The 46,258-nt window shown below is 64.8% G+C and carries 42 protein-coding genes and 1 pseudogene (1 of these 43 running past the window's edge); 12 read left to right on the top strand and 31 right to left on the bottom strand.

The genetic code is table 11. The features are described 5' to 3' along the window. Window positions 1-47: 47 nt before the first annotated feature. The 14 genes from Q1A36_RS16030 to Q1A36_RS15965 form a co-directional block, all read right to left on the bottom strand. Window positions 48-1,034, bottom strand: coding sequence for a hypothetical protein (locus Q1A36_RS16030; protein WP_299846285.1), 987 nt, complete (start codon window positions 1,032-1,034; stop codon window positions 48-50). Between the two features lies 1 nt (window position 1,035). Beyond that, complete coding sequence (gene flgK / locus Q1A36_RS16025) at window positions 1,036-2,493, bottom strand: flagellar hook-associated protein FlgK (protein ID WP_299846283.1); 1,458 nt, start codon at window positions 2,491-2,493, stop codon at window positions 1,036-1,038. Window positions 2,494-2,541: 48 nt separating this feature from the next. After that, window positions 2,542-3,858, bottom strand: coding sequence for a flagellar hook-basal body complex protein (locus Q1A36_RS16020; protein WP_299846281.1), 1,317 nt, complete (start codon window positions 3,856-3,858; stop codon window positions 2,542-2,544). A gap of 84 nt (window positions 3,859-3,942) precedes the next feature. Continuing rightward, a complete protein-coding gene (locus Q1A36_RS16015; protein WP_299846295.1) occupies window positions 3,943-4,707 on the bottom strand; it encodes a flagellar motor protein MotB in 765 nt (254 codons plus the stop codon). Window positions 4,708-4,799: 92 nt separating this feature from the next. Continuing rightward, a complete protein-coding gene (locus Q1A36_RS16010; protein WP_299846279.1) occupies window positions 4,800-6,020 on the bottom strand; it encodes a phenylacetate--CoA ligase family protein in 1,221 nt (406 codons plus the stop codon). 38 nt (window positions 6,021-6,058) lie between these two features. Beyond that, on the bottom strand, window positions 6,059-6,880 hold the full coding sequence (locus Q1A36_RS16005) for an ABC transporter ATP-binding protein (RefSeq protein WP_299846277.1): 822 nt from the start codon (window positions 6,878-6,880) through the stop codon (window positions 6,059-6,061). A 56-nt stretch (window positions 6,881-6,936) separates the two neighbouring features. Continuing rightward, window positions 6,937-8,223, bottom strand: a complete 1,287-nt coding sequence (locus Q1A36_RS16000; RefSeq protein ID WP_299846275.1) for an ABC transporter substrate-binding protein — start codon at window positions 8,221-8,223, stop codon at window positions 6,937-6,939. A gap of 53 nt (window positions 8,224-8,276) precedes the next feature. Further along, on the bottom strand, window positions 8,277-9,353 hold the full coding sequence (locus tag Q1A36_RS15995) for a branched-chain amino acid ABC transporter permease (protein WP_299846273.1): 1,077 nt from the start codon (window positions 9,351-9,353) through the stop codon (window positions 8,277-8,279). Window positions 9,354-9,491: 138 nt separating this feature from the next. After that, window positions 9,492-10,478: a branched-chain amino acid ABC transporter permease gene (locus Q1A36_RS15990; RefSeq protein ID WP_299846293.1), complete on the bottom strand. Its 987-nt coding sequence runs from the start codon at window positions 10,476-10,478 to the stop codon at window positions 9,492-9,494. 21 nt (window positions 10,479-10,499) lie between these two features. Beyond that, window positions 10,500-11,324: an ABC transporter ATP-binding protein gene (locus Q1A36_RS15985; RefSeq protein ID WP_299846291.1), complete on the bottom strand. Its 825-nt coding sequence runs from the start codon at window positions 11,322-11,324 to the stop codon at window positions 10,500-10,502. A gap of 5 nt (window positions 11,325-11,329) precedes the next feature. After that, window positions 11,330-13,315 carry an AMP-binding protein gene (locus tag Q1A36_RS15980; protein ID WP_299846272.1) on the bottom strand — a complete coding sequence of 662 codons (1,986 nt, stop codon included), beginning with the start codon at window positions 13,313-13,315 and terminating at the stop codon, window positions 11,330-11,332. Window positions 13,316-13,430: 115 nt separating this feature from the next. After that, the gene (locus Q1A36_RS15975) at window positions 13,431-14,378 is read right to left on the bottom strand and encodes a DMT family transporter (protein ID WP_299846270.1); all 948 of its coding nucleotides are present in this window, start codon (window positions 14,376-14,378) and stop codon (window positions 13,431-13,433) included. Further along, window positions 14,375-14,743 (bottom strand): DUF488 domain-containing protein, encoded by a 369-nt coding sequence (locus Q1A36_RS15970; protein WP_299846268.1) that lies wholly within the window; start codon window positions 14,741-14,743, stop codon window positions 14,375-14,377. The genes Q1A36_RS15975 and Q1A36_RS15970 overlap by 4 nt, the downstream gene beginning before the upstream one ends. Before the next feature lie 70 nt (window positions 14,744-14,813). Next, a complete protein-coding gene (locus Q1A36_RS15965) occupies window positions 14,814-16,265 on the bottom strand; it encodes an aldehyde dehydrogenase family protein (protein ID WP_299846266.1) in 1,452 nt (483 codons plus the stop codon). Between the two features lie 201 nt (window positions 16,266-16,466). Here Q1A36_RS15965 and Q1A36_RS15960 point away from each other — a divergent pair, with 201 nt between their 5' ends. Genes Q1A36_RS15960 through Q1A36_RS15950 form a run of 3 tightly spaced genes read left to right on the top strand, consistent with a single transcriptional unit; the run spans window position 16,467 to window position 18,941 of the window. Further along, window positions 16,467-17,123, top strand: coding sequence for a redoxin domain-containing protein (locus Q1A36_RS15960; RefSeq protein ID WP_299846264.1), 657 nt, complete (start codon window positions 16,467-16,469; stop codon window positions 17,121-17,123). A gap of 9 nt (window positions 17,124-17,132) precedes the next feature. Beyond that, entirely contained in the window at window positions 17,133-18,008 is an 876-nt protein-coding gene (locus tag Q1A36_RS15955) for a glycosyl transferase (protein ID WP_299846262.1), read from the top strand. Between the two features lie 24 nt (window positions 18,009-18,032). Next, window positions 18,033-18,941 carry a glycosyltransferase gene (locus tag Q1A36_RS15950; RefSeq protein ID WP_299846260.1) on the top strand — a complete coding sequence of 303 codons (909 nt, stop codon included), beginning with the start codon at window positions 18,033-18,035 and terminating at the stop codon, window positions 18,939-18,941. 72 nt (window positions 18,942-19,013) lie between these two features. Here the strand turns inward: Q1A36_RS15950 and pnp are convergent, their stop codons facing one another. Together pnp and Q1A36_RS15940 are read right to left on the bottom strand one after the other, a co-directional pair. Beyond that, window positions 19,014-21,155, bottom strand: coding sequence for a polyribonucleotide nucleotidyltransferase (gene pnp / locus Q1A36_RS15945; protein ID WP_299846258.1), 2,142 nt, complete (start codon window positions 21,153-21,155; stop codon window positions 19,014-19,016). Window positions 21,156-21,621: 466 nt separating this feature from the next. Further along, window positions 21,622-23,595, bottom strand: a complete 1,974-nt coding sequence (locus Q1A36_RS15940; protein WP_299846257.1) for a protein meaA — start codon at window positions 23,593-23,595, stop codon at window positions 21,622-21,624. A 268-nt stretch (window positions 23,596-23,863) separates the two neighbouring features. Here Q1A36_RS15940 and Q1A36_RS15935 point away from each other — a divergent pair, with 268 nt between their 5' ends. Both Q1A36_RS15935 and ccrA read left to right on the top strand, forming a co-directional pair. Next, window positions 23,864-24,907, top strand: a complete 1,044-nt coding sequence (locus Q1A36_RS15935) for an acyltransferase (protein ID WP_299846254.1) — start codon at window positions 23,864-23,866, stop codon at window positions 24,905-24,907. 105 nt (window positions 24,908-25,012) lie between these two features. Then, complete coding sequence (gene ccrA, locus Q1A36_RS15930; RefSeq protein WP_299846252.1) at window positions 25,013-26,305, top strand: crotonyl-CoA carboxylase/reductase; 1,293 nt, start codon at window positions 25,013-25,015, stop codon at window positions 26,303-26,305. A gap of 77 nt (window positions 26,306-26,382) precedes the next feature. On the opposite strand, the gene Q1A36_RS15925 is transcribed toward ccrA, so the two are convergent. The 3 genes from Q1A36_RS15925 to Q1A36_RS15915 all read right to left on the bottom strand — a co-directional run bounded on the left by Q1A36_RS15925 (window position 26,383) and on the right by Q1A36_RS15915 (window position 28,920). Next, on the bottom strand, window positions 26,383-27,651 hold the full coding sequence (locus tag Q1A36_RS15925; protein ID WP_299846250.1) for an aromatic amino acid transport family protein: 1,269 nt from the start codon (window positions 27,649-27,651) through the stop codon (window positions 26,383-26,385). 136 nt (window positions 27,652-27,787) lie between these two features. Next, entirely contained in the window at window positions 27,788-28,591 is an 804-nt protein-coding gene (locus tag Q1A36_RS15920) for a M48 family metallopeptidase (protein ID WP_299846249.1), read from the bottom strand. A 122-nt stretch (window positions 28,592-28,713) separates the two neighbouring features. After that, window positions 28,714-28,920, bottom strand: coding sequence for a hypothetical protein (locus tag Q1A36_RS15915; RefSeq protein WP_299846248.1), 207 nt, complete (start codon window positions 28,918-28,920; stop codon window positions 28,714-28,716). A 120-nt stretch (window positions 28,921-29,040) separates the two neighbouring features. On the opposite strand from Q1A36_RS15915, the gene Q1A36_RS15910 reads away from it, so the two are divergent. Continuing rightward, a complete protein-coding gene (locus Q1A36_RS15910; protein ID WP_299846246.1) occupies window positions 29,041-30,570 on the top strand; it encodes an AAA family ATPase in 1,530 nt (509 codons plus the stop codon). Here the strand turns inward: Q1A36_RS15910 and Q1A36_RS15905 are convergent. From Q1A36_RS15905 to Q1A36_RS15895, 3 genes are all read right to left on the bottom strand, one after another. Further along, the gene (locus tag Q1A36_RS15905; protein ID WP_299846244.1) at window positions 30,567-31,079 is read right to left on the bottom strand and encodes an ABZJ_00895 family protein; all 513 of its coding nucleotides are present in this window, start codon (window positions 31,077-31,079) and stop codon (window positions 30,567-30,569) included. The two genes, Q1A36_RS15910 and Q1A36_RS15905, sit on opposite strands and share 4 nt — an antisense overlap. Before the next feature lie 71 nt (window positions 31,080-31,150). After that, complete coding sequence (locus Q1A36_RS15900; protein WP_299846242.1) at window positions 31,151-31,945, bottom strand: EcsC family protein; 795 nt, start codon at window positions 31,943-31,945, stop codon at window positions 31,151-31,153. Window positions 31,946-32,006: 61 nt separating this feature from the next. Then, the gene (locus Q1A36_RS15895; protein WP_299846240.1) at window positions 32,007-32,522 is read right to left on the bottom strand and encodes an N-acetyltransferase; all 516 of its coding nucleotides are present in this window, start codon (window positions 32,520-32,522) and stop codon (window positions 32,007-32,009) included. 147 nt (window positions 32,523-32,669) lie between these two features. On the opposite strand from Q1A36_RS15895, the gene Q1A36_RS15890 reads away from it, so the two are divergent. Further along, window positions 32,670-33,272, top strand: coding sequence for a flavin reductase family protein (locus Q1A36_RS15890; protein ID WP_299846239.1), 603 nt, complete (start codon window positions 32,670-32,672; stop codon window positions 33,270-33,272). After that, window positions 33,269-33,802, top strand: coding sequence for an adenine phosphoribosyltransferase (locus tag Q1A36_RS15885; protein WP_299846237.1), 534 nt, complete (start codon window positions 33,269-33,271; stop codon window positions 33,800-33,802). Before Q1A36_RS15890 ends, Q1A36_RS15885 begins: the two co-directional genes overlap by 4 nt. Window positions 33,803-33,808: 6 nt before the next feature. Here Q1A36_RS15885 and Q1A36_RS15880 read toward each other — a convergent pair whose 3' ends face one another. From Q1A36_RS15880 to coxB, 9 genes are all read right to left on the bottom strand, one after another. Then, window positions 33,809-34,390, bottom strand: coding sequence for a GNAT family protein (locus Q1A36_RS15880; RefSeq protein ID WP_299846235.1), 582 nt, complete (start codon window positions 34,388-34,390; stop codon window positions 33,809-33,811). Then, window positions 34,390-35,667, bottom strand: coding sequence for a pitrilysin family protein (locus Q1A36_RS15875; protein WP_299846233.1), 1,278 nt, complete (start codon window positions 35,665-35,667; stop codon window positions 34,390-34,392). Before Q1A36_RS15875 ends, Q1A36_RS15880 begins: the two co-directional genes overlap by 1 nt. Continuing rightward, on the bottom strand, window positions 35,664-37,046 hold the full coding sequence (gene thrC / locus Q1A36_RS15870) for a threonine synthase (RefSeq protein ID WP_299846231.1): 1,383 nt from the start codon (window positions 37,044-37,046) through the stop codon (window positions 35,664-35,666). Before thrC ends, Q1A36_RS15875 begins: the two co-directional genes overlap by 4 nt. A gap of 10 nt (window positions 37,047-37,056) precedes the next feature. Beyond that, window positions 37,057-37,728, bottom strand: a complete 672-nt coding sequence (locus Q1A36_RS15865; RefSeq protein ID WP_299846229.1) for an SURF1 family protein — start codon at window positions 37,726-37,728, stop codon at window positions 37,057-37,059. A 90-nt stretch (window positions 37,729-37,818) separates the two neighbouring features. Then, the gene (locus Q1A36_RS15860; protein WP_299846226.1) at window positions 37,819-38,619 is read right to left on the bottom strand and encodes a cytochrome c oxidase subunit 3; all 801 of its coding nucleotides are present in this window, start codon (window positions 38,617-38,619) and stop codon (window positions 37,819-37,821) included. A 27-nt stretch (window positions 38,620-38,646) separates the two neighbouring features. Then, window positions 38,647-39,210 carry a cytochrome c oxidase assembly protein gene (locus tag Q1A36_RS15855; RefSeq protein WP_299846223.1) on the bottom strand — a complete coding sequence of 188 codons (564 nt, stop codon included), beginning with the start codon at window positions 39,208-39,210 and terminating at the stop codon, window positions 38,647-38,649. Then, a complete protein-coding gene (locus tag Q1A36_RS15850) occupies window positions 39,207-39,458 on the bottom strand; it encodes a hypothetical protein (RefSeq protein ID WP_299846220.1) in 252 nt (83 codons plus the stop codon). Before Q1A36_RS15850 ends, Q1A36_RS15855 begins: the two co-directional genes overlap by 4 nt. Beyond that, window positions 39,458-40,375, bottom strand: coding sequence for a heme o synthase (cyoE, locus tag Q1A36_RS15845; RefSeq protein WP_299846217.1), 918 nt, complete (start codon window positions 40,373-40,375; stop codon window positions 39,458-39,460). Before cyoE ends, Q1A36_RS15850 begins: the two co-directional genes overlap by 1 nt. Window positions 40,376-40,383: 8 nt before the next feature. Continuing rightward, entirely contained in the window at window positions 40,384-41,337 is a 954-nt protein-coding gene (gene coxB, locus Q1A36_RS15840) for a cytochrome c oxidase subunit II (RefSeq protein WP_366141596.1), read from the bottom strand. 230 nt (window positions 41,338-41,567) lie between these two features. Between coxB and tldD the strand changes: the two genes are divergently transcribed. From tldD to topA, 4 genes and pseudogenes are all read left to right on the top strand, one after another. After that, window positions 41,568-42,989: a metalloprotease TldD gene (gene tldD, locus Q1A36_RS15835; RefSeq protein WP_299846214.1), complete on the top strand. Its 1,422-nt coding sequence runs from the start codon at window positions 41,568-41,570 to the stop codon at window positions 42,987-42,989. An 85-nt stretch (window positions 42,990-43,074) separates the two neighbouring features. Further along, on the top strand, window positions 43,075-44,235 hold the full coding sequence (gene dprA / locus Q1A36_RS15830; protein WP_299846211.1) for a DNA-processing protein DprA: 1,161 nt from the start codon (window positions 43,075-43,077) through the stop codon (window positions 44,233-44,235). Window positions 44,236-44,323: 88 nt separating this feature from the next. Continuing rightward, window positions 44,324-44,680, top strand: a pseudogene (locus tag Q1A36_RS15825) (VOC family protein); the annotation flags it as partial. Window positions 44,681-44,780: 100 nt separating this feature from the next. Further along, window positions 44,781-46,258: the 5' portion of a type I DNA topoisomerase gene (gene topA / locus Q1A36_RS15820; RefSeq protein ID WP_299846208.1), read on the top strand. It continues 1,228 nt past the right edge of the window; 1,478 of the gene's 2,706 nt are visible here — the first part of the coding sequence; its start codon is at window positions 44,781-44,783; the stop codon falls past the right edge of the window.

The following is a 46,258-nucleotide window of genomic DNA, read 5'->3' as shown; positions in this document are numbered from 1 at the left end:
GGGTTGAGTTCCGCGACGGCGTCCGCCACATTCAAGCTGCCGCCTGATCAAGCGTCACCAACTTTCGAGCATATCTCCTCAAGTTGGGTCTCCACCTCGTGCAGGGCGGTCGAGGTTTCGAACGGATCCGCCGTCACCAGACCCGCGCGTCCGATCTGGACCACGGAGAGGGCATTGGCGTTTTCGCTGCCGAAGCGCTCGGTCAGCGCCTCCAGAAAACCAACCCGTCCCATCTCGTCTACGAGCCCGGCCTCATTCGTGATCAGCGCCGCGCTGCTGCGCTGTATGAGCGCCAGCCGCTCGGCGCCGGACGCCGCAAGGGCGGCGGAATCCGCGACGGCCGCCAGGGCAAGGGATGCCAGCAGCTCTCGAATGACCGGCGTTGCCGCGGTGGTGGTGAAGGCGATGCTGCGATCTTCGGAAATCTGTATCTGTCGAGGTTGGTCAATCGTCCCGCGATAGGCGAAGTCGAGAAAGCCGCCGGCACCGGGCGCTGCATCAAACCAGTCGGAAATGACCGTCGCAACCGCGTCAGCAGTGGTCAATCCGGTGGTCAGCAGCCCCAGTTCCGCAAGAATCGGCTCGGGTTCGATCAGCGGCGGAGTATCGGAATTCTGGCCGGCGAAGAGATGCAACCCGGCAACTTCCGTATTCAGCCGCCCGACGGCCGAGATGAAATGCCCGCGCGCCTCGGCCGCGCGCAAGGGTATGAAACCCGAGCTATCCGCCGGCGTGACCGAAAGCAGCGAGCCGCGCAAGGTCGCCGCATCGGCACGCAGGGCAGAAAGGACGTCCTGAGTGGCCGAGGCGATCGCACCGGCCTCGGCGCCCGTCTGCTGATACTGTGTCAGCTGGACGATCTGGCTTTCGTAATGGTTGAGCAGGACCGTATTGCCCGATAGACGCCCGGCGCGATCGGCGGTGATACCGCTCGACATCTCGCCGGTCAGGTCCTGCAACCTTTCGCGCAGGCGAGTGGTCTGGCTTCGCAAAACCAAGGCACGCGACTGATCGCCGACAGAGTTTATGGTCATGTTACACCTTCAGGATCGCGTTCATCATGTCGTCTATCGCCTGAATCACCCGGGCATTGGCGGCATAGGCCTGTTCGTATTGCAGAAGACGTTGCATCTCGCTGTCCGTATCCACGCCCTCGGCCATCAACCGTTCCGACAGGTTCGAAGCCCGTACGCCCCGTCGGGTCGCCTCGGCCTCGGCCGAGAGGCGACGGCTTGCCACCCGCGCTTCGAGATCGGCGGCAAGCCCGGGCGCATCATGGCGTCCGGTAAACGGACCGGGCGCGGTGACAGCCTGAACGGAGTCCAGCGCCTGGGCGAGCCGGGCGATCAGGTCGCCGTCGCCGACCGGGCCGGGCACGCCGACCTGCAGCCCGCTGCGCAAACGCCAGAGCGCACCGCCGGAGTCGGGCAGAACTGCCGGATTGATCTTGATCGTGCCTGCCAGGCCCAGTGCGGGAGGTGGAGCCGCTGCCAAACCATCATCGGTGAAGAGACCGGGCTGGCCCGAGGCCAGCGAGGGGTCGACCGCAGGATCTGCAAAGCGCCGATAGAGATCATGGGCCAGTGCATCCAGTTCCGTCTGGACCTGCGGCGCGTGGCTGTCGCGAATCGCGAAAGCAGCCCCCAACGATCCGCCGGTAAACAGCCTGAGCCTTTCACCCGACAACTCGTCGCCATTGAAAATCAGCCCGCTGACACCCCCGCTTCCGACCTGCATTCCCGGCGTCAGCACACCGACAGGGGCAAAAGACAGCCGCGCCGGTTCTAGCCCGTCCAGAAGCACCGCGCCCTCGGCGGTGAACAGCGCGATCCGGTCGAAGTCGCGCGGAACGGAGCGCGTCGGCACGATCTCGGCGATCCTGTCAACGAGGGCCTGGCGTTCGTCATGGAGCGCCGAGATATCCTGTCCGCCGGAGCTGAATGACGCGATCTGCCGGTTCAGATCGGCCACTTGTTCCAGCGCGGTCTGCAGGTTCCCCACCTGATGGCCGATGCTGATGTCGGCCTGGGTGCGGGCATTCTGGACTGTGCTCGACCCCGCATTCAGGCGGTCCGCGAGGCCGGCGGCGGTCTCGACCACATTGGCTAGACGCAGGTCGTCATCGGGACGAGCCGAGGCGGCGATCAGCGCCGATTCGAACTGTGTGAGCGCCGTACTGATCGCGCCGGCATCGCCCGGCAGGCCCACCGCATCCTCGACCTGGTTGAAGAAGACTGCCAGCGCGTCACCTTCACTGCGCGCGGCGAGCGCAATCCGCGTCTCGGACAGCAGCGCATCGTTGACCATGCGCCGGACACCATCGATGCGAACCCCGCCAGAGCCGGCATCCAGCACCTGTGTCGAGAGCGCAACCTCGCGCCGCGCATAGCCGGGGGTCATGACATTGGCGACATTGGCGGCGACTGTTTCGGTCCCACGCGCCGTCGCCGACAATCCCGACAGGGCGTTTGACAGGGCTCTTGCGATGCTCATGGCTCTGCGTTTCCTCCTGGGTCAGCTTGGCAGCGCGCTGTGGTCAGATCAGCGTTTGATGCTCGTGGTTTCCTGCAACATCTCGTCGACGGTCTGGATGACCTTGGCATTCGAGGAATAGGCGCGCTGGGTCTGGATCAGGTCGGTCAGCTCTGCGGCGACATCGGTATTCGAGGTTTCCATCGCATAGCCCTTGATCGATCCGGTCGGGCCATCACCCGCATCCCAGAGGAAGAACGAGCCGGAGGTCGGCGAAACCATGTAGGTCTGGGAATCGAGCGAGATCAGGCCGTTCTGGTTGGGGACATCGACCAGCGGCACCTGGCAGAGCGTCTTGATGAAGCCGGTGTCGTAGGTCGCGCGCATGAAGCCGTTCTCGTCGATCTCGACCGAGGTCAGGTTGCCGACGGGCGAGCCGTCCTTGGTGATGTTGGTCGGCGCGAAGCTGGTCGAGAGCTGTTTCAGGCGGGTGATCTCGCCCGGAATGCCGATTTCCAGATCGATCGACCCGCCCGCGACGTTCAGCATGATCTCGCCGGTCACCGGGTCGAACGGATCGCCGGATAAGGTGGTCACCGAGGCGATGTTGCCGCCGGACCCCTGAGTGTCGTCGAAGACGATCTGATAGGTGCCGAGAAGGTTGGTGGCGGGGTTCGAGGCCGAATCCCGGACCTCGACGGTCCAGGTGTTCGTCCGTCCGGCGACGGCTGTGGCATCGCGAATGAAGGTCAGGTTCAGCGACTCGGAGGCGCCCAGGTTGTCGAAATACTCGACCTGCAGTGTCAACGGTGCGCCGCTGGCCCCCACCGCCGTTTCCTGCGCGGGAAGGTTGACCCCCAGGGAGACTGCGGTAGTCGGGTCGCCGGACCCCTGGTTCGTCTCGATCCGCACCGGCTCCAACCCGCCAGCGGTATCGCGGGTAACCACCGGGATCGTACCGTCCGGCCGCGCCGGCCAACCCATCAGCACCAACCCGGAATCGGTGCGCATGATGCCATCGGCGTCCGCCCGGAACGAGCCCGTGCGGCACATCAACATCGGCAGATCGGAAAAGCCGTTGTCCAGGTCCACCGCCGAGGTGACCGGCAGCATCCCGCGGCCGGCGATGGCGATATCCATGGCATTCGTGGTTGTGACCAGCGCACCGTTCTGGTCGATGATCCGGCGGGTATTGGCATGGACGCCCCCGGCGGAATAGAGACCGGAGCTGCGGCTCTGATTCAACACCATCGATTCAAAGTCGGTTTCGACCCGCTTGTAGCCATAGGTGCCCGAATTGGCGATATTGTCAGAGATGGTCGCGAGTTTGGTCGAGTGTGCGGCCAGGCCGGACACGCCGGAGTTGAGGGCGGAGGACATCGACATGTTGACTGTTCCTTGCTTTCGCTGCTGGCCGAAGATTGACGCAAAGGCTTTAAGATTCGCCTAAGTTCGCGACAGCCCCCGAGCCTATCTGAGTAAAATCACCTCGATCCGGTTGTTCTCGGGCGCCATCGGGTTGATGTCGCGATTGCGGCGGTCGGCATATCCGGTGACCCGCTGGATCCGCTGATCGCCAAGACCTGCGCGCTGCAGCAGATTTCGCACCGCCTCGGCCCGTCCAGCAGACAGCGCCCAGACCGGCGAGGTGATCAGCGCCTCGGGATAGGAACGGACATGGCCTGCGACCGCGACCTGGTTGCGCAAACCGGTGATCGCGCCTGCAATCACGCTGGCCAGATCGCGCAGAATGGGCTGCGGCTGGTCACTGTCCTCGATGAACAGCGGCTCGCCGGTCAGGTCGGTCAGCTCGATGACCAAACCTTCGTCGGTCATCCGCGTGACGACATGTTTCAGCAGGTTCTTCATCTGCATGGACTCTGCCCCCAGCCCGTTCAGCTGGTTCTGCACCTGCCGCGCCACGGAATCGAAGGACGAGGACTTGGGCGTGCTTGCCAACTCGACCTCGACGGCGAGTTTCACCCCGATATCCGAGCCGTCACCCGAAGCACCGGGAACGCGGGCAAGGCTGGCATTGAAATAGTCGGCCAGCCCGTCCCGCTGCTGCTCGGTGGTGGCATTCAAGAGCCACATCAGCAGGAAGAAGGCCATCATCGCGGTGACGAAATCGGCATAGGCGACTTTCCAGGCGCCGCCATGATGGGCTTCGGCGCCACCGCCGGCCATCTGGCGAACGATGATCTTTGCCTTTTCCTTCTTGTCCTGCCCGGCCATCCCGCACCCGATCACCAAGATACAAGGGACAGCCTTGGCACAAATGCGGTTCAGAACAAGTTAACGGCTCAAATGCGCGGGATTAACGATGCTCAGTCATAGCTGCGACGGTCCTCGATGACCTTGCCGTCGTTCGGCAGACTGCCCGGCGGCACGATCTCGACCCGGCCCTTCAGCTTCAGCGTGTCCGACACAGAACCGGCGAAATCCTCGGCGGCACCGCCGGCTGCTTCCACCTGCACGGTCATCACATCCATCTCGCCATCGCGCTCGGCGATGACGCGGGCCCTGGCGATCTCGGGGTGGCGGGCCACCAGCGCGGCCACCTGTTCGGGGCGCACGAACATGCCCTTGATCTTGGTGGTCTGGTCGGCCCGGCCCATCCAGCCCTTGATGCGCATGTTGGTGCGGCCGCAGGGCGAGATGCCGGGCAGAACCGCCGACAGATCGCCGGTGGCGAAGCGGATCAGGGGGTAATCCGGGTTCAGCGTCGTCACCACGACCTCACCCACCTCGCCCTCGGGCACCGGGTCGCCGGTGCCGGGGCGGACGATCTCGACGATCACGCCCTCGTCCACCACCATTCCGTCCATTGCATCGGTCTCATAGGCAATGCTGCCGAGATCAGCGGTGGCATAGCTTTGCAGCGTCGCGATACCACGATCAGCATAATAGCTGCGCAGCGAGGGAAACAGCGCCCCACCGCCGACCACGGCGCGGGCGATCGCCAGCCGCTCGCCCATCTGGTCGGCCTTTTCGAGGATCACCTTGAGGAAATCCGGCGTGCCGGCATAGACCGAGGTGCCGATATCGACGGCGGCGCGGACCTGCTGTTCGGTCTGGCCGGTGCCGGCGGGCAGCACGGCGGCATCGACGGCGCGGGCGGCGCTGTCGAACATCATGCCGGCGGGGGTCAGGTGATAGCCAAAGCAGTTCTGCACGATATCGCCGCGCCCGACGCCGGCGGCATGGAGGAAGCGGCCGAGCCGCCACCAGTCGCCCTCGCGCCGGCCGGGCTCATAGATCGGGCCGGGGCTCTGGAAGATATGGTCGAACTCGGCGGCGACGCGGGTGGTGAAGCCACCAAAGGGCGGGGTCTTCGACTGCGCCGCCGACAGCTCGGACTTGCGGATCACCGGCAGCCGCGCCAGCGCCGCGCGGTCCGTGACCTGATCGGGCTCGACATCGCGCAGAAGCCGCGCCAGCGCCGGCGCCGTCCGGGCGCGCGAGATCGCTGCCGGCAGCGCCTCGGCCAGCGCCTCTTCCCGCTCCGCAGGGTCGCGGATCTCCAGATCGTCGTAATAGCCGGCCATGGGCAATCCTGTAGGCTGAAGGGAAAGGGTCGGGCGGATCAGGCCAGCCAGCGCTTGCGGCGGCGATAGCTGCGCACGTCGCGGAACGACTTGCGGCCCTCATCGGACATGCCGAGATAGAATTCCTTGACGTCCGGGTTCTCGCGCAGCGCATCGGCCGGCCCGTCCATCACTACGCGGCCGCTTTCGAGGATATAGCCGTAATGGGCAAAGCGCAGGGCGACGTTGGTGTTCTGCTCGGCCAGAAGGAAGGTCACGCCCTCGCCCTCGTTCACCGCCTTGACGATCTCGAAGATCTGCTCGACTAGCTGCGGGGCAAGGCCCATGGACGGCTCGTCCAAGAGGATGGTCTCAGGCCGGCTCATCAGCGCGCGGCCCATGGCCACCATCTGTTGCTCCCCCCCGGAAGTATAGCCAGCCTGAGATCGCCGCCGTTCCCGCAGACGGGGAAAGTAGTCATAGACCATCTCGAGATCCCTCTTCACCGCTGCCGCCCCGTCGCTGCGGGTATAGGCGCCGGTCAGCAGGTTTTCCTCGACGGTCAGGTGTTCGAAGCAATGGCGGCCCTCCATCACCTGGATGACGCCCTTCTTCACCAGCGCCGCCGGGTTCAGATCGGCCACCCGCTCGCCGCGATAGGTGATGCTGCCCTTGGTGACGGCCCCACGTTCCGAGGCCAGAAGGTTCGAGATCGCCTTCAGCGTGGTGGTCTTGCCGGCGCCATTGCCGCCCAGAAGCGCGGTGATGCCGCCCTTCGGGACCGTCAGGCTGACGCCCTTCAGGACGAGGATGACGTGATTGTAGATCACCTCGATATTGTTGACTTCCAGCAGCGTCTCGCTGTTTTCGGCGTCGAACATGGCGGCCTCTCGGATTGTGAAACCCCGGCGACGGCCAGCGCCGCCGGGGACATAGATCAGCAGTCGCGCGGGGTGATCCCGGCTTCCTTGGCATAGGCCTCGCTATCCTCGAGGATCAGCGGGGCGAGGACTTCCTGGTCCGGCTCGGTGAACTCGGTGATCAGGTTCCATTTCTTCGCCTCGGCATCCCATTGCTGCATCCGGGCCATGCCGCTGCCGCCATGGTTATCGCAGGTCATCTTGATCTCGGGACCGAAGTCCGGCAGGCCAAGCTCGGCCAGGCGATCGGGCGTGATGTCGAGCTGCTCGAAGCCGTCGCGCAACTGCGTGGGCGTGATGGCCGAGGTGCCGGCCAGTTCCTGCGCCTTGCGGATCGCCTCGGCGATGACGACGGCGGCATACATGCCGCGCGAATAGACCGCCGAGCCGACATGCGGACCGCCCTGGCTTGCCTTGCCCGGATCGATCACATGGGTCTTCAGATCGTCATAGATCGGGTAATCCATGCCGACGCCGTTGAAGGTCACAGACTTGTAGCCATTGGCGCCCGCACCGGCCGGGGTCACGTCGATCTCGGACCCCGCCCACCAGATGCCGATGAAGTTTTCCATCGGGAAACGGATATTCGCGGCCTCCTGGATGGCGACCTGGTTCATCACGCCCCAGCCCCACATCAGCACGAAATCCGGCTTGTCGCGGCGGATCTGCAGCCATTGCGACTTCTGCTCCTGCCCCGGAGCCTCGACCGGGATCTCGGTCAGCGAGAAGCCGTGTTTCTTGGCCAGTTCCTGCAGGGTGCGGATCGGCTCCTTGCCATAGGCCGAGTTGTGATAGACCAGCGCGATCTTCTTGCCGTTCAGGTCGCCGCCGTTCTGGTCGAGCAGGTATTTGATGGCGATGGACGCCCCATCCCAATAGTTCGCGGGCGCGTTGAACACCCATTCGAACACCTTGCCGTTCTTGGCCGAGGTCCGGCCGTAGCCCGGGGTGTAAAGCGGGATCTTGTCGACAGAGACTTTCGGGATCAGCTGGTAGGTGATGCCGGTCGACAGCGGGTTATAGACCAGCGCGCCCGAGCTTTTGGTGGACTCGTAGCATTCCACGCCCTTCTCGGTGTTATAGGCCGTCTCGCACTCCGGCACCTGGATCTTCTCGCCGCCGATCCCGCCGTCACGCTCGTTCAACAGTGTGAAGTAATCGTTGAAGCCATCGGCATACTGGGTGCCGTTCGCGCCGTAAGGACCGGTGCGATAGGAAAGGTTCGGCACCACCAGATCGGCCAGGGCCGGGGCCGCGGCCATCAGGCCGGCCGCGACCAGAGCGGCGAATTTCAGGGTCTTCATCCGAGGTTTCCTCCCATTTGGATGTATGTCCGGTTGTCCGGTTCTTGCAGTAATCAATGCGGGAACGGCCAGAGTCGCAGCTTTTCCTTGGCCAGTGCCCAGAGCCGCGCCAGCCCGTGCGGCTCGACGATCAGGAAGACGATGATCAGCGCGCCGACGATCATCAACTCGATATGGGCGGCGAGGTCGGTGGGCCAGCCAAGGCTGCCGACCAGAACGTTCTTCAGGAAGACCGGCAGCAGCACCATGAAGGCCGCGCCCGCGAAGCTGCCGAAGATGCTGCCCAAGCCCCCGATGATGATCATGAAGAGGACGAGGAAGCTCTTGTTGATGCCAAAGGCCTCGCCCACTTCCGCCGCGCCGAGATAGACCGAGAACAGCAGCGCCCCGGCAATGCCCACGAAGAAGGACGAGATCGCGAAGGCCGAGAGCTTCGCCGTCAGCGGGTTCACCCCGATGATCTCGGCGGCGATGTCCATGTCGCGGATGGCCATCCATTTGCGCCCCAGCGTGCCGCGGGTCAGGTTGCGCGCCAGCCAGGCGAGGACGAAGACGAAGCAGAGGCAGATCAGGTATTTCGCCGGTGCACTGGTGGCCGGGCCGGTAACGGCCATGCCCAGCACCGTGCGCTCGGGCGCGGTGATCTGGCCCGAGGCCGAGTAGTTGTAGAACCACGGCACCTTGTTGAAGAGCCAGACCAGAAAGAACTGCGCCGCCAGTGTCGCAACGGCGAGGTAGAAGCCCTTGATCCGAAGGCTCGGCAGACCGAACAGCATCCCGACGATGGCGGTGATGCCGCCCGCCAGGAGGATATGGATGACAATGCTGACATCGGGAAAGGCGGTCATCAGCTTGTAGACCGCATAGGCCCCTACCGCCATGAACCCGCCGGTGCCAAGGCTGACCTGCCCGGCATAGCCGGTCAGGATGTTCAGCCCCAGAGCCGCAATGGCATAGATCAGGAACGGCACCAGAACCGCATTGGCCCAGTAGTCGTTGATCAGGAAGGGCACGACCAGGAAGGCCACCGCAACCAGCGCGTAATATCCCCAGCGATCCAGCCGGATCGGAAAGGTCTGCCCGTCCGAGCGATAGCCCGTCTTGAAATCGCCCGCCTCACGATAAAGCATCGTGCTCCCCTTCCCGCAATCTGTTGCTGCCGGGGTTTTCCACCCCCGCACCCCCGGAGGATATTTCCGCCAAGATGAAAGCGCCGGGCTTCATCCTGGTCCAAATATCCCCGCCGGAGGCATCGATCCTTTGCATCGTCACACCCGCTCGATGATCTTCTCGCCGAACAGGCCCTGCGGCCGGAAGACGAGGAACAGAAGCGCCAGCACATAGGCGAACCAGTTCTCGGTCGCGCCGCCGACCATCGGGCCGATCCAGAATTCGAACAGCTTCTCGCCGACGCCGACGATCAGCCCGCCGACGATGGCGCCGGGGATCGAGGTGAAGCCGCCCAGCATCAGGACCGGCAGCGCCTTCAGCGCGATCAGCGACAGGCTGAACTGCACACCCGACTTGGTGCCCCACATGATGCCCGCGACCAGCGCCACGAAACCGGCGATGGACCAGACCATGATCCAGATGAATTGCAGGCTGATTCCCACCGACAGCGCCGCCTGATGGTCATCGGCCACGGCGCGCATGGCCCGGCCCTGCTTGGTATATTGCGAGAAGGCCACCAGCGCCGCCACCAGCACCGCCGCGATGATCGTGGCCCAGATGTCCAGCCGGTCGATGAAGAAGCCATAGCCGAACCAGTTGGCCGTGGTCGCCTCGACCGCGTCGGAAATCCCCTGCGGCAATCCGACATCCAGCGTCTTGATATCGGCGCCCCACATCACGTCGCCAAAGCCCTCGAGGAAATAGGCCAGCCCGATCGTCGCCATGAAGAGGATGATCGGCTCCTGCCCGACCAGATGCTGCAGCACCAGTTTCTCGATCAGCCAGGCGAGCGCGATCATCACCACCGCCGTCAGCAGGATCGCCAGCACCGAGGGCAGCGTCCAGCCGAAGCTTTCCAGATGGGTGCCGAAGATGGCGTTGATGAGATGGCGGAAGGGCACCTGCCCCTGCTGGATGCCCACCAGCGTCAGCGCCGCGAAAAGCGCCATGACGCCCTGCGCATAGTTGAACACGCCCGAGGCCTTGTAGATCAGCACGAAGCCAAGCGCGACCAGCGAATACATCACCCCGGTCATCAGACCGTTCACCAGCACCTCGGATGCAAAGATCAACTGGTCCATCAGGCAGCCCTCCGGTTGTTCGCGTCAGTCATGGGCGACCCCCAGATAGGCATCGATGACTTCCTGATTGTTGCGCACCTCGTCCGGGGTGCCGTCGCCGATCTTGCGGCCGTAATCCATGACCACCACCCGGTCGGAAAGGTCCATGACCACGCCCATGTCATGCTCGATCAGCGCGATGGTGGTGCCGAATTCGTCGTTCACGTCGAGGATGAAGCGGGACATGTCCTCCTTCTCCTCGACATTCATCCCGGCCATCGGCTCGTCCAGAAGCAGAAGGCCCGGTTCGGCCGCCAGCGCGCGGGCGAGTTCCACCCGCTTCTTCAACCCGTAAGGCAGCCGGCCCACCGGCGTCTTGCGGATGTTCTGGATCTCGAGGAAGTCGATGATCCGCTCGACCGCCGCGCGGTTCTCGATCTCCTCGCGCTCGGCCGCGCCCCACCAGATCGCCTGGCTCAGGAACCCGGCCTTCATCCGGTTCAGCCGCCCGGTCATGATGTTGTCCAGAACCGACATGCCGTCGAAGAGCGCGATGTTCTGGAAGGTGCGGGCAATGCCAAGGCGCGCCACCTCATAGGGTTTCATCGGCCCGCGCTTCTCGCCCTTGAACCAGACCTCGCCCTCCTGCGGGACATAGAAGCCCGAGATGACGTTCAGCATCGAGGACTTGCCGGCGCCGTTCGGCCCGATGATCGCCCGGATCTCGCCCTGCCGGATGTCGAAGCTTATGTTCTTGATCGCCTCGACGCCGCCAAAGCGCAAGGTGATCCCCTTGAGGTCCATCAGCACGCCGCCGATCTGGCGGCCATCGGCGGTCACATAGCCCTCGGCGGCGGTGGTCGTCTGCATTTCCGTCATTCCGCCGCCACCTTCTGCTGCAGGGCCTCGCCAAAGACCTGCGCATCCTCGATTTGCAGCGTGGCCTTGATATGCCCCTTGCGACCGTCCTCATAGGTAACTTCGGTCTCGGTATAGACGGTCGGCGAGCCGTCATAGAGCGCGCTGACCAGATCGGCGAATTTCTCGTTGATGACCGAACGGCGCACCTTGCGGGTGCGGGTCATCTCGCCATCATCGGGATCCAGTTCCTTGTGCAGGACCAGGAAGCGGTGGACCTGGCAGCCCGACAGCATCGGATCCTCGGCCACCGAACGGTTGACCTCCTCAACATGGCTCTTGATCGTCGCATAGACCTGCGGATGGGCGGCCAGCTCCTGGTAGCTGGCATAGGCGATGTTGTTGCGCTCGGCCCAGTTCCCCACGGCGCCCAGGTCGATGTTGATCATCGCCGTGCAGTAGGCGCGGCCATTGCCGATCACCACGGCCTCGAGAATGTTGGGATAGAACTTCAGCTTGTTCTCGACATATTTGGGCGCAAACATCCGGCCATCGGCCATCTTGCCCACGTCCTTGGCGCGATCGATGATGCGCAGATGCCCGGTCCCCTCCTCGAAGAAGCCGGCATCCCCCGTGGCCACCCAGCCCTCGGCATCCTTGGTCGAGGCGGTGCTGTCGGGATTGTTGTAATATTCGACGAAGGTGCCCGGGCTGCGATAGAAGACCTCGCCATTCTCGGCAATCTTCAACTCCACCCCCGGCGAAGGCACGCCCACCGTATCCGAGCGCACCTGCCCGTCGGGCTGTTGGGTGATGAAGACCGAAGCCTCGGTCTGGCCGTAAAGCTGTTTCAGGTTGATCCCGAGGCTGCGGTAGAAATCGAAGATCTCGGGCCCGATCGCCTCGCCCGCCGTATAGCCGACGCGGATGCGCGAATAACCCAGCGTGTTCTTCAGCGGGCCATAGACGAAGAGATTGCCAAGCGCATAGGCCAGCCGGTCGCCAAAGCCCACGGTCTCGCCATCGAGGATCGCCGGGCCGACGCGGCGCGCGACCTTCATGTAATGGTCGAACAACCATTTCTTGAACCGGCCGGCATCCTCCATGCGGATCATCACATTGGTCAGCTGGCCTTCGAAGACGCGCGGCGGGGCGAAGAAATAGGTCGGCCCGATCTCGCGCAGGTCGGTCATCATCGTATGCGCGCCCTCGGGGCAGTTCACGGTGAAACCCGACCAGATCGCCTGCCCCATCGAGAAGATGAAATCACCGACCCAGGCCATTGGCAGATAGGCCAGAACCTCCTCGCCCTCGGTCAGATGGTCGAAATCGGCGGTGTTCTTCGAGGTCTCGATGATATTGCGCGACGACAGGACCACGCCCTTGGGCTTGCCGGTCGTGCCGCTGGTGTACAGCATGACGCAGGTATCGTCATAGCCGAGGCCGGCAATGCGGGCATCCAGTTCCGGCCCCAGACGGGTCTCGGCGGCGCGGCCCTCGGCCTGCACATGGGCCAGCGCGTTCATGTGGGAATGGTCGTATTTCCGCATCCCGCGCTTGTCGGTATAGACGATCTGCTCGATGGTCTGCGGCGCATCGGGCATCGACTGCACCTCGAGCACCTTGTCCACCTGCTCCTGATCGCCGCAGATGACAAAGCGCGCGCCGCTATGGCCCAGCACATAGGCCATCTCTTCGGCCACCGCGTCCTGATAGAGCGGCACGGGAACGGCGCCACACATCTGCGCGGCGATCATCGACCAGTAATGCGCGGGGCGGTTGCGACCGATGACGGCGACATGATCGCCGGGTTTCAGGCCCAGAACGAGGAAACCGAGCGCGATGGCCCGCACCTCTTCGGCGGTCTCGGCCCAGGTCCAGCTTTGCCAGACCCCGAACTCCTTTTCGCGATAGGCGGGCCTGGCGCCCATACGGGCCGCATTCCGCGCCAGAAGCGCAGGGATCGATTCTGCCTCGCCCGCAGGCGATTGCCGGTCCGTCATGCGTCCTCCCCAGTCGCGTCGCGTTCCTTGTTGCGGAACTTCGCCGCCAATCATTGCCCCAGTTTTTCGGAAATCCAACGAAATGTTACAGCCGCCCGGGCTGCTGCAAACCGACCTAGCGGCGGGGCTCGGGCGAAGCGATTTCGCTGGCGATGACGGCGCCGGCGTCAATGTCGGCGCCGGTCTCGGCCAGCACCGCCTCGGCGCGACGATTGCGCGCCTCGCTGCGCATGGCGGTGAAATTCGCGGTGAAGATGATCACCGCACCGATGAAGACGGCGGCGCTGATCGGCTCGTCATAAAGCAGCCAGCCGATCACCGCGATCAGCGGCACGCGCAGGAAATCGATGGGAATGGCGATCGAGGCATCCATGACCCTCAGCGCCTGCGCCATGGTGTAATGCGCCGTCAGCGCGGTGATGCCAACCATCAGCATCCAGGGCAGATCACCCCAGCCCGGCGCCACCCAGCCACCGCGCAAGGCCAGAAGCGCCAGCCCCATCGGCAATTGCATCAGCACCATCCAGACGACGATGATCTGCGGCGAGGAATGACGGGTCAGACGTTTGACGAACACCGTCGAGGCACCATAACCCGCCGCCGCCAGCAACACGACAAAGGCCGCCGGATCGATGATCGCGGCACCCGGACGCAGCACGATCAAGACGCCGATGAAGCTGACGGCCATGGCGATGATCCGCGCCCGGCCGATACGCTCGCCCAAGGCCGCCCAGGCAAAGATCGCCACCCAGATCGGCATGGTGAATTCCAGCGCAAAGACCTCGGCCAAAGGCATCAGCGCCACGCCAAGCGTCCAGCAATATTGCGCCCCGAAATGCACCAGATTGCGCAGCCCGTGCAGGCGGATATCGCGCATCTGCCGAAGCTCGGGCAACAGGTGCCGCGCCAGGATCAGCACCACCACCAGCCCGACCAGCGAGCGGATGACGAGGATCTGCGCGATGGACATGGTATCGGCCAGCTCGCGCGAACCGATGGCCATGCCGATGAACGAGGCCAGGCAGCCCATCATCCAGAGGATGCCCGCGCCCATGCCGCTCATCGCTGACCCAGCAGCAGATCGCGCAGCACCACCGCCTCGTTATGCAGCCGGTCGCGCGCGCCATAGACCAGCGTCACCACGCCCTGCCGCGCCAGATCGCGCAGCTGATCCAGTTCTGTCTGATGGCCCCGCAACTCGGCACGGTAGCGGGTCTGGAACTCGGCCCATTTCGCCGGCTCATGCCCGAACCATTCGCGCAAGGCGGTGCTGGGTGCGATCTCCTTCATCCAGTCGCTCAGCGCCGCGCGCTCCTTGCTGACGCCACGCGGCCAGAGCCGGTCAACCAGGATCCGCGTGCCATCCTCCGGTGAGGCCGGATCGTAGGCGCGCTTCAACAGCACATGCGAGGCCGGAATCTCACCCATTTCACCTGGCTCAAATATCCTGCGGGGGGTGCGGGGGGCACAAAACCCCCCGCGATTATCACACGCCCTGTCAGGCGTCCTGATCCCAGCCCGAGATCGCCTTGCTGTCCATGAACTCTTCCAGCCCGGCGACGCCGCCCTCGCGCGCGCGGCCCGAGGCCTTGACCCCGCCGAAGGCCGAACCCCGGCCACGACCGACGCCGTTCATCTCGACCATGCCCGAGCGCAGCTTGCGCGCCAGCCGGTTGCGCCGCGCGCCGTCCTGCGTCTGCACGTAGTTGGTCAGGCCATAGATCGTGTCATTGGCGATGCCGACCGCCTCTTCCTCGCTGTCGAAGGGGATGATCGTCAGCACCGGGCCAAAGATCTCCTGCCGGGCGATGGCCATGTCGTTGTTCACATCGGCAAAGACCGTGGGGCGGACGAAATAGCCGCGGTTTACCCCCTCGGGCAGACCCGGACCGCCGGCCACCAGCCGCGCGCCCTCGTCGATGCCCTGCTGGATCAGCCCCTGGATCTTCTCCCATTGCTGCTTGCTGACCACCGGCCCGATATGGCGGCCCGGCTCATGCGCCGACCCGACCGGAGTCTCCGCCGCAACCTTGGCCGCCACTTCCACGGCCTTGTCATAGACCGACCGCTCGACCAGCATGCGGGTCGGCGCGTTGCAGGACTGGCCACTGTTGTAGAAGACATGGCGGACGCCGCGCGTCACCGCCTTCTCGTCGGCATCGGCAAAGACCAGGTTCGCGCCCTTGCCGCCCAGTTCCAGCGCCACCTTCTTCACCGTATCGGCCGCGGCCTTGGTGATGGCGATGCCGGCGCGGGTCGAGCCGGTGAAGCTGATCATGTCCACATCCGGATGGGTCGACATCTGCGTGCCCACGCCCAGACCGTCGCCGTTGACCATGTTGAATACGCCCGGCGGGAAGCCGGCCTCGTCCACCATCTCGGCAAAGACGATGGAACTCAGCGGCGCGATTTCGGAGGGCTTCAACACCACGGTATTCCCGGCCAGCAGCGCCGGCGTCACCTTCAGCGCCACCTGGTTCATCGGCCAGTTCCACGGTGTGATCAGCCCGACCACGCCCACCGGCTCCCAGGCCACCATGCTCGAGGGTGCATGATCCCCCAGCGGTCGGATGAACTCGAAATTGCGGAAGGCGTCGATGAAGGTTTCGATGTGGAAGCTGCCGGCCTGCGCCTGGTCGCCCTCGGACATGTCGGCGGGGGCGCCCATCTCGGCGCTGATCGCCAGCGCCATGTCCTTGTTGCGGCGCTTGTAGATCTCCAGCAGTTTCTCGACCAGCGCCAGACGCTCGGCCGGCGGGGTAGCCGACCATGCCGGGAAGGCGGCCTTGGCGGCGGCGACGGCGGCATCGGTATCGGCCTGATCGCCGAGGCTGATGATCGCCACCGGCTCTTCCGTCGTCGGGTCGATGACCTCGAGATCGGCGGCGCGGGCGGGGTTCACCCATTCGCCATTGATGTAGAATTTGCGCTTGTCCTGAAGCTCGGCCATGACGCCCTCCTGTCTTGCGGTTGCCTGTGAACCTGACACCGGGCTTTTCCACCTTCAAGGCCGATCCGCCCGGCAGATTGCCCGATCTGCAATCATTCAGCCGCCCGTTTAATCACGACATGTATAGTCGTGAAATGGGGCTGGCATTTCCCGCGTTCTCGCCTATGTTCCTATAAGGCACCCAATCCGAAAGGACTCCGCATGTCCCTGCGCATCAACGACATCGCCCCCGATTTCACCGCCGATTCGACCGAAGGTGAGATCCATTTCCACGACTGGCTGGGCGACAGCTATGGCATCATCTTCAGCCACCCGCGCGATTTCACCCCGGTCTGCACCACCGAATTCAGCGCCGTAGCGCAGCTGGTGCCGGAATTCGAGGCGCGTGGCACCAAGGTTCTCGGCGTTTCGGTCGATTCGGTCGAGGATCACGGCAAGTGGAAGCGCGATATTGAGACCGTCGCCGGCGTGCCGGCGAATTTCGCCATCATCGATGACAGTTCGCTGACCGTGGCCAAGGCCTATGACATGCTGCCCGCCGATTACTACCTGCCGACCGAGGGTCGCACCCCGGCGCACTCGGCCACCGTGCGCAGCGTGTTCATCATCGGCCCGGACAAGAAGGTCCGGCTGACCATGACCTATCCCATGTCCATCGGCCGCAACTTCGCGGAAATCCTGCGGGCGCTCGATGCGGTGCGCAAGACCGACGGCGTGCCGCTGGCGACGCCCGCCAACTGGGTGCCGGGTCAGGACGTGATCGTGGCGCTGGCGCTGGACGATGCCGCGGCCGAGGCGAAATACGGCACGCTCGACAAGAAGCTGCCCTATCTGCGCTTTGCCAAGGACCCGGCCTGATCGCCGGTCGTGGCCCGCTCTGACCGGCCACTGTCGCGAAAGCTGATCCGGCTGGGGTTTCAGGCGATGGGGCGCAGCCGCGCCCATCGCCAGGACCTCTGGCCGGGTCTCGCCATCGACCGCGCCAGCGGCCGGGTCCTCTGGCGCGGACGGTCGATGTTCACTCTGTCCGCGCCGGTCGCGATCATCCCGGCGAACCGGCCGCTGATCGCGGTGGTCGGCTCCGGCCCGTCACTCAAGACCCAACGGGTCGAGGCGCTTGGCGATGGCACCGCCATCCTGTGCAACGGCGCAGCCAGCCTGTCCGGCCGCATCCGTCCGCTTGCCGTCGCGGTCGAGGACGAGCGCTTCGTCTTCCGCCACCACGCCATGCTGGCCGCCCTGCCCCGCGACATCCCGCTGCTTCTGTCGCCCGCCGCCATCCGGGCCTGGGCCGAGCACGACCCGGGTTCACTGGAAAACCGCCAGATCGCCCTGATCGAAAACCTCGAGCGCCCGCTTGGAGGTCCCCGCCGCCCGCTCTCGGACCCGGCGCTGCGCGATATCGTGCTGCGCGGCCATCGCGGCGCGCTGTCGCTGGCCCCCGATCAAGGCGTGGTAATTACCGGCACGGTCGCCTTCTCGGCCGTGCAATTCGCACTGGCTGCCGCGCCCCGGCAGATCCTGTTGGCCGGGATCGACCTGACCAATGATGCCGAACCGCGGTTTTACGAGGGCAACGATACTGCACCCTCAGGCCTTTCGGCGGGGATCGAGCGGATCCTGGCGGGGTTCGGACTGGCACGCGAGGCGGCAGCACGGCGCGATATCGCGATCACTTGCGCCTCGCCGGTTTCGGCGCTGCTTGGCTTGGGATATCCCCTTGATGACTCGCTGACCCCCTAGAGCATTTCACCGGAAAAGGGCGCCATGACTGCCACCACGACAACCAGCCCGCCCGCCTGCCAGATCGTCTTCGTCACCGATCGCGGATTGCTGCGTCCTACCTTGGTCGCGATCTGGAGTCTGCTGCGTCACCTGTCGCGCCCCGCTGATCTGCATCTCTGGGGAGACGGTCTTGGCGACGCGGACTGGCAGGCCGTTCACCGCGTGGTTGAGACCGGCGGCAAAGCATCCATGCACTCTCGCGCCATCGACCCGGCGGAACTGGCAGGGGCCGGCGGCCCTGCCGCGCATATCTCGGCCGCCGCGATGGGTCGGCTGTTCATCCCGCGCCATCTGTCGGGTCGCGTGCTCTATATCGACGGCGACACGCTGATCACGGGCGATGTCGCACCCCTGTTCGATTTGCCGCTGTTACCCGGCGAACGCATCGGTGCCGCGCGTGACTATGTGACCGCGGAATGGCTGGCGGGAGGCCGCCTGAACGACCGCCGCAGGCAGCGTCTTGCGGCGCTGGAAAAGCACATGGACCCGCGTGGCTATTTCAACTCCGGCGTCCTCTTGATGGATTGCGATGCCATCCGGGCCGAGCCCGACCTGCAAGCGCGGCTGGAGGATGTCGCCGCCGCGACCGCGACGGACTGGGGCGATCAGGACCACCTGAATTTCCTGTTCTCGGGCCGCACGCATCTGCTGAACCCCGCCTGGAACTCGTCCTGGCAGCGCAGCCCGGCACAGCGTCGCTTTGCCAAGAAGCTCGGCGGCGGAGCGGAGGAAACCCGCGACCTGCCCGACGCGATCATCCATTACCACGGCCCGAAGAAGCCCTGGAAGGCGCCGCGCTATGACCTGTGGTCGGCCCGCGCTCGGGCGGTTCTTCGCTATCGCAGGGAACTCGGCAGCTTCATCGCCGCATTCCCCGACCTCGCACCCTGAAGCCGACGGCATCGCCAATGCAAAAGCCCCGGCGCTCAGGCCGGGGCTTCCTATCTGGTCAGAACCAACCGATCACTCGGCGGTTTCTTCCTTCTTCTCGGCGATCTCTTCGCCGGTCTCCTGGTCGACCATCTTCATGCCGAGGCGCACCTTGCCACGGTCGTCGAAGCCCAGAAGCTTGACCTTCACTTCCTGGCCTTCCTTCAGCACTTCCGAAGGATGACCCAGACGCTTGTTCGCGATCTGGCTGACATGCACCAGACCGTCGCGCTTGCCGAAGAAGTTCACGAAGGCGCCGAAATCGACCAGCTTCACCACCTTGCCGGTGTAGACATGGCCTTCTTCCGGCTCGGCCACGATCGAGTAGATCATGTCATAGGCCTTCTTGATCGAATCGGCATTGGCCGAGGCGATCTTGATGACGCCGTCATCATTGATGTCGACCTTGGCACCCGAAACCTCGACGATCTCGCGGATGACCTTGCCGCCCGAGCCGATCACTTCACGGATCTTGTCGGTCGGGATGGTCATGGTCTCGATGCGCGGGGCATGGGCCGAGAACTCGCGGCGGCCTTCGGTCAGGGCATGGGCCATCTCGCCCAGGATGTGCATCCGGCCGTCCTTGGCTTGCGCCAGGGCCTGCTCCATGATCTCGGGCGTAATGCCCGCAACCTTGATGTCCATCTGCAGCGAGGTGATGCCATCAGCGGTGCCGGCAACCTTGAAGTCCATGTCGCCCAGGTGATCTTCATCACCCAGAATGTCGGTCAGGACCGCATATTTGCCATCGTCTTCCAGGATCAGGCCCATCGCCACGCCGGCAACCGGCGCCTTCAGCGGCACGCCCGCATCCATCATCGACAGCGAGCCGCCGCAGACCGAAGCCATCGAGGACGAGCCGTTCGACTCGGTGATCTCGCTGACGACGCGGATGGTATAGGGGAAGTCGGTCGCCGCCGGCAGAACCGCCTGCAGCGCGCGCCATGCCAGCTTGCCATGGCCGATCTCGCGACGTCCGGGCGAACCCACGCGGCCAACCTCACCGACCGAATAGGGCGGGAAGTTGTAGTGCAGCAGGAAGTTCGAGCGGAAATTGCCGTGCAGGGCGTCGATGATCTGCTCGTCATCGCCGGTGCCCAGCGTGGTCACGACCAGCGCCTGGGTTTCACCACGGGTGAACAGCGCCGAACCATGGGTGCGCGGCAGGAAGCCAACCTCGGCGTCGATGCCGCGGACGGTCTTGGTGTCGCGGCCGTCGATGCGGGCGCCGCCCGAGATGATGTCACCGCGCAGGATCGCCGATTCCAGCTTCTTCAGGGCCGAACCCAGATTGGCGTCGGCCAGCTCGTCCTCGTTCAGTCCGGCGACGATGGTTTCGCGCACGGCCTGAATGGCATCGCGACGCTCGCCCTTGTCCTTGATGGCATAGGCGGCCCGCATGCCGGTCTCGCCCAGCCCCTTCACCCGACCATAGAGCGCACTGTAATCCGGCGCCTGATAGTCGAAAGGCTCTTTCGCGGCGTCTTCGGCGAAGTCGATGATCAGGTCGATGACCGGCTGCATCTGCTCGTGGCCGAACTTTACCGCGCCCAGCATCTCTTCCTCGGTCAGCTCATAGGCTTCCGATTCGACCATCATCACGGCGTCCTTGGTGCCGGCGACGACCAGATCGAGACGCTGCTCGGGGTTGTTGCGCAGCTGGTCCATGTCCTGAACTTCCGGGTTCAGCACATATTCGCCATTGGCAAAGCCGACGCGCGCGGCGCCGATCGGACCCATGAAGGGCACGCCGGAAATGGTCAGCGCCGCCGAGGCCGCGATCATCGCCACGATATCGGGATCGTTGACCAGATCGTGCGACAGCACGGTGCACATCACCAGGACTTCGTTCTTGAAGCCCTTGACGAAGAGCGGACGGCAGGGACGGTCGATCAGGCGGGCGGTCAGCGTTTCCTTTTCGGTCGGCCGCGCCTCGCGCTTGAAGAACCCGCCGGGCACTTTGCCGGCGGCGTAGTATTTTTCCTGGTAGTGCACGGTCAGCGGGAAGAAATCCTGCCCCGGCTTCGGCTCCTTGGCGAAGGTCACGTTGGCCATGACGCTGGTCTCGCCCAGGGTGGCGATGACGCTGCCGTCAGCCTGACGCGCAACCTTGCCCGTTTCCAGCGTGAGCGTTTCCTGGCCCCACTGGATCGATTTTTTCACTTCATCAAACATCTTGTTTCCTCTAGGCGCGCACCAGCCCTCTGGCCGCGCCGTTCATATGGCGGCCCCATTGCCGCAGCCCCTGAATCCTTAAGCGTCGCCCCGAGGCCGGGCGCTACGTCTCAGATTGGGGGCGTTTACAGGAAAATGCGGGACGTGGGAAGGGGCAGGTGCAGTCGGAGCCTCGCGCGCGAATTGCCACCTTGTTGCTGTGGCGCCGTCGATGCCCCCGGCGGGGATATTTCGGCGAGAATGATGCGGCTTAACGAAATCTCAAGCCTTCCGCGCCAGTATCGGCGGCGCGGTACAGGCTGGGAAGCCGATGACCGCCGAGAGAGAAGCCGCCCCGGTCTGCGGGTGAGATATCCCTTCCGCGCCTGACAGGGCGCGGCGGGCCGGGCGCATTTCCCACCGGGTTTCTGTCTCGCTCAACTATCCATCCGGCGGCGCGACCTGACCGGCAGATACCGGGGCGCGATCAGGCCGCCGCAGCCCCCGGCTCCACCAGCGTCACGATATCCATCATGATGCTGTTCAGTTGGAAATCCTTGGGCGTATAGACCCGCGTGACCCCCATCGCCAAAAGCCGCCGCGCATCCTCGTCGGGAATGATTCCGCCAACGATCACAGGCACATGGCTCAACCCCGCCGCCCGCATCCGCTCCATCAGCTCCTCGATCAGCGGCAGATGGCTGCCCGACAGGATCGAGAGGCCGACCACATGCGCCTCTTCCTCCCGCGCCCTCGCCACGATCTGCTCGGGCGTCAGGCGGATGCCCTCGTAGGTGATATCCATGCCGCAGTCGCGGGCGCGGAACGCAATCTGCTCTGCGCCGTTGGAATGGCCATCGAGACCCGGCTTGCCCACGACGAATTTCAGCCGCCGCCCCAGCCGCGTGCTGACCGCGTTCACCGCCTCGCGGATATCTTCCAGCCCCTCGGTCTTGTTCGAGGGCGCCGCCGACACCCCGGTCGGGCCGCGATATTCGCCATGCACCTGCCGCATCACCCCGGCCCATTCGCCGGTGGTCACGCCCGCTTTCGCGGCAGCGATGGAATGGGGCATGACATTCTCGCCACTCGCCGCCGCCGCCCGCAGCGCCTCGAGTGCGGCCTTGACCGCCGCCTCGTCACGGCCCGCACGCCAGTCCTGAAGCCGGGCAATCTGCTCCTGCTCGACCGCCGGATCGACGACCATGATACCACCATCCCCCGCCGTCAGCGGCGAGGCCTCGCCCTGCTGCCAGCGGTTCACACCGACCACGACGGTCTCGTTCGCCTCGATCCGGTTCAGCCGCTCGGCATTGGCCTCGACGAGCCGCGACTTCATGTAGTCGATGGCCGCAATCGCCCCGCCCATGTCATCGAGCGTCGCCAGTTCTGCCCTGGCGCCGGCCTTCAAATCCTCGACCTTCGCCGCGATCACCGGGTTGCCGTCGAAGAGATCGCCATATTCCAGCAAATCGGTCTCATATGCGACGATCTGCTGCATCCTCAGCGACCATTGCTGGTCCCAGGGCCGCGGCAGGCCAAGCGCCTCGTTCCAGGCCGGAAGCTGCACGGCGCGGGCGCGGGCGTTCTTGGACAGCGTGACGGCCAGCATTTCCAAGAGGATACGATAGACGTTGTTTTCGGGCTGCTGCTCGGTCAGGCCGAGGCTGTTCACCTGCACGCCATAGCGGAAGCGGCGGTATTTCTCTTCGGTGATGCCATATCGGTCGCGCGTGATCTCGTCCCAGAGCTCTGTAAAGGCGCGCATCTTGCACATCTCGGTGACGAAGCGGATGCCCGCATTTACGAAGAAGCTGATCCGCCCCACCATCTCGGGAAAACCCTCAGCCGGCACCTTGGTCTTCAGGTCGTCCAGCACCGCGATGCCGGTGGCCAGTGCATAGGCCAGTTCTTGCTCCGGCGTCGCCCCGGCCTCCTGCAGGTGATAGGAACAGACATTCATCGGGTTCCATTTCGGCAGATGCTCGCGCGTATAGGCGGCCACATCGGTGATCATCGCAAGGCTGGGCTTTGGCGGGCAGATATAGGTGCCGCGCGACAGGTATTCCTTGATCAGATCGTTCTGCACCGTGCCCTGCAGTTGCGAGACATCGGCCCCCTGCTCCTCGGCCACGGCGATGTAGAGCGACAGAAGCCAGGGTGCCGTCGCATTGATCGTCATCGAGGTGTTCATCTGTTCCAGCGGGATCTGGTCGAACAGTGCGCGCATGTCGCCCAGATGGCTGATCGGCACGCCGACCTTGCCCACCTCGCCCCGCGCCAGAACGTGATCGCTGTCATAGCCAGTCTGGGTGGGCAGGTCGAAGGCGACGGAGAGCCCGGTCTGGCCTTTGGACAGGTTGCTGCGATAGAGCTCGTTCGACTTGGCTGCCGTCGAATGGCCGGCATAGGTGCGGAACAGCCAGGGTTTGTCCTTGCTTGGGCTCACGGTCCGGGTCATCGCAGGCTCCTGCATCATCGTGAAATTTTGTTACTCCACCGAACGGATATGCGAAATTTCCTGACCTTGTCAATTCGCTGCGCTGCGGCAATTCCGAGTTTTCGTGCCATCGGCATTCTTTCCTTTGCCCAAATCGCCGTCCCGCGCTTCGCTCCAACGTCGCGAGACCTGTCGATAAGTGTCAATTGTCAGAGGAAGGTAGGATCTATTAAGCTCCTCGGGTGTTTTCACCAATGGTTCAGCGATGTCCTGTCCTGAAGGTTCGACCTTGGCCGAAGCGAATGACGGCCAGTTTCCAGTCGATACCATGCGGGCGATCGCAGCCCTGCTGCTTGTTACCTATCATGTGATCGGTGCCGGACCCGATGCGGGATTGCAAATCGACTATCCCGAGCCGCTGCGCCTTTTCGCCGATTTCCTGCTGGATCTGCGCATGCCTCTGTTTGCGATGATCGCCGGCCTGGTTTTCGCGATCAGGTCGCCCGCACCCATGGGCCTGCCAAGATTCTTCGCAGGCAAGCTGCGGAGGCTGGTTGTGCCAGGCATCGTCGCCATGTTCGCCTTCGAACTGGCAAGTTCGCTGGGTCATACACGGCTGGATGTGCACGCGCGTTACCTGACGCCCTTTGTTACCGGATATGCACATTTCTGGTTCCTGCAGTCGATTCTCTTGATCTTCGTCGTTTATGTCCCGCTGGACAGCCTGACCGGTGGCCGCATCGCGCACTATACCCTGCTGCCAGCCTGTTTTCTGTCCCTGTCAGGGTTCGCGGTGCCGAATGATCCCTTCTCGATCGATGGCGCAATGATCCTGCTGCCTTATTTTCTGCTCGGCATTCTGGTCTGGCGGCATCGCGGTAAGCTGCTGGCGCACCGGCGGCGGATCCTGGCCGGGGCACTGGCACTTCTGCTCATAGGCTCGGCCTGGAACATCCAGATCCTGCGCGAGACCGGCATGTTCTCGCAGGACCGGCGCGATCTGCAAAGCCTGCTGAGCGCGGTTGGCGGCTGTCTTGTGACCCTGCAGGTTCTGCCACGGCTGCGATCTCTCGACCGCATCGCTGCGATGTCCTTTACCATCTATCTTTATCATGTCTTCGGCACCTCGCTGATGCGTCGGCTTCTCGACAGCATCGGTTATGACCAACTGGTTTTGCAGCTGATCGCCGGCATCCTGGCCGGGGTGGCGCTGCCGGTTGCCGTTCACACGCTGGCCGAGCGTCACAACCTGACCCGGGTCATGATCCTTGGGCTGAGACCTTTGCACTCGCAGCACGAAGCCGGGCGCAGCGCGCCGTCGCGCGCGACATAAAGTTACAAATTATACCTTCTCACTGTTGCATTATTGCGCTTGACGTCTTACGAAGGCGTCAATGCCGCTGCGATTCTGCGCCGCAGCAAGAGACAGGAGAGAACCATGGCCCTTGATGCCCCGACCCCGATCGCTGCCTACGAGGCGCCCGAGAAGGATCTTTACGATATCGGCGAGATGCCGCCCCTCGGCTACGTCCCGAAGCAGATGCACGCCTGGGCGATCCGGCGCGAGCGTCAGGGCGAGCCGGAACAGGCCATGCAGATGGAGGTCGTCGACGTGCCGACGCTGGACAGCAACGAGGTGCTGGTTCTGGTGATGGCGGCGGGCGTCAACTACAACGGCATCTGGGCGGGGCTGGGCAAGCCGATCAGCATGTTCGACGTGCACAAGCAGCCCTATCACATCGCCGGTTCGGATGCCTCGGGCATCGTTTGGGCGGTGGGCGACAAGGTCAAGCGCTGGAAGGTCGGCGACGAGGTCGTCATCCATTGCAACCAGGACGATGGTGACGACGAGGAATGCAATGGCGGCGACCCGATGTATTCGCCGACCCAGCGAATCTGGGGCTACGAGACGCCGGACGGCAGCTTCGCCCAGTTCACCCGCGTCCAGTCGCAGCAGCTGATGCCCCGCCCGCGCCACCTGACCTGGGAAGAATCGGCCTGCTACACGCTGACGCTGGCCACCGCCTACCGGATGCTCTTCGGGCACGAGCCGCACGAGCTGAAGCCGGGCATGAACGTGCTGGTCTGGGGCGCCTCTGGCGGCCTCGGTTCCTATGCCATCCAGCTGATCAACGCGGCAGGCGGCAATGCCATCGGCGTGATCTCGGAAGAGGACAAGCGCGACTTCGTCATGGGCCTTGGCGCCAAGGGCGTCATCAACCGCAAGGAGTTCAAGTGCTGGGGGCAACTGCCCACGGTGAACACGCCCGAATACAAGGAATGGTTCACCGAGGCGCGCAAGTTCGGCGCGGCCATCTGGGCCATCACCGGCAAGGGCAACAATGTCGACATCGTGTTCGAGCATCCCGGCGAGGCGACCTTCCCGGTCTCGACACTGGTTTGCAAGAAGGGCGGCATGATCGTGATCTGCGCCGGCACCACGGGCTTCAACTGCACCTTCGACGTGCGGTACCTGTGGATGCACCAGAAGCGCATCCAGGGCAGCCACTTCGCTCATCTGAAGCAGGCTTCGGCGGCCAACAAGCTGATGCTCGAGCGCCGGCTTGACCCCTGCATGTCCGAGGTCTTCCCCTGGGCCGAGATCCCGGCTGCCCATACCAAGATGTACAAGAACCAGCACAAGCCCGGGAACATGGCGGTTCTGGTCCAGGCCCCGATCACCGGGCTGCGCACCTTCGAGGATGCGCTCGAGGCTGGCCGCAACCGCTGATCCCGCAGAGCGGCCGGCAAGACGAACGGGCGGCCCCTTGGGACCGCCCGTTTTCATTTGGTTTGACTGTGTGCAGCCTAGAACAGCCCGTAAAGGATCGCGCTGATCGCCACGAGGCCGGCGGCGGTGACAAAGATGTTCGACGCCTGCCCGCGATATTTCGCCAGCGCCGGCACCCGGTGGATCGCATACATCGGCATCAGGTACAGGATCGCCGCGATCACCGGCCCGCCAAGCGTCTCGATCATGCCGAGGATGCTGGGGTTCAGGATCGCCACGCCCCAGGTGGTGAAGAAGATGAACCCGGCGATCAGCATGTAGAGCGTCTTGTCCGGCATCGCCCCTGCATCACGGAAGACGTTGCCGCGCAGGATGCCGTGCAGCCCTTCGCTGGCGCCAAGGTAATGGCCGAAGAAGGACGAGACGATGGCGACGAAGGCCACCAGCGGACCGAAATAGCTGATGAACGGGCTCTCCATCACGTTGGCCAGGTAGGAGAGGATCGGCAGGTTCTGCGCCTTGGCTTCGACCAGCTGCGCCGGGCTCAGCGCCAGCACGCAGGAAAACACGAACAGCATGACGAAGCCCACCAGCATCATCGAGGTGCGCCGCAGGATCTGGTCGGATTTCTCGCTCGCATCACGGCCATAGTCGCGCTTCATCGCGCAGGCGAATTGCGAGATGGCGGGCGAATGGTTGAAGGCGAAGACCAGCACCGGCATGGTCAGCCAGATGGTTTTCAGGGACAGTCCAAGCGGCGTCACCTCGCGCACCGAGGACAGGTTCCACTGCGGCACCAGGTAGAGCGACAGGAAGATCAGGATCGCCACCAGCGGATAAACCAGCCATTCGGTTACGATCAGCATGACCCGCTGCCCGGCCAGCATCACCCCCATCATCCCGGCGATCAGCAGTCCCGACAGCAGCCAGCGCGGCGGCGGAGCCATGCCCAGCTGGTTTTCCATGAAGCTGCCGACGGTATTGGTGATGCCGACGCCATAGATCAGCACGATCGGATAGATGGCGAGGAAATAGAGCAGCGTGATCGCCCGTCCGGCGCCGGGGCCGAAATACTGGGCGACGACCGTGGTGATGTCATTCTCGGGGTTTTCCGAGGAACAGACAAAGCGCGCCAGCGCCCGGTGCGACAGATAGGTCATCGGCCCGATCAGCAGCGCCATGATGACCAGCGGCCAGAAGCCACCGATGCCGGCATTGATCGGCAGGAACAGGATGCCCGCGCCAACGGCGGTGCCGAACAGGCTGAGCATCCAGGTGGTGTCGTATTTGGTCCAGGACAGACGATCGGCTGAACCTGTGGCGGTGGCCGGCGTGGCATTGCTCATGGTGATTTCCCCCTTCGTTACATCTGCCCACGATACATCCAAAAAGTTGCGCAGCACGCATTTGATTCGCGCAGCCTCAACGTGGGGCCGCCCTGTGCCATGGCTGGCGGGGGTGCGCCAGCCCGGACCGTTCGGGTCAGAACATCTCGCCCTGCCTTGAAAAGCCGTCGCGCTCGATATCGCGCAGCGCCTTGAAGCGTTTGACCATGACTGCATGGCTCGAAAGCCCGTTGGTCAGCCGGATCAGCCATTCGCGGTGTTCGGCCTCGCATTGCGCGGCCCAGGCCTCGGGGTTCACGCCATCGGCCATCCACGGCCCGACGGCGAGCAGGCGCACGGCAGCGGCATGGTTGGGGCAGACGGCCAGCGCCACCCGGTCGGCGGAATATTCCTGCGCCCGCGTGGTGGTGATGCCGGGCAGCAGCAGGACATTCGGGACGATGCCGATCACCAGCCGCCACAGCGAGACATGGCGCAGCTTGTGATGGGCCAGCTCATGCGCCAGCACGAACTCGACCACATCGGGCGCCGTCGGCAAGAGAAGCGCGATCTCGGCATGGATGACGACATAGCGATAGCGCCGGTTGCATTCGAGCGCATAGGCATTCACCACGCCGTTGCCGTTGGTCAGGTAAAGCCGGGGCGGGTTCGGCATGTCCAGACGCTGCGCCAGATCCAGATAGAGTGCATGAAGGTCGGGGAATTGTTCAGGCCCTACAAGGATCGCATTGGCCCGCGCCCCCGCCGCCATGTAGAAGCGATAGACATAGAAGATCAGCGGCGCCAGCGGCAGCAGGATCAGGAACGAGGCCGTATCGACCAGCGCCGCCGCATCCTCCTCACCCAAGGCCGGGGTCAAGACCGTCTCGGCATCGACCATCAGGACGGCGAGCGCGGCGGCGAAGCCGATCAGCGTGATCAGCGCCGAGAGCCAGATCATCGGCATTTCCCACCGATGCCGGAATCGGCGGAAATCGGTTTCGGAAGGCGAGGGATGCGCGCACATGGAACCACCTGACAACAGACCAGCCCGCCCATCGCTAGGGCGGCGGCCAAAGGCGGTCAAGTCTTGCGCTGCTCCTGACCGGCAAGGCGGCACTTCCATTCCCGCACCCGCTCCTTGGGATGCGCCTCAACCCAGCGGGCCAGCTCGTTCTGGCCCTGCAACATGCAGGTGAACAGCCCGTTCTGCTCTTCGAACAGCAGGCTGTGGGGCTGGCAGACATCCGGCGCATCGGCCAGACAGGTGATGAAGAACAACTCGATCATCGCGGCGCCTCCACTGCGGGCGCGGCGGTCCCGCCCCTGCCCATGATACATGACACGCGCGCCGGGGTCGAAAAGTTGCAGTACTCTTCGCTTTCCCCTGCCGCCGGGCTATCAGGGGCCATGACCCTGCCCATCCTTTCCCCCGATCAGGCCGAAGCCTGGGACAGCCTGGCGGAAACCTTCGCCCTGGCCGGCATCGACCTGACCGCCGAAGAGATCCAGCCGCCCCAGCCCGGCAAGGGCCGGGTGATGGCGGTGATCGGCAAGGCCGGATCGGGCAAGACCCTGCTGCTGTCCGAGATGACCCGCGCGCTGCGCGAGGCCGGGGTCGAGGTGATCAGCGGCGATTACGAGGGCCGCAAGCGCAAGGAACGGCGGACGGTGGCCATCCTTGCGCCGACCAACAAGGCCGCCTTCGTGCTGCGCACGCGGGGCGTTCCGGCGACCACCATTCACCGCATCCTCTATACCCCGGTATATGACCCGGAATACGAGAAGATCGCCGACTGGCTGGCCGGCAATGGCGACCGCCCCTCGGTCGAGGGGCTGACCGATGCGGCGCTGGACCGGGCCAAGGCCTTCTATGACCAGCACGCGTCTATCCCCGGCGCACTGGCAGCGGCGGGGCTGCGCGGGTCGGATTTCATCAAGGGCTGGAAAAGGCGCGAGGACGGACTGGATATCGGGCTGGTCGATGAAAGCTCGATGCTGGACGAACGCCAGTTCGAGGATCTGCGGGAAATCTTTCCAACGCTGGTCCTCTTCGGCGATCCGGCCCAGCTGGCTCCGGTCGGGCAATCGGGCGAGATGGTCTTTGACCGGCTGGCCGCGTCGCAGAAATTGATCCTGAACCGAATCCACCGGCAGGCCGATGACAGCCCGATCCTCGACCTGGCCCATGCGCTCTCCGACGAGAGCGTCGATTTCCCCGCCTTCGAGCGGATGGTGCGCGAAGCCGCCGCCCGCGATCCGCGCGTCATCTGGGCCGAGCGGGTGGAAAGCGACCTGATGGCGCGCAGCCCGGTTCTGGTCTGGCGCAACGCCACCCGCATCCGCCTGATCCATGCCTTCCGCATGGCTTACGGCGCGCCGGGCGACGCCTTGCTGCCGGGCGAGCCCTTGATCTGCGACGGGCTGGAACTGCCGCTGAAGCATCGCAAGAAGCGCATCGACCTCGAGGCGCGCGGGCTGATCAAGGGGGCGCAGGTGGTCTATCTCGGCCCCGGCAACAAACCCGGCTTCTCGCGCCTGCATGTGATCGGCGCAGAGGAACCGCGACTGTCGGCCGCCTCGATCATCAAGATCGAGATGCCCGAAATCGAGGAACCCTTCATTCCCTCGGCCGCCCGCATGGGCGCGGCCTTCCTGCACGGCGCGGCGGTGACCATCCACAAGGCGCAGGGCAGCCAATGGCCCGATGTGCAGGTCTTTGCCCCCGATATCAGCGCCGCCGCCTGGTCGAACCGGACCGAGGCCGGGATTCCGCTGTGGAAGCGCCTCACCTATGTCGCCATCACCCGCGCGCAGGAGCGGCTGCACTGGATCACCCGCTCACGCCTCGCCCGACCCTCGGGGGCGCTGACCACGGGCGATCTCGACCAGCCGCCGGCCCCCATCGCCCTTGAGGTCCAGGACGCCGACGCGACCTAACCCCGATCGCCCTTCCCCACTCGCCGCGCGGCCATGCGGTTCTGGCGTTCGCGCTGCTTCCACTGGCTGCGGGCCCCAGCCCAGAACAGCATCACGTTACTGAACAGCGTGATCCCGGCCAGCACCGCCAGAAGTGGCATCAAGATCCGTCCGAGCGCACGCTGATCGAAGGCGGCGGGATCGATCTGGCGCAGTATCCCGTCCAGCAGACCCGCCTGCAGCGCGATGATGACCAGCATCAACACGAGAAGCGTTGCAATCATTCCGAAGCTGAAGGCATGGCTGAAGCTGGCCGCCTGCCCGGTCTGCCGGAAAAAGCTGCCTCCGGCCTGCATCGCGGCCAGCATCGGCACAAGGACCAGCAGAATTCCAACCGGGTAATCGACCGAGGCATAGCTCGCCAGCGCCCAGATCAGGGCCAGCAGCAGGGTCGTGGTGAAAATCGCCGACAGGAAATAGCCCACCAGCAGCCGGACCATGCTGGCGCGAGGCGCCGTCTCGTTGGTCATGTCGCACCTCCCTAGGGCTCTGGCCTGCGTCTAGGCGAAATACCGAGGAGGTGCTAGCGTCGCCGGCCCCGTCAGGCGCGTCGCAGCCGCTTGCGCTTGTCGATCCGCTCGATCGACAGTCGCAGCGCCTCGATCAGCGCCTCCTTGGGCAGGCCGGTTTCGCGCGAGAGGCGCATCAGGCCGAAATGGACCCGGGCCAGTTCCTGATAATAGCGCGAGAAGGTGTAGTTGATCGAGGCCCCGGCAACGGCGCCAAAGATCGGCGTCGCCTGCGCCGCCAGCTTCTGGCCCAGCACGGTGGCGAAGCGCGGCGCCACACGGGCGATCAGGCCCTGCACGGTCTGGCCGGTGATCGACAGGCGCGCGGCCAGCAGGCCCAGATCGGCGCCGTCATCCTCGGCCATCGGACCGCCGGCGGCGAAGATGCGCAGGCATTCCATCCGCACCTCGTCGCTCTCGGGGTCAAAGCCATGCTCGACCGCGATCTCCAGCATCCCGCGCAGGAACATGGTGATGGTGAAGGGCAGTTCCACCACCGCGCCCGGAAGGCCGGCAACGCCGCCCGCCGCGCCCGAGGCGGTGCTGACCAGCCGGTTGAACCAGTCGCCCCGGTCCCGCACCAGCCGGCGCGAACTGCCGGCCGCGTCAAAGGCCCGGTTCAGCGCGTTGCGGGTGATCCTGTCCATGCGGCCCCGGATCGGGCGCGGCAGACGCTCGATCAGGCTTTCGGCACTGGTGCCGATGGTGTTCAGAAGATCCATCCCCAGCCCGCCGGCATCGACATAGCGACGCGCCAAGCGGTCCACCTCGGCATGAATCGAGGGGTCATTGATCGGCGGCAGAACATGTTGCTGCAATGCGGTCATCAAGCACCTTTCCCCAAGTCGCAGGCCCGGCAGGGCCAGAATAGATATGGGGGCGCTTTCGCTACTCTGCCAGTCCGGCCTCGTCCTTCGGGCCATCCTCGCGCGTGACCGGCCCCCGGACATCAACCCAGGCGTCGTCCCAAAGTTCCAGCCCCAGCACCCGGTCGGGGTTGGTCGGCGGCGGCATCACCACCCCCTCGAGCTTCGTGAAGCCGAAACGCGCGTAATAGGGCGCATCGCCCACCAGCATCACCCGCGACCAGCCGGCGATGGCGGCATATTCCAGACTTTGCAGCATCAACAGCGCGCCCAGCCCCTCGCCCTGCGCGGTCGGGTGCACGGCAATCGGCCCCAGCAGCAGCGCCTTGCGCCCGCCGACCCGCACCGGCCAATAGCGGATGGCCGCCAGCAGCACGCCTTCGGGATTGCGGTAGAGCAGGCACAGATTGGCAACCGGCGGCACCCCATCGCGCAGCCGATACGAGGACAGCGCCGTCCGCCCCGGCGCGAAGCACAGGTCATACAGTGCCTCGACCTCGTGGTAATCGGCAGGGGTTTCCGGCTGGATCGCGTACATTGCACCTGTTCATCGCTCTGCCGTCGCGGCTTAACACGCGATGCGGCAAGGCTGAACCCTCAACCGCCGCCGCCGCGACTTCTGCACGAAATATTGCAGCGCCGCCAAAGCAATGGCACTGTGGCCCGACTGTCAGGAGCGCCCAGCATGTTCTATCACCCCGAGGCCGGGCACGGCCTGCCGCATAATCCCTTCAACGCCATCGTGGCGCCTCGCCCGATCGGCTGGATCTCGACCCGTGGCTCGCTTGGCGACAATCTCGCCCCCTATTCCTTCTTCAATGCCGTGGCCTATGTGCCGCCGCAGGTGATGTTCTCCTCGACCAATGCCAAGCCCGACCGGAACGGCACCAAGGACAGCGTCGCGCAGATCACCGAGACCGGGGTTTTCTGCGTCAATATCGCCAGCGGTGCCGACCGCGACCGGGTGAATGCCTCATCCGCGCCCCTGCCTGCCGGGACCAGCGAGTTCGAACGCTCCGGCATCCCCTCGGCCCAATGCGAGACCATCGACTGCCCGCGCGTGGCCGATGCGGTGGCCTCGCTGGAATGCCGGATGACCCGGATCGTGCCGCTGGCCGGCAAGTCGAATTTCGCCGTCTTCGGGGTGGTGGTGGGCGTGCATCTGCGCGACGACTGCATCATCGATGGCCGCTTTGACCCGCGCGCGGCCGGTGGCTGGCTGTCCCGGCTTGGCTACAAGGATTACTCTGCCGTGACCGAGCTCTTCGAGATGGACCGCCCGACATGACGAAGACGGTCAAGGATTACATCCGCACCATCGTCGATTTCCCCCATGAGGGGATCATGTTCCGCGATGTGACCACGCTCTTCGCCGATGCCCGCGGCTTCCGCATGGCGATCGACCAGCTTCTGAACCCCTATGCCGGGCGGCCCATCGACAAGGTGGTGGGCCTTGAGGCGCGGGGCTTCATCCTTGGCGGCGCGGTGGCGCATCAGTTGTCCACCGGCTTCGTGCCGATCCGCAAGAAGGGCAAGCTGCCCGGCGCCGTGATTTCCGAGGCCTATCAGCTGGAATATGGCGAGGCGGTGATGGAGATCCATGACGACGCGCTGAAAGCGGGCGAGCGGGTGCTGATCGTCGATGACCTGCTGGCCACCGGCGGCACCGCCGAGGCCGGGATCAAGCTGTGCCACCGGCTCGGGGCCGAGGTGATCGGCTGCGCCTTCGTCATCGACCTGCCGGAACTGGGTGGCCGCAAGCGGCTGGAGGGGCTGGGGATGGAGGTTCACACGCTGGCCGAATTCGACGGGGCGTGAGAGGGTTCAGCGCACCTCGGTCCGCCCGCGCCGGTCGCTTCTGAGATTGGCGTAAAGCACATGGTTGCGCCAGCGGCCGTTGATCTGCAGATAGCTTTGGGCGACGCCCTCGTATTTGAAGCCGGCCTGTTCCAGAACCCCGCGCGAGGCGGCATTCTCGGGCAGGCAGGCGGCCTCGATCCGGCTCAGGTCCAGTTCGGTGAAGGCGTGATGGACCAGCGCCTTGATCGCCTCGCGCATATAGCCCTGACGGGCGAAGGGCTGGCCGATCCAATAGCCAATTGTGCCCATCTGCGCCGGGCCCCGCCGGATATTGTCCAGCGTGATCGCACCCAGCAGCAGCCCATCCCGGCGCAAGAGGAACAGCGGCAGGGCCGTGCCACCCCGGCTGGCGCGCTGCGCCCAGTAGACCCGGTTGGTGAAGCTTTTGCGGGTCAGGTGGTCGCTGGCCCAGACCGGCTCCCACGGCGTCAGGAAATCGCGGCTCTCCTGACGCAGCACCGTCCAGGCGCTGAAATCCGAATGCGCCGGCAATCGCAGAACGATCCGTTCGGATTCCAGACGGACCGGACGGCGGCGCAGGAACATCAGGCGGCGAGCCTTTCGGCCAGAGCCTCGCGCGAGGGTGCCGCATCGACCGGGCCATAAAGCGCCAGCGCCGGACGGGCATTCGCCAGAAGAAGTTGCGCATGGTCGCGGATCTGCGCGGAGGTCACGGCGGCGATGCGGTCGGCCACCTCGGCGGCATCCGGCACCCGGCCCCAGATGGCCAGCGTGCGGGCCAGACGTTCGGTCTGGTTCGACGGGCTTTCCAGCCCCATCAGCAGCCCGGCGCGCAGCTGCGCCTTGGCGCGGGCGATCTCAGCATCGCTGAGCCCATCGGCAGCGCGGCGGATCTCGTCGGCGGTCAGATTGGCCAGATCGGCGATATCCTCGGCCCCGGTGCCGGCATAGATGGTCAGCATCCCGGTATCGTCGTGAAAACCGGATTGTGCGAAAATGGTATAGCAGAGGCCACGCTCTTCCCGGATCTTCTGGAACAGGCGCGAGGACATGCCACCGCCAAGCGCGCTGGAAAAGATCTGCGCCGCATAGAAATCATCCGAGCGATAGCCCGGCCCTTCCAGCGCCAGCGCGAAATGGGCCTGTTCCAGCCCCTTCAGATGCCGTGCCTCGACCCCCGACCAGCGGGCCGGATCGCGGACGCCCGACGGGCGGGGCGCGAGATGGCCAAAGGTCGCCTCGGCCAGCCGCATGATGCGGTCGTGATCGACGGCGCCCGAGGCCGCAACGATGATCTGGCCAGGGCCGTAATGCTCGGCCACGAAGCCCGACAGGTCGGCGCGGGAAAAGCCGCTGACGCGCTCAGCCGGGCCAAGGATGGTGCGACCGATGGCCTGATCGGGATAGGCGGCCTCTTGCAGCCAGTCGAAGATCACATCATCGGGCGTATCCAGCGCCTGACCGATCTCCTGCAGAATCACCCCACGCTCGACCTCGATCTCGCGCGGATCGAAGATCGGGTTCAGCACGATGTCGGAAATCACGTCAAAGGCCAGATCGACATCCGATTGCAGCACGCGGGCATAATAGGCGGTCACATCACGCGAGGTATAGGCGTTGATGAAGCCGCCCACATCCTCGATCGCCTCGGCGATCTGCACTGCCGTGCGGCGCTGCGTGCCCTTGAAGGCCATGTGCTCCAGAAAATGGGCAATACCGTTCTGCTCGACCCGTTCGTCCCGACCTCCGGCACTGACCCAGACACCGATGGCGGCCGAATGCAGGCCCGGCATCAGCCGGGTGACGACGCGCAAGCCGTTCGGGAGCGAGGAAATGCGCAGATGGGGATCGGTCTGGGTCAAGCTGTTCTCCGTTCAAGGATCAGCGATTTAAGCGCCTCATTGTCGTTTTCAACCCGAGTGACCCTCTCGGGCAAGTCGAAAAGTTGCGCCATGTGCAAGGGAAGCGCCGGACGGGTGCCTACGGCCGCCTCGACCGCATCGGGAAACTTGGCCGGATGGGCGGTGGCCAGCGTGATCATCGGCACGCCGGGCTCGAGATGCTCGCGCGCGACCTTCACCCCTACCGCCGTATGCGGGCAGATGATCTCTCCGGTTTCGGCGCGGATGGTCTGGATGGTCTCGGTGGTTTCCGCCTCCGAAGCGCGACCCGAAGCGTATTGATCGCGCAGCGCCTGCAGCGCGCCCTGGCTGATGCTGAAGCCGCCGGTTTTCAGCTCGTCCATCAGCTGCCGGATCGCGCCCGCATCGCCGCCATAAGCCAGATACAGCGCGCGCTCGAAGTTCGAGCTGATCTGGATATCCATGCTGGGGCTGATCGAGGGGTGAACCTCGCCCATGCGGTATTCGCCGGTGCTGAGCGCGCGGTGCAGAATATCGTTCTGGTTCGTCGCCACCACCAGCCGACGGATCGGCACGCCCATGGCGCGGGCGATGGAACCGGCAAAGATATCGCCGAAATTGCCGGTCGGAACGGTGAAATCCACCTCACGATGCGGCGCGCCAAGGCTGACCGCCGAGGTCACGTAATAGACGATCTGGGCCAGCACACGGCCCCAGTTGATCGAGTTGACGCCCGCCAGCCCGACCTGATCGCGGAAGCCGTGATCGTTGAACAGATCCTTCAGCCGCGCCTGCGCATCGTCGAAATGGCCATTGATTGCCAGCGCGTGGACATTGGCCTCGGCGGGCGTGGTCATCTGACGGCGCTGCACCTCGGAGACGCGGCCATGCGGATAGAGGATGAAGACATCAACATTCGAGAGGCCGCGGAAGGCCTCGATCGCCGCCGAGCCGGTATCGCCGGAAGTCGCGCCCACAATCGTGATCCGCTGGCCCGACCGCGCCAGCGCGATCTGGAACAGTTGACCGATCAGCTGCATGGCGAAGTCCTTGAAGGCCAGCGTCGGGCCATTGAACAGCTCCAGCAGGTGATGCCCCGGCGCCAGCTGCACCAGCGGCGCGCGGGCGACATGGCCGAAATTCTGGTAGGCGCGGGCAATGGCGCCCTGCAACTCTTCGTCCGAAAAACTGTCGCCGGTGAAGGGTTTCAGCACCCGGAAGGCAGCATCCTCGTAGCGGAGGCCCTCCAGCGCGCCGATATCGGACAGCGCCGGAATCGTCTCGGGCAGATACAGCCCGCCGTCCCGGGCAAGGCCGGTCAGCATGGCCTGTTCGAAGTTCAGAACCGGGGCCTCTCCCCGCGTCGAGACGTAACGCATCGGCTTTCCTTCAATATGTGCGCTGCCTGATACGCCAGATCAAAGCCACTGTCATCCCTGCCCAGGCCGCCGCGATCATGAACCATTGCACCGCGTAAGAGAGGTGGTTGTTGGGGATACCCTCGATGGCGACGGGGATGGGTTCAACCCCCTGCGCATCGCCTTCGACAAAGCTGGCGACGACAAGGATCGGGTCGGTTTTCAGCTGCGCGGCCATGGCCGGCACGTCGCGGGCGAACCAGATGTTTTCCGTCAGGTTCGGTTCGGGTGTGGAGGAGCCTTTCTCGGCCGGCCAGTGCAGATTGCCGGTGATGTTCAGCCGCACGGGCGGGCGCGGCGCATGGCGGTCTTCCTGCGGCACGAATCCCCGGTCGATCAGGATATGCCGACCGTCATCGGTGACGAAGCCCGAAACGATCTGGTAACCGCCTCCCTGCTCCTTGGTGCCCGAGAGCACATCGATCTCTTCGCCCGTCGTGGTGCCACTGACAGTCACCGGCAGGTATTTCATCGAAGGATCGACGGTCGCGGGTAGCGGCACCGGGGCAGCATTTATGCCTTGCTGGATCTCGGCCAGCATCGCCTCTTTCCAGCCCATGCGCTGCAACTGCCAGACGCCCAGCCCGATCAGGATGGCGCAGCCGATCAGGCCAAAGAGCAGGGGAACGATAATCCGGCGCATGATGTGGGTCTTTCCGACAGCAAGGGGGCATGAAACAAAAAACGCGCGGGAAATTGCCCCCGCGCGTCGTTCTTGAGATCGGGTCGGGGGTCAGCGGCCCCAGATATAGACCGCGAAGAACAGGAACAGCCAGACCACGTCGACGAAGTGCCAGTACCAAGCGGCGGCCTCGAAGCCGACATGGTTGTCCTGGGTCATCTGGCCGCGCATGAACCGCACCAGGCAGACGATCAGGAAGATGGTCCCGATGATGACGTGGAAGCCGTGGAAGCCGGTCGCCATGTAGAAGACGGCACCATAGACATTGCCCGAGAGGCCGAAGGCAGCGTGGCTGTATTCATAGGCCTGCAGCGCGGTGAAGCAGAGGCCCAGGATAATGGCGACGATCAGCCCGTTGATGGTCGTCTTGCGGTCATTGTCGTGAACGAAGGCATGGTGCGCCCAGGTCACGGCGACGCCCGACAGCAGCAGGATCAGCGTGTTGATCAGCGGCAGGTGCCAGGGGTCGAAGGTGACGATGCCTTCCGGCGGCCAGACGCCGTCCTTGATCGGGCTTTCCGGCCCCATCGGGTAGAGCGCGTTCTTGAAGAAGGCCCAGAACCAGGCGACGAAGAACATCACTTCGGACATGATGAACAGGATGAAGCCGTATTGCAGGCCGATGCGGACGACGGGCGTGTGGTCGCCTTCCTGGCCCTCGTGGACCACCTCGGTCCACCAGCTGAACATGACGTAAAGCACGCCGACGAGCCCGATCAGGAACATCCACGGGCCGTGGTCCTGCATCCACATGACGCCGCCGAACAGCATGATGAAGGCCGAGACTGCACCGATGAACGGCCAGATCGACGGCTTCAGGATGTGATAGTCGTGGTTCTTAGCGTGCGCCATGATGAGCCCCGTCGTTCCTCGTTTTCGTCAATTGACAGCCTTGGCCGGACCTTCGTCCAGCGCGGCCTGCTTGGGTTCTGTTCTGTGGAAGGTATAGGACAGGGTGATGTCCCGCACCCATTTTGCGTCGCGGTCGTTCACCAGCTCCGGGTCGACATAGAAGCTGACTGGCATCTCGATGCGTTCGCCCGGCTGCAGCGTTTGTTCGGTGAAGCAGAAGCATTCCACCTTGATGAAGTAATAGCCCGCCACTTCCGGCGCGACATTGAAGCTGGCCGTGCCGGTGATCGGCTCGTCCGAGATGTTCACCGCCTCATAGAAGGCCAGGGCGTTCTCGCCGATCTTCAGGTCCATGCGGTTCTGCATCGGCTTGAAGGTCCAGTCGAGGTTCTTGTCGACATTGGCGTCAAAGCGGACCCGAACCACCTCGTCGATCTCGTAATCCGAGGGCTGTTCGGCGACCTGCGTGGTGCCTCCATAGCCGGTCACTTTGCAGAACCAGTTATAGAAGGGCACCGCCGCCCAAGACAGCGCGCCCATCAGGACGACGACGCCCAGAAGCCAGCTCACCGTGCGCTTTTCCGGGCTCATTGGCTGGCCTCCGTCGTGGTCGGCGCCGCAGTCGGCACCTCGGCAGCCGGTTCGGCGGCAGGAGCGGGATCACGCGGCAGCTCCGAAACGCGCGGCTGGTGGTCGAAGCCTTCCATCATGTCGCCCTGCTGGACCTTAACGACCGTCAGGCCAAAGACCAGCGCGACAAACGCCACCAGAACCAGCGCCAGCCCGACATTGCGCGAGCGGCGGCGGCGGAAGATCTCGTGTTCGTTGGCAAGGCCCATCACCATGCTCCCATGCCGTGCTGCACCAGAAGCGCGAGGAAATGCAGGAACAGATAGATCAGCGACAGTTTGAAGAAGCGCTTCTCGACCGCATAGTGGTCGGCCTCTGCCGCTGCCTCGTCGCGACGCAAGATGCGCCAGCCGCCAAGGATGAACAGCGCATTCAGCACCACCGCAACCGCCAGATAGACCGGACCGCCGACCGAGGTCAGCCCCAGCCAGAGGGCGAAGGGTGCCAGCACCAGCGTATAGGCGAAGATGTGGCGCCGGGTCGCCGGGCGGCCATGGGTGACGGTCAACATCGGCACGCCGGCCTTGTGGTAGTCTTCCTTCATGAACAGCGCCAGCGCCCAGAAATGCGGCGGGGTCCAGAAGAAGATCAGAGCGAACATCAGCAGCGATTCGATGCTGATCCCGCCGGTGGCGCAGGCCCACCCGATCATCGGCGGGAAGGCCCCTGCGGCCCCCCCAATGACGATGTTCTGCGGCGTCGAGCGTTTCAGCCAGACGGTATAGACCACGGCATAGAAGAAGATGGTGAAGGCCAGAAACGCGGCGGCAAACCAGTTGGCCACCAGCCCCAGCATCATCACGGCGATGCCCGACAGCGCCAGACCGACCGCCAGCGCCTCGCCCGGGGCGACCCGGCCCGAAGGTATCGGCCGGCTTTGCGTCCGGCGCATCACCGCATCGATATCGGCGTCATACCACATGTTCAGCGCGCCCGAGGCACCGCCCCCCAGCGCGATGAACAGCACCGCGCAGAAGGCGACGAAGGGATGCAAATCGATCGGCGCGATCCACAGCCCGACGAAGGCCGTGAACACCACCAGCGACATGACCCGGGGCTTCAGGAGCGCGACATAGTCGCCAAACTCGGCCTCGGGGGCAGCGTCATATGCGTGAATATCCGCCATCGGCCCGATCAGTTGCTGGCCGGGGCAGCTTCGCCCTCGGCAGCGGGTTCTTCGGCGGCGGGCTCGGCAGCGGCCGGCTCTTCGGCGGTAGCAGCCTCTTCAGCAGCCGGTTCGGCAGCAGCGGGAGCCTCGGCAGCAGCAGCGGCGCCAGCCGGAACCTCGGCCTCGGCCACGGCTTCTTCCTCACCCAGGGTGCCGCCCTGCTCGACCACCCAGGCGTCGAACTTCTCCTGGCTGACGGCTTTCACGACAATCGGCATATAGGCGTGGTTGATGCCGCACAGCTCGCTGCACTGGCCGAAGTAGACGCCCTCTTTCTCGACATTGAACCAAAGCTGGGCGATGCGGCCCGGAACGGCGTCCTGCTTTACGGCGAAGGCCGGAACGGTCCAGGCGTGGATCACGTCATTCGCAGTGACTTGCACCAGCACGTCCTTGCCCACCGGCACGACAACCGAGGTATCGGTGGCCAGCAGGTATTCGTCTTCGGCATAGCCGTAATCGGCCAGTTCCTCTTTCGCCAGCATGATGCCGTCGAAGCTGAGGCCGTTATCCGGGTATTCATATGACCAGTACCACTGGTTGCCGATCGCCTTGATGACCAGATCGGGATTCGCCGGCATTTCCTGCGAATAGAACAGGCGCGGCAGCGAGAAGACCCCGATGGCGATCAGGATCAGCACCGGCACGATGGTCCAGGCGATCTCGATCGGAGTGTTATGGGTGAACTTCGCCGGAACCGGGTTGGCGCGGCTGTTATAGCGCAGGATCACAATCAGCAGCAGCGCGCAGACGAAGATCGTCACGGCAGCAATGATGATCAGCACGAAATGGTCCAGCCATTGCTGCTGATGCGCAAGCTCTGTCACCGGCTCCTGAAAGCTGATGCCGCGTGCATGCGGTTTGCCGATCACCGGCAGATCGCCCAGATTGTCCTGCGCAAAGGCGGCCGTGGCGGCCATCCCACTCGCCGCGAACCCCGTTACTGCCGCGGTTGCACGGCGAATCATCGCTTTTGCCATCGTCCCATCCCGTTACCTTGGCGCGGCCTTCCGGACACGCATGGGTCAGAGGCCGCTCGAGCCGCCCCTTTTCCTTGTTCAGTGACCGTTCTATGACCATATCTCAGCCCATCCGGCAAGACGTAGGAATGTCTAATGGGTGAATTTTCCTGACGGAAAGGACCGTTTTGATGAGCCGAAAGCCCTTTGCCCCGTTCGAGGAACAGATTGACCGCGCGGCGGCGCAGCGGGTGTTGCAGGATGCCGTGGCCGGCGCCGATGACGGAGAACTGTTCCTGGAACGCTCGACCGCCGAGACGCTGGTCTTTGATGACGGCCGACTCAGGAATTCGGGCTATACCGCCCAGCAGGGATTTGGCCTGCGCGCCGTCCGGGGCGAAGTGACGGGTTACGCCCATTCGACCGAGATAAGCGAGGCTTCGCTGAAACGCGCTGCCGAAACCGCCCGGCTGGCGGTGGGTCAGGGCGGCGGCGTGGCCGCCGACGCGCCCGGCCCGCGCGGCCCCGACCTTTACGCGGCCATCGATCCGGCCGGCGACATCTCCATCGCGGTGCGCATCGAGACCCTGCGCGAGATCGACGCCTATGCCCGCGCCGCCGATCCTCGCGTGGTGCAGGTCAGCGCCTCGATCGCCACCTCGCTGCAGGAAGTGGCGATCCTGCGGCCCGAGGGCGGGCTGGTCACGGATATCCGTCCCATGGCGCGACTGAATGTCTCGGTCATCGTCGAAAACAACGACCGCCGCGAATCCGGCAGTGCCGGCGGTGGCGGGCGCATCGGCATCGGCGGGCTGGTCGATCCAGCCCATTGGCGCAGGCTCGTGGACGAGGCGTTGCGCATCGCGCTGGTGAACCTGCGCTCGGTCCCCGCCCCCGCCGGGGTGATGGATGTGGTGCTGGCTCCCGGCTGGCCCGGGATCCTGTTGCACGAGGCCGTGGGCCACGGGCTCGAGGGCGATTTCAACCGCAAGGGTCATTCCGCCTTCGCCGGGCTGATGGGCCAGCGCGTTGCCGCGCCGGGCGTCACCGTCGTCGATGACGGCACCATCCCCGACCGCCGCGGCAGCCTCAGCGTCGATGACGAGGGCACGGCGCCCGCCCGCAACGTGCTGATCGAGGACGGGATTCTGGTCGGCTACATGCAGGACCGCCAGAACGCGCGGCTGATGGGTGTCGCGCCGACCGGCAATGGCCGGCGCGAAAGCTTTGCCCATGCGCCGATGCCGCGGATGACCAACACCTACATGCCCGGCGGCAATGCCGACCCGGCGGCGATCCTGGCCGATCTGAAGGACGGCATCTATGCCGTGGGCTTCGGCGGCGGGCAGGTCGACATCACCAATGGCAAGTTCGTCTTTTCCTGCACCGAAGCCTATCGGGTGAAGAACGGCGTGGTCGGCGACCCGATTCGCGGCGCCACGCTGATCGGCGACGGGGCCACGGCGCTGCAGCAGGTGCGGGCCATCGGCAATGACATGGCGCTGGACCCCGGCATGGGCAATTGCGGCAAGCAGGGGCAGTGGGTGCCGGTCGGCGTGGGCCAGCCGACATTGATGATCGGCGGGCTGACGGTGGGCGGCTCGGCGGCCTGAGCGCCTACGGGAAAACCTGCCAGTCGCTAACCACTTATTAACCTTTCGCCGCTAGACCTGACCTCAGGATGAGGCGAGGGCGGCAATGACGACTGGACCGTTTTCTTTCGACACCCCCAACACCCCACCCACCGCGAAGGACGACGATCTCAGCTTCCTTCGCCTCATCCGCTCTCGCCGCGTGGGGCCGGCGACCTTTCACCGGCTGATCGCCGAACATGGCAGCGCCACGGCTGCGCTGGCCGCCCTGCCCGAGATCGCGCGCGCGGCCGGACTGGAGGATTACACCCCCTGCCCGACCGAGGCTGCCGAGGCCGAATTGCGCGCCGGTCGCCGGCTCGGCGCGCGGCTGTTGCGCTGCGACCATCTCGACTACCCCCCTGCCCTGCGCCAGATCGGGGACGCGCCGCCGGTCCTCTGGGTCCGGGGCGAGCTGCGCTGGCTGCAGGGCGACCCCTTTGCCGTGATCGGCGCGCGCAATGCCTCCTCGCTTGGCCTTCGCATGGCGCGGGGCATGGCGGCGGGGCTGGGCGAGGCCGGGCACTGCGTCATCGCCGGTTTGGCACGCGGCATCGACACCGCCGCCCACAACGCCGCGCTGCCCACCGGCACGGTGGCGGTGATGGCGGGCGGGATCGACCAGATCTATCCGGCCGAGAATGCCATTCTGGCCGCCCAGATCGCCGAAAAGGGCGCGCTGGTCTCGGAACAGGCGCCGGGTGTCGAACCCGCCGCCCGGCACTTCCCGGCCCGCAACCGCATCATCTCGGGCCTTTCGCGCGCCGTGGTGGTGATCGAGGCGGCGCATCGTTCGGGCAGCCTGATCACCGCGAAGAATGCCCTCGATCAGGGGCGCGAGGTGATGGCGGTGCCCGGCCACCCGATGGATGCCCGCGCCGCCGGCTGCAATGCGCTGATCCGCGACGGCGCGGCGCTGGTGCGCTGCGCGGCGGATGTGATCGCCGTGAGTTTCGGAAGCGAGGCCGAGCGCAGGGCCCGGCCCGCGCCGCAGGATGCCAAACCCGTCACGCCGCGCCCGGCCCTGCCGAACCGCGCCTGTGATTCGGGCGGTCCCGCCGGCCTGGAGGCGCGGATCATGAACTGGCTCTCGCCCAGCCCGAGCGACGAGGACGACCTGATCCGGCGGCTTGGGGTGCCGGCCTCGGTTGCCAACAGCGCCATCCTATCGCTGGAACTGCAGGGGATGCTGACACGGCTGGCCGGTGGTCGGCTGGCACGCAACTAGTCCTTCCCGCTGAGGCCCTCCCCTTGTTGCCCCGGCGCGCTTCGTGTTTGCCTGCGGCGTCACGGGCGAAACGGCGAGGGCGGGCAAGATGATCGAGATCACCGGGCTGGACCATCTGGTGCTGACAGTAAGCGACATCGACCGCACGATTGCCTTCTATTCCGGTGTCCTGGGCATGAGGGCCGTCACCTTCGGCGCGGGCCGCACCGCCCTGCAGTTCGGCAGCCAGAAGATCAACCTGCACCGCGCCGGGCACGAATTCGAACCCAAGGCCCATACGCCCCTTCCCGGCTCGGCCGACCTCTGCTTCCTGTTGGCGAACCGGCCCGATCAGACCCTCGCGGCGCTGCAGGCTGCCCGCATCACCATCGAGGAGGGTCCGGTCGCCCGGACCGGGGCCAGCGGGCCGATCCTCTCGATCTATCTGCGCGACCCGGATGGCAACCTGATCGAGCTGGGCCTTTCGACCGCGGCGACGGGGCCAGTTGACACCGCCCGCCGGGCTGCCCATGTTCCCGGCCCAATTGCAAAGCCGCGAGTAGCCCATGCCCGTTGTCGTCGTCGAATCCCCGGCCAAGGCCAAGACCATCGAGAAATATCTCGGTGGCGACTATCGCGTGCTGGCCAGTTTCGGCCATGTCCGCGACCTGCCGCCCAAGGATGGCAGCGTCGACCCCGAGGCTGATTTTGCCATGAAATGGGAGGTCGCTTCCGACAGCAAGAAGCACCTGAAGGCGATCAAGGATGCGCTGAAGGACGACCAGAACCTGATCCTCGCCACCGACCCCGACCGCGAGGGCGAGGCGATCAGCTGGCACCTGCTCGAGGCGCTGCAACCGGCATTGAAGAAGGGCAGCGAGGTCAATCGCGTCACCTTCAACGCCATCACCAAGAACGCCGTGACCGAGGCGATGCAGCATCCGCGCCAGATCGATCAGGCGCTGGTCGATGCCTATCTGGCACGCCGCGCGCTGGATTATCTGGTCGGCTTCAACCTGTCGCCGGTGCTCTGGCGCAAGCTGCCCGGCGCCAAGTCGGCGGGCCGGGTGCAATCGGTCTGCCTGCGGCTGATCGTCGACCGCGAGATGGAGATCGAGGCTTTCCGGGCGCGGGAATACTGGTCGGTCCATGCCCGCCTGGCCACGCCGGGCGGCGATGAATATGACGCCACGCTGACCAGTCTCGCCGGCAAGAAGCTCGACCGCTACGACCTGGCCACCGCCAAGGATGCCGCCATGGCGGTCAGCGCCGTGTCGAGCCGCGATCTTTTCGTGACCGAGGTCAGCGCCAAGCCCGCCAGCCGCAACCCCTGGCCGCCCTTCATGACCTCGACCCTGCAGCAGGAAGCCAGCCGCAAGATGGGCATGGGGGCCAAGGCCTGCATGTCGGCGGCGCAGCGGCTCTATGAGGCGGGTTACATCACCTATATGCGGACAGATGGCATCGACATGGCGCCCGAGGCGGTGATGGCCGCGCGCGATGCGATCAAGGCGAAGTTCGGCGAGAAATACCTGCCGTCCAGCCCGCGCATGTACAAGAACAAGGCCAAGAACGCGCAGGAAGCGCATGAATGTATCCGCCCGACCGACATGATGCTGTCGCCCGACAAGCTGAAGGTCGGCGCCGATGACCAGAAGAAACTGTATGACCTGATCTGGAAACGCACCATCGCCAGCCAGATGGAAGCCGCCCGGATGGAGCGGACGACCGTCGAGATCGGCAGCGAGGACAAGCAGGTGGGTCTGCGCGCCACCGGGCAGGTGATGCTGTTCGACGGCTTCCTGCGCGTCTATGACCAAGGCCGCGACGATGACGAGGGCGAGGACAGCGCCCGCCTGCCGGTCATTCATCAGGGCGAGGCCGCGCGCAAGGTGGCCGAGGCTTTTACCGCCGAACTGGCCAAGGCGCGCGACAAGGGCGGCGACCTGCCCGAGGCGCCGAAAGGTCAGCTGACCGCCCCCGGCACCATCGCCAGCGAGAGCGCCTCGACCGCCGCGCGCCAGCATTTCACCCAGCCGCCGCC

Origin of the sequence: uncultured Paracoccus sp. (assembly GCF_947487305.1) — a bacterium.
GTDB lineage: Bacteria > Pseudomonadota > Alphaproteobacteria > Rhodobacterales > Rhodobacteraceae > Paracoccus.
This window is presented reverse-complemented; position numbering and strand designations above follow the sequence as displayed.

Bases quoted from the DNA above. Each gene is read 5' to 3' on its own strand.
- Q1A36_RS15880 (WP_299846235.1), bottom strand. From the start codon at position 34,390: ATGTTCCTGCGCCGCCGTCCGGTCCGTCTGGAATCCGAACGGATCGTT.
- Q1A36_RS15995 (WP_299846273.1), bottom strand. From the start codon at position 9,353: ATGCTTTATCGTGAGGCGGGCGATTTCAAGACGGGCTATCGCTCGGAC.
- Q1A36_RS15985 (WP_299846291.1), bottom strand. From the start codon at position 11,324: ATGCAGACGACCACCGCCGCCGAGGGCTATGTGACCGCCGATGGCCGC.
- Q1A36_RS15850 (WP_299846220.1), bottom strand. From the start codon at position 39,458: ATGGGCCTTGCCAACGAACACGAGATCTTCCGCCGCCGCCGCTCGCGC.
- tldD (WP_299846214.1), top strand. From the start codon at position 41,568: ATGAGCCGAAAGCCCTTTGCCCCGTTCGAGGAACAGATTGACCGCGCG.
- coxB (WP_366141596.1), bottom strand. From the start codon at position 41,337: ATGGCCGCCACGGCCGCCTTTGCGCAGGACAATCTGGGCGATCTGCCG.
- Q1A36_RS15920 (WP_299846249.1), bottom strand. From the start codon at position 28,591: ATGATCTGGCTCTCGGCGCTGATCACGCTGATCGGCTTCGCCGCCGCG.
- Q1A36_RS15965 (WP_299846266.1), bottom strand. From the start codon at position 16,265: ATGGCCGAGCTTCAGGACAAGCGCAAATTCTACATCAATGGCGAATGG.
- Q1A36_RS16015 (WP_299846295.1), bottom strand. From the start codon at position 4,707: ATGGCCGGGCAGGACAAGAAGGAAAAGGCAAAGATCATCGTTCGCCAG.
- Q1A36_RS15910 (WP_299846246.1), top strand. From the start codon at position 29,041: ATGACCCTGCCCATCCTTTCCCCCGATCAGGCCGAAGCCTGGGACAGC.
- Q1A36_RS16010 (WP_299846279.1), bottom strand. From the start codon at position 6,020: ATGGCCGGCTATTACGACGATCTGGAGATCCGCGACCCTGCGGAGCGG.
- Q1A36_RS16000 (WP_299846275.1), bottom strand. From the start codon at position 8,223: ATGAAGACCCTGAAATTCGCCGCTCTGGTCGCGGCCGGCCTGATGGCC.
- Q1A36_RS15980 (WP_299846272.1), bottom strand. From the start codon at position 13,315: ATGACGGACCGGCAATCGCCTGCGGGCGAGGCAGAATCGATCCCTGCG.
- Q1A36_RS15975 (WP_299846270.1), bottom strand. From the start codon at position 14,378: ATGAGCGGCATGGGCGCGGGCATCCTCTGGATGATGGGCTGCCTGGCC.
- Q1A36_RS15865 (WP_299846229.1), bottom strand. From the start codon at position 37,728: ATGCGCCGGATTATCGTTCCCCTGCTCTTTGGCCTGATCGGCTGCGCC.
- Q1A36_RS15950 (WP_299846260.1), top strand. From the start codon at position 18,033: ATGACTGCCACCACGACAACCAGCCCGCCCGCCTGCCAGATCGTCTTC.
- Q1A36_RS16030 (WP_299846285.1), bottom strand. From the start codon at position 1,034: ATGACCATAAACTCTGTCGGCGATCAGTCGCGTGCCTTGGTTTTGCGA.
- Q1A36_RS16020 (WP_299846281.1), bottom strand. From the start codon at position 3,858: ATGTCGATGTCCTCCGCCCTCAACTCCGGCGTGTCCGGCCTGGCCGCA.
- Q1A36_RS15915 (WP_299846248.1), bottom strand. From the start codon at position 28,920: ATGATCGAGTTGTTCTTCATCACCTGTCTGGCCGATGCGCCGGATGTC.
- thrC (WP_299846231.1), bottom strand. From the start codon at position 37,046: ATGCGTTACGTCTCGACGCGGGGAGAGGCCCCGGTTCTGAACTTCGAA.
- flgK (WP_299846283.1), bottom strand. From the start codon at position 2,493: ATGAGCATCGCAAGAGCCCTGTCAAACGCCCTGTCGGGATTGTCGGCG.
- ccrA (WP_299846252.1), top strand. From the start codon at position 25,013: ATGGCCCTTGATGCCCCGACCCCGATCGCTGCCTACGAGGCGCCCGAG.
- Q1A36_RS15905 (WP_299846244.1), bottom strand. From the start codon at position 31,079: ATGACCAACGAGACGGCGCCTCGCGCCAGCATGGTCCGGCTGCTGGTG.
- cyoE (WP_299846217.1), bottom strand. From the start codon at position 40,375: ATGGCGGATATTCACGCATATGACGCTGCCCCCGAGGCCGAGTTTGGC.
- Q1A36_RS15860 (WP_299846226.1), bottom strand. From the start codon at position 38,619: ATGGCGCACGCTAAGAACCACGACTATCACATCCTGAAGCCGTCGATC.
- Q1A36_RS15940 (WP_299846257.1), bottom strand. From the start codon at position 23,595: ATGACCCGGACCGTGAGCCCAAGCAAGGACAAACCCTGGCTGTTCCGC.
- Q1A36_RS15960 (WP_299846264.1), top strand. From the start codon at position 16,467: ATGTCCCTGCGCATCAACGACATCGCCCCCGATTTCACCGCCGATTCG.
- Q1A36_RS16005 (WP_299846277.1), bottom strand. From the start codon at position 6,880: ATGTTCGACGCCGAAAACAGCGAGACGCTGCTGGAAGTCAACAATATC.
- Q1A36_RS15925 (WP_299846250.1), bottom strand. From the start codon at position 27,651: ATGAGCAATGCCACGCCGGCCACCGCCACAGGTTCAGCCGATCGTCTG.
- Q1A36_RS15895 (WP_299846240.1), bottom strand. From the start codon at position 32,522: ATGTACGCGATCCAGCCGGAAACCCCTGCCGATTACCACGAGGTCGAG.
- Q1A36_RS15890 (WP_299846239.1), top strand. From the start codon at position 32,670: ATGTTCTATCACCCCGAGGCCGGGCACGGCCTGCCGCATAATCCCTTC.
- pnp (WP_299846258.1), bottom strand. From the start codon at position 21,155: ATGTTTGATGAAGTGAAAAAATCGATCCAGTGGGGCCAGGAAACGCTC.
- Q1A36_RS15900 (WP_299846242.1), bottom strand. From the start codon at position 31,945: ATGACCGCATTGCAGCAACATGTTCTGCCGCCGATCAATGACCCCTCG.
- dprA (WP_299846211.1), top strand. From the start codon at position 43,075: ATGACGACTGGACCGTTTTCTTTCGACACCCCCAACACCCCACCCACC.
- Q1A36_RS15885 (WP_299846237.1), top strand. From the start codon at position 33,269: ATGACGAAGACGGTCAAGGATTACATCCGCACCATCGTCGATTTCCCC.
- Q1A36_RS15855 (WP_299846223.1), bottom strand. From the start codon at position 39,210: ATGAGCCCGGAAAAGCGCACGGTGAGCTGGCTTCTGGGCGTCGTCGTC.
- Q1A36_RS15970 (WP_299846268.1), bottom strand. From the start codon at position 14,743: ATGGGTGAGATTCCGGCCTCGCATGTGCTGTTGAAGCGCGCCTACGAT.